48 protein-coding genes, 3 tRNA genes and 2 pseudogenes (2 of these 53 only partly in view) are annotated in these 57671 nt (G+C 34.7%); 14 read left to right on the top strand and 39 right to left on the bottom strand.

Translation table 11 applies throughout. From position 1 onward, the window contains the following. The 5 genes from trpS to WHA_RS03615 form a co-directional block, all read right to left on the bottom strand. A protein-coding gene (gene trpS, locus WHA_RS03635) for a tryptophan--tRNA ligase (RefSeq protein ID WP_006280207.1) crosses the window boundary here: on the bottom strand, positions 1 to 956 show its 5' portion. Its footprint begins 43 nt before the window's first position; the window shows 956 of its 999 coding nt (coding positions 1–956); the start codon lies at positions 954 to 956; its stop codon lies beyond the left edge, outside the window. Positions 957 to 973: 17 nt separating this feature from the next. After that, positions 974 to 1543, bottom strand: coding sequence for a nucleotide exchange factor GrpE (locus WHA_RS03630; RefSeq protein WP_015589209.1), 570 nt, complete (start codon positions 1541 to 1543; stop codon positions 974 to 976). Between the two features lie 61 nt (positions 1544 to 1604). Further along, positions 1605 to 2591, bottom strand: a complete 987-nt coding sequence (locus tag WHA_RS03625) for a polyprenyl synthetase family protein (protein ID WP_015589208.1) — start codon at positions 2589 to 2591, stop codon at positions 1605 to 1607. 10 nt (positions 2592 to 2601) lie between these two features. Next, positions 2602 to 2922, bottom strand: coding sequence for a 30S ribosomal protein S16 (rpsP, locus tag WHA_RS03620; RefSeq protein ID WP_006279266.1), 321 nt, complete (start codon positions 2920 to 2922; stop codon positions 2602 to 2604). 400 nt (positions 2923 to 3322) lie between these two features. Further along, positions 3323 to 5131 (bottom strand): peptidylprolyl isomerase, encoded by a 1809-nt coding sequence (locus WHA_RS03615; protein WP_015589207.1) that lies wholly within the window; start codon positions 5129 to 5131, stop codon positions 3323 to 3325. 331 nt (positions 5132 to 5462) lie between these two features. Between WHA_RS03615 and WHA_RS03610 the strand changes: the two genes are divergently transcribed. Together WHA_RS03610 and rho are read left to right on the top strand one after the other, a co-directional pair. Next, positions 5463 to 6065, top strand: coding sequence for a cell cycle transcriptional regulator TrcR (locus WHA_RS03610; protein ID WP_015589206.1), 603 nt, complete (start codon positions 5463 to 5465; stop codon positions 6063 to 6065). 199 nt (positions 6066 to 6264) lie between these two features. Beyond that, positions 6265 to 7668: a transcription termination factor Rho gene (gene rho / locus WHA_RS03605; protein ID WP_007549497.1), complete on the top strand. Its 1404-nt coding sequence runs from the start codon at positions 6265 to 6267 to the stop codon at positions 7666 to 7668. Positions 7669 to 7834: 166 nt separating this feature from the next. On the opposite strand, the gene WHA_RS03600 is transcribed toward rho, so the two are convergent. Both WHA_RS03600 and WHA_RS03595 read right to left on the bottom strand, forming a co-directional pair. Further along, entirely contained in the window at positions 7835 to 8311 is a 477-nt protein-coding gene (locus WHA_RS03600) for an RDD family protein (RefSeq protein WP_006279800.1), read from the bottom strand. Between the two features lie 22 nt (positions 8312 to 8333). Next, positions 8334 to 8870: an RDD family protein gene (locus WHA_RS03595; protein ID WP_006279799.1), complete on the bottom strand. Its 537-nt coding sequence runs from the start codon at positions 8868 to 8870 to the stop codon at positions 8334 to 8336. Positions 8871 to 9015: 145 nt separating this feature from the next. Between WHA_RS03595 and icd the strand changes: the two genes are divergently transcribed. Together icd and nth are read left to right on the top strand one after the other, a co-directional pair. Beyond that, the gene (icd, locus tag WHA_RS03590) at positions 9016 to 10452 is read left to right on the top strand and encodes an isocitrate dehydrogenase (RefSeq protein WP_015589205.1); all 1437 of its coding nucleotides are present in this window, start codon (positions 9016 to 9018) and stop codon (positions 10450 to 10452) included. 27 nt (positions 10453 to 10479) lie between these two features. Then, on the top strand, positions 10480 to 11118 hold the full coding sequence (nth, locus tag WHA_RS03585; protein ID WP_006279797.1) for an endonuclease III: 639 nt from the start codon (positions 10480 to 10482) through the stop codon (positions 11116 to 11118). A gap of 117 nt (positions 11119 to 11235) precedes the next feature. Here nth and dapE read toward each other — a convergent pair whose 3' ends face one another. Further along, positions 11236 to 12432 carry a succinyl-diaminopimelate desuccinylase gene (gene dapE / locus WHA_RS03580; protein WP_015589204.1) on the bottom strand — a complete coding sequence of 399 codons (1197 nt, stop codon included), beginning with the start codon at positions 12430 to 12432 and terminating at the stop codon, positions 11236 to 11238. A 42-nt stretch (positions 12433 to 12474) separates the two neighbouring features. On the opposite strand from dapE, the gene WHA_RS03575 reads away from it, so the two are divergent. Then, positions 12475 to 13755 (top strand): iron-containing alcohol dehydrogenase, encoded by a 1281-nt coding sequence (locus WHA_RS03575; protein ID WP_015589203.1) that lies wholly within the window; start codon positions 12475 to 12477, stop codon positions 13753 to 13755. 170 nt (positions 13756 to 13925) lie between these two features. Here the strand turns inward: WHA_RS03575 and WHA_RS03570 are convergent. From WHA_RS03570 to gltX, 7 genes are all read right to left on the bottom strand, one after another. Further along, positions 13926 to 13998: transfer RNA gene (locus WHA_RS03570), tRNA-Met, on the bottom strand. Next, positions 13998 to 15290: an adenylosuccinate lyase gene (gene purB, locus WHA_RS03565; protein WP_015589202.1), complete on the bottom strand. Its 1293-nt coding sequence runs from the start codon at positions 15288 to 15290 to the stop codon at positions 13998 to 14000. The genes WHA_RS03570 and purB overlap by 1 nt, the downstream gene beginning before the upstream one ends. Positions 15291 to 15526: 236 nt before the next feature. Next, complete coding sequence (gene rplI / locus WHA_RS03560; RefSeq protein ID WP_015589201.1) at positions 15527 to 16081, bottom strand: 50S ribosomal protein L9; 555 nt, start codon at positions 16079 to 16081, stop codon at positions 15527 to 15529. Positions 16082 to 16088: 7 nt separating this feature from the next. Beyond that, the gene (rpsR, locus tag WHA_RS03555) at positions 16089 to 16364 is read right to left on the bottom strand and encodes a 30S ribosomal protein S18 (RefSeq protein WP_007548890.1); all 276 of its coding nucleotides are present in this window, start codon (positions 16362 to 16364) and stop codon (positions 16089 to 16091) included. Further along, complete coding sequence (locus WHA_RS03550; RefSeq protein ID WP_015589200.1) at positions 16364 to 17137, bottom strand: 30S ribosomal protein S6; 774 nt, start codon at positions 17135 to 17137, stop codon at positions 16364 to 16366. The genes rpsR and WHA_RS03550 overlap by 1 nt, the downstream gene beginning before the upstream one ends. A gap of 48 nt (positions 17138 to 17185) precedes the next feature. After that, the gene (gene dnaE / locus WHA_RS03545) at positions 17186 to 20515 is read right to left on the bottom strand and encodes a DNA polymerase III subunit alpha (protein ID WP_015589199.1); all 3330 of its coding nucleotides are present in this window, start codon (positions 20513 to 20515) and stop codon (positions 17186 to 17188) included. Positions 20516 to 21321: 806 nt separating this feature from the next. Then, positions 21322 to 22644 (bottom strand): glutamate--tRNA ligase, encoded by a 1323-nt coding sequence (gltX, locus tag WHA_RS03540; protein WP_015589198.1) that lies wholly within the window; start codon positions 22642 to 22644, stop codon positions 21322 to 21324. Between the two features lie 214 nt (positions 22645 to 22858). Between gltX and ligA the strand changes: the two genes are divergently transcribed. After that, complete coding sequence (ligA, locus tag WHA_RS03535) at positions 22859 to 24847, top strand: NAD-dependent DNA ligase LigA (protein ID WP_015589197.1); 1989 nt, start codon at positions 22859 to 22861, stop codon at positions 24845 to 24847. A gap of 38 nt (positions 24848 to 24885) precedes the next feature. Here the strand turns inward: ligA and dapA are convergent, their stop codons facing one another. From dapA to WHA_RS03485, 10 genes are all read right to left on the bottom strand, one after another. Then, positions 24886 to 25767, bottom strand: coding sequence for a 4-hydroxy-tetrahydrodipicolinate synthase (gene dapA / locus WHA_RS03530; RefSeq protein ID WP_015589196.1), 882 nt, complete (start codon positions 25765 to 25767; stop codon positions 24886 to 24888). 9 nt (positions 25768 to 25776) lie between these two features. After that, positions 25777 to 26259 carry a single-stranded DNA-binding protein gene (ssb, locus tag WHA_RS03525; RefSeq protein ID WP_010082448.1) on the bottom strand — a complete coding sequence of 161 codons (483 nt, stop codon included), beginning with the start codon at positions 26257 to 26259 and terminating at the stop codon, positions 25777 to 25779. Positions 26260 to 26326: 67 nt separating this feature from the next. After that, positions 26327 to 26400, bottom strand: a tRNA-Arg gene (locus WHA_RS03520). Between the two features lie 13 nt (positions 26401 to 26413). After that, complete coding sequence (locus tag WHA_RS03515) at positions 26414 to 27220, bottom strand: hypothetical protein (RefSeq protein WP_015589195.1); 807 nt, start codon at positions 27218 to 27220, stop codon at positions 26414 to 26416. A gap of 4 nt (positions 27221 to 27224) precedes the next feature. After that, positions 27225 to 27833 (bottom strand): hypothetical protein, encoded by a 609-nt coding sequence (locus tag WHA_RS03510; RefSeq protein WP_015589194.1) that lies wholly within the window; start codon positions 27831 to 27833, stop codon positions 27225 to 27227. Positions 27834 to 27837: 4 nt separating this feature from the next. After that, the gene (locus WHA_RS03505) at positions 27838 to 29277 is read right to left on the bottom strand and encodes a hypothetical protein (protein WP_015589193.1); all 1440 of its coding nucleotides are present in this window, start codon (positions 29275 to 29277) and stop codon (positions 27838 to 27840) included. Between the two features lie 465 nt (positions 29278 to 29742). After that, on the bottom strand, positions 29743 to 31488 hold the full coding sequence (locus WHA_RS03500) for a type I secretion system permease/ATPase (protein ID WP_015589192.1): 1746 nt from the start codon (positions 31486 to 31488) through the stop codon (positions 29743 to 29745). 690 nt (positions 31489 to 32178) lie between these two features. After that, entirely contained in the window at positions 32179 to 32970 is a 792-nt protein-coding gene (gene lgt / locus WHA_RS03495; protein ID WP_015589191.1) for a prolipoprotein diacylglyceryl transferase, read from the bottom strand. 6 nt (positions 32971 to 32976) lie between these two features. Next, positions 32977 to 33426: an SsrA-binding protein SmpB gene (gene smpB, locus WHA_RS03490; protein WP_007548863.1), complete on the bottom strand. Its 450-nt coding sequence runs from the start codon at positions 33424 to 33426 to the stop codon at positions 32977 to 32979. Between the two features lie 120 nt (positions 33427 to 33546). Beyond that, positions 33547 to 35589, bottom strand: a complete 2043-nt coding sequence (locus WHA_RS03485) for an ankyrin repeat domain-containing protein (RefSeq protein ID WP_015589190.1) — start codon at positions 35587 to 35589, stop codon at positions 33547 to 33549. Positions 35590 to 35657: 68 nt separating this feature from the next. Between WHA_RS03485 and WHA_RS03480 the strand changes: the two genes are divergently transcribed. After that, positions 35658 to 36188, top strand: a complete 531-nt coding sequence (locus WHA_RS03480) for a Na+/H+ antiporter subunit E (protein WP_010962821.1) — start codon at positions 35658 to 35660, stop codon at positions 36186 to 36188. On the opposite strand, the gene WHA_RS03475 is transcribed toward WHA_RS03480, so the two are convergent. Next, positions 36181 to 36597 carry a hypothetical protein gene (locus tag WHA_RS03475; RefSeq protein WP_006279382.1) on the bottom strand — a complete coding sequence of 139 codons (417 nt, stop codon included), beginning with the start codon at positions 36595 to 36597 and terminating at the stop codon, positions 36181 to 36183. The genes WHA_RS03480 and WHA_RS03475 overlap by 8 nt on opposite strands. Positions 36598 to 36901: 304 nt before the next feature. Here WHA_RS03475 and purN point away from each other — a divergent pair, with 304 nt between their 5' ends. After that, entirely contained in the window at positions 36902 to 37462 is a 561-nt protein-coding gene (gene purN, locus WHA_RS03470; protein WP_015589189.1) for a phosphoribosylglycinamide formyltransferase, read from the top strand. A gap of 9 nt (positions 37463 to 37471) precedes the next feature. On the opposite strand, the gene WHA_RS03465 is transcribed toward purN, so the two are convergent. From WHA_RS03465 to ribF, 4 genes and pseudogenes are all read right to left on the bottom strand, one after another. Further along, complete coding sequence (locus tag WHA_RS03465; protein ID WP_015589188.1) at positions 37472 to 38791, bottom strand: M16 family metallopeptidase; 1320 nt, start codon at positions 38789 to 38791, stop codon at positions 37472 to 37474. Then, positions 38778 to 40117 (bottom strand): annotated as a pseudogene (locus tag WHA_RS03460) (M16 family metallopeptidase). The gene WHA_RS03465 and the pseudogene WHA_RS03460 overlap by 14 nt, the downstream one beginning before the upstream one ends. A gap of 113 nt (positions 40118 to 40230) precedes the next feature. Next, complete coding sequence (lspA, locus tag WHA_RS03455) at positions 40231 to 40707, bottom strand: signal peptidase II (protein ID WP_006279329.1); 477 nt, start codon at positions 40705 to 40707, stop codon at positions 40231 to 40233. Beyond that, positions 40704 to 41636, bottom strand: a complete 933-nt coding sequence (gene ribF, locus WHA_RS03450; protein ID WP_010082493.1) for a riboflavin biosynthesis protein RibF — start codon at positions 41634 to 41636, stop codon at positions 40704 to 40706. Before ribF ends, lspA begins: the two co-directional genes overlap by 4 nt. Before the next feature lie 60 nt (positions 41637 to 41696). Between ribF and grxC the strand changes: the two genes are divergently transcribed. From grxC to WHA_RS03425, 5 genes are all read left to right on the top strand, one after another. Continuing rightward, on the top strand, positions 41697 to 42035 hold the full coding sequence (grxC, locus tag WHA_RS03445; protein WP_007550037.1) for a glutaredoxin 3: 339 nt from the start codon (positions 41697 to 41699) through the stop codon (positions 42033 to 42035). 115 nt (positions 42036 to 42150) lie between these two features. Next, positions 42151 to 43023 (top strand): hypothetical protein, encoded by an 873-nt coding sequence (locus WHA_RS03440; RefSeq protein WP_007550039.1) that lies wholly within the window; start codon positions 42151 to 42153, stop codon positions 43021 to 43023. Positions 43024 to 43961: 938 nt separating this feature from the next. Continuing rightward, positions 43962 to 44561: a peroxiredoxin gene (locus tag WHA_RS03435; RefSeq protein ID WP_012673206.1), complete on the top strand. Its 600-nt coding sequence runs from the start codon at positions 43962 to 43964 to the stop codon at positions 44559 to 44561. Then, entirely contained in the window at positions 44548 to 45486 is a 939-nt protein-coding gene (gene trxB, locus WHA_RS03430; protein ID WP_015589186.1) for a thioredoxin-disulfide reductase, read from the top strand. Before WHA_RS03435 ends, trxB begins: the two co-directional genes overlap by 14 nt. Positions 45487 to 45575: 89 nt before the next feature. Further along, the gene (locus tag WHA_RS03425) at positions 45576 to 47012 is read left to right on the top strand and encodes an ankyrin repeat domain-containing protein (RefSeq protein WP_015589185.1); all 1437 of its coding nucleotides are present in this window, start codon (positions 45576 to 45578) and stop codon (positions 47010 to 47012) included. A 76-nt stretch (positions 47013 to 47088) separates the two neighbouring features. Here WHA_RS03425 and WHA_RS03420 read toward each other — a convergent pair whose 3' ends face one another. The 3 genes from WHA_RS03420 to WHA_RS03410 are packed head-to-tail and all read right to left on the bottom strand — an operon-like array spanning position 47089 to position 50493. After that, on the bottom strand, positions 47089 to 48009 hold the full coding sequence (locus tag WHA_RS03420; RefSeq protein WP_015589184.1) for a tyrosine recombinase XerC: 921 nt from the start codon (positions 48007 to 48009) through the stop codon (positions 47089 to 47091). A gap of 2 nt (positions 48010 to 48011) precedes the next feature. Continuing rightward, positions 48012 to 49391, bottom strand: a complete 1380-nt coding sequence (gene lpdA, locus WHA_RS03415; protein WP_015589183.1) for a dihydrolipoyl dehydrogenase — start codon at positions 49389 to 49391, stop codon at positions 48012 to 48014. Next, entirely contained in the window at positions 49384 to 50493 is a 1110-nt protein-coding gene (locus WHA_RS03410; protein ID WP_015589182.1) for an outer membrane protein assembly factor BamB family protein, read from the bottom strand. Before WHA_RS03410 ends, lpdA begins: the two co-directional genes overlap by 8 nt. 357 nt (positions 50494 to 50850) lie before the next feature. Here WHA_RS03410 and WHA_RS07545 point away from each other — a divergent pair. Continuing rightward, positions 50851 to 51777: pseudogene (locus WHA_RS07545) on the top strand (IS5 family transposase). Between the two features lie 106 nt (positions 51778 to 51883). On the opposite strand, the gene WHA_RS03395 reads toward WHA_RS07545, so the two are convergent. The 6 genes from WHA_RS03395 to cydB all read right to left on the bottom strand — a co-directional run. Continuing rightward, positions 51884 to 51970: transfer RNA gene (locus WHA_RS03395), tRNA-Ser, on the bottom strand. A gap of 31 nt (positions 51971 to 52001) precedes the next feature. Next, positions 52002 to 52808, bottom strand: coding sequence for a DUF2163 domain-containing protein (locus WHA_RS03390; protein WP_015589181.1), 807 nt, complete (start codon positions 52806 to 52808; stop codon positions 52002 to 52004). A gap of 436 nt (positions 52809 to 53244) precedes the next feature. Then, positions 53245 to 55224: a WD0745 family porin gene (locus WHA_RS03385; protein WP_012673252.1), complete on the bottom strand. Its 1980-nt coding sequence runs from the start codon at positions 55222 to 55224 to the stop codon at positions 53245 to 53247. A 207-nt stretch (positions 55225 to 55431) separates the two neighbouring features. Beyond that, positions 55432 to 56253, bottom strand: coding sequence for a 3'-5' exonuclease (locus WHA_RS03380; RefSeq protein ID WP_015589180.1), 822 nt, complete (start codon positions 56251 to 56253; stop codon positions 55432 to 55434). Next, a complete protein-coding gene (era, locus tag WHA_RS03375) occupies positions 56246 to 57130 on the bottom strand; it encodes a GTPase Era (RefSeq protein WP_015589179.1) in 885 nt (294 codons plus the stop codon). Before era ends, WHA_RS03380 begins: the two co-directional genes overlap by 8 nt. Before the next feature lie 250 nt (positions 57131 to 57380). Further along, a protein-coding gene (gene cydB, locus WHA_RS03370) for a cytochrome d ubiquinol oxidase subunit II (protein ID WP_015589177.1) crosses the window boundary here: on the bottom strand, positions 57381 to 57671 show its 3' portion. Its footprint extends 732 nt past the window's final position; the window shows 291 of its 1023 coding nt (coding positions 733–1023); the start codon falls outside the window, past its right edge — the gene reads right to left on this strand; it ends in the stop codon at positions 57381 to 57383.

Here is a 57671-nt window from a genome sequence, read left to right as displayed (position 1 = left end):
ATATTATGGGTTGCAATTTCTGCTGCTTTCTTTGTGCCTTTTTTTAATATTTCATGTAAATGGAATTGGTCTTTTAAAAGATCATTCATTTTCTCACGTATGGGTGATATAACACTGATAATTAAATCAGCTAACTCTTTTTTGAAGTGCTTCATGTCATGTTTGTTCACTTCTTCACATACTTTTTCTGCATTTACATTACTAAGCACTGAATAAATGTTTATCAAATTGCTTATTTCTGGTCGGCACTTTAAAGTAGCAAAGCCTAGAATTGAATCTGTTTTTGCTTTTTCTATTTTTTTGACAATTAAGTCATCCGTATCATCAAGGTTAATGCACGAATGTTCTGAAGGATCAGATTTACTCATCTTGCTTGTGCCATCCCTTAAGCTCATTATCCTTGATGTGCAATCCAAAGTTAAGATTTCAGGTACGATGAAATAATCCAGCTTATAATGATTGTTAAAAGCTGATGCAATATCACGTGCAAGCTCCAAATGCTGTTTTTGATCATCACCAACAGGAACGTATTTAGTTTGATACAACAATATATCTGCAGCCATAAGTACTGGATAACTATATAATCCAAGAGAGGCTTTTTGTTTATCGCTGCCAGCTTTATCTTTAAATTGAGTCATGCGATTAAGCCAACCAATTGGTGTATAGCATCCAAGCAGCCAGCCCAGTTCTGCATGACCACTAACTGTGGACTGACTAAAAATAATGGACTTTTCTGTATCTATTCCGCATGCAATATAAGCTGCTGCTGTTTTGAAAATATTACTTTTTAATTCACTTGCGGGAAGCTTATTTGCTGTGATTGCGTGTAGGTCGACAATACAAAAAAGAGATTTGTATTTATCCTGTAAGTCTATCCACTGTTTGATTGCACCAAGATAATTACCTAAATGTAGTACGCCACTTGGCTGGATACCTGAAAAGACAATACTTGTCATTATACATTTACCTCATGCTAATCGCTTCCACAATCAGCAGATTTCTTAGAAAGAATAACCATTGCAGGACGGAGCAACCTATTTTTGATAGTATAACCAGTTTGTAGTACTTCTACAATGGTGCCAGGCTTTTTTTCATTGTCTTCTCTTTCCACAACAGCTTGGTGTAAATTACTATCAAAAAGCTCACCAAGTGGATCTACTTCCTCTATTTCATGTTTTTTTAGATCATTTATAATTTTTTGATAAGCTACTTTAATCCCCTCATGAACAGGATCACCGTCTTTCAAAATTTCCATTACTCTTTTTAAATTGTCGCACGAGTCGATCATATCACGTGCAAGTTTTGTGACTGCGTAGTCACTTGCATCGCTAATTTGCTTTTGCATTATACGTTTGACGTTTTCATTATCTGCAACAGCACGGCGTAAATGATCTTCAAGCTGAGCTGCACGTTCTTTTAATGTATTGAGATCTTCATTTAAATCATCAGTCTGCTTATGGTTATCACTTTGTTGGTCGTCACCTTTCTGCCTACTTACCATATCAGCAAACTTCTTCTTTTTCTCTTTACTGCTATCTGACATATTATTACCCTTAAGAATCTAATAAATATATAGCAATTAATTCGAAAATATCAAGCGCCAGCTACATTCGTCTTTCTATGCTCGCATTTAAAAAGTCAATTAAAGTAGTTTTATAAAAAGAATCAGAAAAAGTACTAATATCATTTTGTGCCATATTAATGTAGTGTCTAGCTTTTTCCATAGAAAGCTGAATGGCATTATGGTGATTAATATAGTGTAATGCTTGGTCAAAATTGTGTCTAGCTGAAGAAAAGCATTTTTCCCAGAATTTTTGCTCTGCTGGACTGCCCTTTTCGTATGCTATAATAGCAGGTAAGGTGACTTTACCTTCGAAAAAGTCTTTTCCGACTTGCTTTCCAGAAGTGCCTTGATTAGCAGTATAATCGAGCATATCATCAACTATTTGAAATGCCATACCAAAATTAAAACCAAAATTCTTTAGCCTCTCTGTTTCGTCATTTGTTGCGCCAGATACTGTTGATGCAGCTTCACAGCATGCAGAAAATAAAGATGCTGTCTTTTCTCCAATGATATCAAAATAATTTTCCCTGACTGTGTGGGGGTCAAAACGTGCTGTCATCTGCTTTATTTCACCCTTCACAAGTAAATGCGATGCTTTAGATAAAATAGAGAGAATATTTAAATTTCCACACTCTATAAGCCATCTAAATGCTAGAGTCAACAATAGATCACCAACTAAAATGCTTGATTTATTTCCCCAAATCTTATTCGCTGTTTTAACTCCATGGCGTGCCTCACTTTCATCGAGCACATCATCATGAAGTAAAGTAGCATTGTGTATAAACTCTACCGATGCAGCAACGTTGATCCTATTCTCCCCAGAATAGTTTAGCATTTTACATATAATAAAAACTAGTTTAGGCCTTATTTTTTTTCCACCTGACCTAACAAGATGAGATATAATATCAGTAGCAAGCTTAGCATCTTCATCATTGACATTTTTGAAGACAAAGTCATTCATAGCTGACAAATCAGAAGATACAATATCGTCTAATTTATCGCTGTTTGTTAAATCAGTATTTAGCATTTTAAGAGACTTATGCCTCTTGCCCTTGTGCTTTCTCGTTCTCTACTTTCTTCTTTTCTGTTTTCTTTGGTTCTGTTTCTAAAGTTACTATGCCTTTTTTGATAAACCACAGTACTCTTTCAGTTGCCTGCGCGCCTACACTTAGCCAATGTTTTAATCTATCAGCTTTCACCACAACACGATTTTTATTGTCTTTTGGTAACATTGGATCATATTGTCCTATTTTCTCAATAAAACGCCCATCTCTTGGTGCTCGTGAATCAGCTACAACTATCCTATAAAAAGGGCGTTTCTTTGCGCCAAACCTCGCCAACCTTATTTTAACTGCCATGTTAACCTTTATTCATATATTAGCCACAATTTTATACAATGAGCCGTTTTAAGTCAAATGAATTATACAACTTTTGCACCTTATATATAATTACCAATAATGTAGGGCAGTGCCGGGCGCACAGCTATACGAACATTCATTTTTGAAGGTAAATTGCACAGCAAATGGTGTCATTCCAGTGCTTGACACTGGAATCCAGCCTTTTTTTAATCATTAAAACGTTGTATTTTAACATAAAACGGCTACTTTTATGCTTACCAACTTAATAAAATTCCTGGATCCCAGTGTCTGGGCACTGGGATGACATCCTTTCTAGTGAAGATTGCTCTCAAATCGCAATGTTCGTACAGTTGTGTGTCTGGGCACTGGATGCGTTTGAAGCAGCTTATAAGATTTTTGATTATATATCATCAAGTATAGCGTGATTAACTTCGACTTTATACTTTGATTCCAGATAGCTAATTAATTGCTCTTTTAGCGATATCATCACACGTTTTCCGGTGTCAAGCGTGTTTAATTTGCCATTTGATGAATGCATTTCTTTTAGAACACCTATTATAATTTCATTATTGTATTGAATAGGATCTGTCACTGAACCAGTTGTTTTCATATTGAAAATCTCTTCTACAAAAGAAAAGGGGTAGTTTTGTTGATCCACTTTATTGCGGTGCATCTGCTGACCTTTAACTAATTCCACACCTTGAATTTCTTCCAAATCTGTTTTTTCTCTTAGTTGAACTGCAACCTCTTGCCCGAATTTAAACATTCTTTCTTTTATAAACTCACTACGCCAAAGCTCTACCGCTAATGCCTTGCCTTCTTCAAAACTTTGCAATTTGGGTGGAAAGATATCGACGATTTTTACACTAACAACGGCGTCCCCAACGCCCTTAAAATAACCTTTCTGATCCTTTTCTCGCGAAAAAATGAAAGAAATCAAATCACCAGAATCTCCTACGTTATTACCGCTTTGATCTTTTCCACTCGCATCTACTGGACCAATAGTTTGTATAGGTAAATTATATTCACTCAATATTTCTTCAATTTCTGAACCATTGTATATCTTATAGTTCACTTGGTTTATGAAATCATTGACTCTTTCAAAAGACTTTTGGTTAGTTAGAACTGACTTTATGTCTTTTTTTAAATCAACTAAGTCTTCATCAGAGATTTGATGCGCACTTTCCACTTTTACTATGTGCCAACCAAAACTGCTTGCTAAAACTTCACTTACTTCACCTACTTTAAGAGCAAATACCTTCTCTCTCACGTCTTCTGGTAAAAAATCCTTAGTTATATTATTTACTCTAGTTTCCTCAAGTTTTGCTTTGCCAAACTCTTCTACTATCTGTTCAAAGCTTGTTTTACCCTCCTCAAATGCTCTTCTTGCTGTCTCAGCTTCTTCTTTGGTAGAAAATATTGCATTGAATATATCTCTTTGATTTTTAAGTTCTTGTTGTTCTATTATACCATCAACTTCTTCATCTGAGATCTTGATTTGATCTTCAAAATACTTTTGGCCTAGGGAAATATATTGCGCAGTTCGATACTCAGGATAATAAAAATGGGATTTATTTCTTTCGTACAAATCAAGTAAGGCTTGATCATCTGGTTCAGGAATGTTTGTAACTGCATCTTCAGTTATTTTAACAATATCAACTACTCTAGTTTGGTAGCGACTTTTGTATATCTGCTCATCAATTTTCTCGCCAAAAGTTACTGGATAATTATCTTTAAATAATGAAGTCATGAACATCATTGCAGGCAGGACTTTCTCTAGCTTTGCTATATACTCTTTCTCTGTCATATGCAGGTCATTTAGCGTTTCATAGAATTTATTTTTGTCAAATTCACCTTTATCATTTTGAAAGTATTTGGTGTTTTTAATATGGTTTTTTATAGATTCTTCTCCAACTGTCAACCCCAGCTCACTAGTTAGGTTAAACAATAGTTTTTGCTCTATAAGTGCGTTAAGCAAATCATATTTCAGCTTTTTTACTTGTTCTCTACTCGCATCAGATCCAGAAATTTGCTTTTCATAATTTTGATATAGTGATTTATACTCATCTGACATTATAACTTCTTTTCCAACCCTAGCTACCTCTTCTTTTTCATCATCACCTGATAAAAGGTTGCCAATTCCCATGAAGATTAACAAGCAAGCTAAAAGGACAACGGTTACTTTAGTGAAAAAATTTTTAACATTCATTTTAAACCCAGTTAATTAATGATTAATTATAGAATAGTGATAATTTAATGCTTGTAAACCTGTTGCTTTATTAGCTAATATATATAATATTACAATATATTAACTTAAAATTTAACTCTCTAATCTTAAATAGGAACATATGTTTAACTGAGTTATACTATACCTTAGGAAGGGGAAATATTTTGTTTGAAATATGCTTAAAGGTAAGCGCATTTAATTAACTTAAGAGGTGGGAAATGACAAACAAAAAGTTATTGAATGACAAAATTAATGCTTTTTTAGTTTTAATAGTTTATATTTTAGCTCTGTATAACAGTAAGGGATACTTTAAATGGGAGATGCTTTTTTGATGTCAATGGAATCTTCTAAGGGCAATAACGATAGAAATAAACAGTTTCTAGTGCAAATAGCTGCTTGGTTAGTAGACAACACTGGTTTAACTTTTAATCAAATAGCACAATGTTGCAGATTGGCCCTTGAAGAAGTACAAGACATAGCTGATGAGGAAATAGGAGTAGAAAAATATAACCCTATTATTTCTGGAATAATTACTGAAAAAGAAATCGATGATTGCAAAAAAAATCCAAATCGTGTACCAAATTTGATTATAAAAAATATAAAAAAAAGGAGTAAAGCGATTGGTAGCATTCTTGGCTTTGCCTCTACGGCAAGACGTAGAGATAAACCTGATGCGATTTATTATTTAGTAAAAAAATTTCCTATCTTGGACAATAACGTTATAGCTAAATTAATTAGTACAACAAATTACACAGTTGAGCAGGTAAGAGATGGATCTCATCATAACATGCAAAATATAAAACCCCAAGATCCTGTACTACTCGGCTTATGTAGTCAAGAAAATTTAGAAGCAGAAGTGGAAAAAGCAAAAGTAGAAGAGGAGAAGCAAGAAAGGTTAAAAAAATATAAAGAATAGCTATTGAAAATCCTCAAATTTTTGTGCTTTGTTAACATTAAATTAACTTGACTTGCTAGTGTTTATTAGTATAATGTAAGTAAAGTACGGGGTTTAATGATAATTAAGCTTAATACGCACTGAAACTAACTCAGCCTAATTTATTATCTTATAGTCACATTTTAGGTTAGTAAGCATCAATTAAAATTTTTGGAGGATTATGACAACAATCAATGAAGATGTTTTGGCAAAAGGAAAGGTTACAGCTCAACCTGAAAAAAGTGAGCAAATTTACAATAACGATACAGTAAAACAGATGGTCAATGAAGGTACTGAGAAAAACAGAAAAACATTAGATCTGAGCGAATTAAAAGAGAAAACAGCAGAAGAATTGTTAGAGTTAGCTGAAGAAAGAAAAATTTCAACTAACGGTAAAAGCAATGGTAGAATGCTAAAGCAGGAAATAATATTCAGCTTAATGAAAAAAATGAGTGAAGAAGGAGGCATAACCACAGGGAGTGGAATAGTGGAAATATTGCCTGATGGTTTTGGTTTCTTACGTTCAGCAAGTGCAAATTATGCCCCAAGTACCGATGATGTTTATATTTCTAACGGGCAAATAAAGAAGTTTAATTTACGTACAGGAGATATGGCATATGGAGAAATAAGGCCACCTGGTGATAAAGAGAGATATTTTACTTTAACTAAGGTTCAAAGTATAAACTCTACTGAAGTAAGTGAATTAAGAAAGTACGTCCATTTTGATAATTTGCTTCCTCTTTATCCTGAGGAAAGCATAGTACTTGAGTGTAATAATGGTGATGATAAAAAAGGCTTAAGCATGCGTGCTATAGATATAGTAGCTCCTCTTGGAAAAGGGCAAAGAGCGTTAGTAGTTGCTCCACCTCGCACAGGAAAAACTGTATTGCTTCAGCAAATGGCTAACTCTATAGCTATAAATCACCCTGAAGTAGAATTAATAGTGTTACTTATAGATGAAAGACCTGAAGAAGTAACAGATATGATACGTTCTGTAAAAGGTGAGGTAGTAAGTTCTACGTTCGATGAGCCTGCTTACCGTCACGTACAGCTTGCTGAAATAGTAATAGAAAAAGCTAAAAGAATGGTTGAGCATAAAAAAGATGTGGTAATTCTACTTGACAATATTACTAGACTTGCACGTGCTTATAATGCGGTTATTCCTTCGTCTGGGAAAGTTCTAACTGGTGGTGTAGATTCAAACGCACTGCAGAGACCAAAACGCTTTTTTGGAGCAGCTCGTAATATTGAGAATGGGGGTTCTTTAACTATAATCGCCACAGCTCTTATAGAGACTGGTTCAAAAATGGATGAAGTTATTTTTGAAGAGTTTAAAGGTACAGGAAATGCTGAGATCATACTTGATAGAAAACTTTCTGATAAACGTATATTTCCAGCTATTGATATTACAAAATCCGGAACAAGGAAGGAAGAGCTATTAGTTGATAAGGCTATACTAAATAAAATATGGGTGGTGCGTAGGATACTCAATCCTATGGGACCCGTTGAAGCAATGGAATTTTTACGTGACAAACTACTTTTAACAAAGAGCAATGCTGACTTTTTTAACTCCATGAATCACTAAAAGTAAGCCAGTTATGATGGATATGCTGAGCAAAAAGTAAAACGCTCTTATAGCTAAAATAATTTGGATTTACCAAAATATATTTATAGTTAAGTTGGCAATTTACCTTAAGTTAGCGCGTGACACTGGAATGACACCCTTGGTGGCAGACAGCTAAAGGAAAATATCAACTAGGTTTATAATCTATCACTACCGTGTTTGCAATTTTGTCGTGAAAAGCTTGTTTATGTTCATCACCTACTGCACATACTAAAACTAAGATTAGTATAGCTAAGAATAAAATGGGATTACAAAGTGATATGCAATAAATTATAAAAAGAGCTATAGTCCTTTTCATTGCTTGCATTGTAGTGATTGACTCAAATGTATCTTTGTCTTTTACACGCATGCTAAATAACAAGTGTCCTGGAGTGCCGCCAAATTTTACTAGCATGAATATATGAAATATACATGGTATCATTAAAAATAAAGAAAATACAATCGTGGTGATTACAATTATTGCACCCATGATCCCTTGTATTGCGTGTGTAAGTGAGAAACCCACCGCCATTAAACCAAATGGTATTGCGATAAATAAAATACAATCAACTATAAATGCTAGAGTACGTCTTGTCATCGTTGAGTAGTTTACTTTTTTATCCATGTACTACCTATAAAGAAAAATATCAACTAGATTTATAGTCTATCACTACTGTTTTTGCAATTTTATCGTAAAAAGTCTGTTTGCGTTGATCAAATACTGCAAACAAAAATAAAATTAGCACAATTAAAAGATATAGAAAAGTATAACCATGATAATGCAGATGAAGCAAAAAGCGAAAAATAATCCAGATGCTTCCCTTAGAAATACATCTTATTGTTGCTTGCATAAGGGTAACATTTGTAAATGTATTAGCATCTTTAATATGCATACCACACAATAGTTTTCCTGGGGTACCACCAAGTTTTGTTACCATTAATATTTTGGATATTGTTAGTACTAATGTTGCGACCACTGTAGAAACTATAAATGGTATTTCTGTTGCTAGTTGTGCAAGTTCCTGAAAAGAGTCTTTATCTTGATCTTGTAATGATACGATGAATACACCATAGATAAAACCGAAGATAAAATGAGGGGAAAATATGATGAGGTCAAGTATTTCTGCTACAATACGCCTTGTAAATCCTACATAATTTACTTTAACATTTATTTCAGTATTCATAACCCCACCTATATTTCATAATATCATCATATGATATAAAAATACGTTATTAAATAACCGTAAATATACTAACTTGGGTAATATTAGCTACTTGTGCCACTCTATTATTTAAATTAATATTAAATCATTTATAACTAGGGAAGTTATGTCAACACTAATCACAGTTGCATATGGCGACGGTATCGGACCAGAAATCATGGAAGCGGTGCTGTCGATATTGCGCGAAGCAGAAGCGGAAATCTCAATAGATATTATTGAAATAGGGGAGCGTGTTTACAGTAAAGAATGGTCTCACGGAATTTCTCCAAGTGGTTGGGAATCAATTGAAAGGACAAAAATATTATTAAAATCTCCGACAACAACTCCTCAAGGTAAAGGGCACAAAAGCTTAAACGTTGCACTCAGAAAAAATCTAGGGTTGTATGCAAATATCAGACCATGCATTTCATATCATCCTGTTATAGAAAATAAATTCGATAAGTTTGATATCGTAGTGATACGTGAAAATGAAGAGGACGTTTACACCGGAATAGAGCATAGGCTCACTGGTGACTCTTACCAATGCACTAAAATTATTACTAGATCTGGCTCAGAGAAGATATGCAGGTACGCTTTTGAATATGCAAAAAAACACAACAGAAAAAAAGTAACTTGCCTGACTAAAGATAACATCATGAAAATGACTGACGGAACTTTCCATGCCGCGTTTGATCGCATTGCAAAGGAATACCCAGATATAAAGGCAGAACATTATATAGTTGATATTGGAATGGCGCGTGTTGCAACAGAACCGGAGAATTTTGATGTTATAGTAACCGAGAACTTATATGGCGACATATTATCAGATATAGTCGCACAAACCTCTGGATCTGTGGGGCTTGCCGGAAGTAGCAACATCGGGAATGAATACGCAATGTTTGAAGCAGTGCACGGTTCTGCCCCTGATATTGCAGGAAAAAACATAGCCAATCCTTCTGGTCTTTTAAATGCTGCAGTGCATATGCTAATTTACATAGGTCAAGTGGGTACTGCAAAACTAATCTACGATGCATGGCTCAAGACTTTGGAGGATGGAATACACACTGCCGATTTATATAAGGAGAAAAGAAGTAAACAGAAAGTTGGTACCAAAGAATTTGCAGAAGCTGTTATAGATAATTTAGGAAAGAAACCTGCTGAGCTTATAATTGGCAGTGGTTCGGATAGTAAAATAAATTTGGATAGTAAAATAAATAAAGTACTAGACAATTACGAACAAGATTACAAAGTTAAAAAGCTAGTGGGTAGTGATATAACTCTCGCTTGGGACAAATCCAGTAATGTTGATCAAATAGTAGGATTATTTGAATCAAGTAATCTGCAAATGATAGCAATATACTCAAAAGGACTTGCGATTTGGCCAGGAAACTCAAAACCTTCAAGTGACCAAATAACCTGTAGGTTTATCGCAAATAATGAAAAGCAAGCTATTACAAATAGTGATGTAAATAACTTGCTAATCAAACTCGAAGAACACAATTTTGACGTGGTGAGAATGGACAAATTGTATTTGTATGATGGGAAAGAGGGGTTCTTTGTTTAAATATTTAAAAGAGGTGTGGTAAATGAGATGGACTCAAAAAAAGTAGAACTAATATTTGAAAAGTTTCAACAATCAAATCCTGCGCCAAAAATAGAGCTAAATTATACCAATCATTTTACGTTACTGGTTGCGATAGTTTTATCAGCGCGGACAACTGATGTAAGCGTTAATAAAATTACAAGAGAACTATTTAATATCGCTGATACGCCAGAAAAAATGCTGAGCTTTGGGCAGAGTGAGCTGAAAAAATGCATAAGCAGTATTGGTTTATATAATTCCAAAGCAAAAAATATAATCGGGCTTAGTAAAATATTGGTAGAACGATACAACAGCAAAGTACCTACTAATTTTGATGATTTGGTGTCTTTGCCTGGAGTGGGGAGAAAGAGCGCTAATGTGTTCTTAAATTCGGGGCTTGGCATTCCAACATTGGCAGTTGATACTCACGTTTTTAGAGTGAGCAATAGAATTGGGCTTGTGAAAGAAAAAGATGTGTTTAAAACAGAGCAATCTCTTTTAAATGTGGTTCCCAAAAAATACCTGCTTTATGCTCATCATTGGCTAGTTTTGCATGGTAGATATGTTTGCAAAGCACAGAAACCTTCGTGTGAAACGTGCATAATTCATGATTTATGTGAATTTGAGTGCAAAAGGTATAAAGTCTAGTATTTCTTCTTTTGTCATCCAAGTAGCTATAGAAACGAAAAAACTTACTTGACACATTTTGCTGGAATGACACCAGTTGTTATTCAGACAACAGTTATGCAAGAGATCTGATTACATCTAAGCTAACAATGGACCACTAGATATATTCCTAACCACGTTGACCTGATTCAATATTTTATTAGTGGGATTGAAATAATTTTCTATAAATTCCTTATATATAGCTGTTAACTTGTGTATATCGTTTACTGATACGCATTCGTTTATCTGATGTGCGGTTTTGTTGATTATACCAAATTCAATCACTGGACAAACATCTTTGATAAACGCAGCGTCAGATGTGCCACCACTTGTGCTAAGTATAGCATCAATGTTGGTAACCTTACTTATTGCATCAAGCATAATATCAGTATTTCTATCGGGAGTAGAGAGGAAAACGTCCCTGCTGCTATGCACAGAAAGTTTATAATCGCTAGTTACACTGGAGCATATTTCATCAATCAGCTTATATAAGCCACCCGGTGTTTGTTCATTGTTATATCGAATGTTAAAACGTGTAGTTGCTGAGCCAGGTATTAGATTGCTAGTATTATTTCCAACATCGATAGTAGTAACTTCGCAATGTGAAGGCTGAAAATATTTATTACCATGATCAAAAGTAGTATTTTTTACCTTACTCAATATCGATATTACCTTATATATTGGATTGTCTGCTAGGTCTGGGTAGGCAACGTGCCCTTGTTTTCCATGGCAAATTAATTCAAATGTTACAGAACCTCTTCTGCCTATTTTTATGGTATCACCTAATTTCTCACTACTGGTTGGTTCGCCAACCACACAAAAATCTATCTTTTTCTGCTTATTTTTCATCCATTCCAAAACTGCCTTTGTTCCATATTCTTCCATGCTTTCTTCAGCACTGGTAATCAATGCACTTATCGAACCATTAAATTGAAACTTCTCTGCAATCAAATTTACCATAGCAGCAATAAATGCAGCTACTCCGCTTTTCATATCAGCGGCCCCTCTTCCATATAGCATTCCATCCCTTACTTCTGGATTAAATGGACCAAATGCCCAATCTTTTAACTGACCCGGTGGTACAACATCAACGTGCCCAGCAAAGCACAAATTTGGTACTCCATTTATATATTTCGCATAAAGATTTTTAACTTTATCACCAAATTCTAAAATCTCACAATCAAAGCCGCTCTTCTTGAAGATTGTTGCTATATACTCTATTGCCCCGCTGTCTTCTGGTGTTATACTCTCAAAAGAGATCAATTTCCTAGTTAGCTCTACAGGGTCAATTTTCATGTCAATCTTAAAATACTTATACTGCTATATTGTAAACACTCTATGCACTATTTAAAACAAATATTACATCAAACCGAACAAACTTTTCTAAGGGAAGTAATAACAGATTACTACCTTGCTGATGATATCTATGAAATATGCACACGACACGGAAATGACGTCTTTCTAGTTGCAGATAAAAATACAGCAAAACTTTTAAACAAAAACGTACTTAATAAAATTCCTAACTTAATTATTCCAGCTCCACCTGTCATTCCAGCGCGTGACACTGGAATCCATAAGTTGTTTTCCTGGATTCCAGTGTCAGCTACTTGCATGACACCAAGCAGAGCTGCCTCTCTTGAAACTGTAAATCTAGTTAGAAACAAAGCAAAAGACAGTGACTTAATAGTTGCATTTGGTAGCGGCACTGTTAACGATATCTGCAAATATGCAAGCTACCTCGAGAAAAAAGATTATATATCGTTCCCAACAGCCGCTTCTATGAATGGATATACCTCTGCAAATGCTTCAATATTAGTAAATGGATATAAAAAATCGTTCAAAGCACATCTTCCAAGAGCAGTATATATAGATATAGACATACTTGCCAATGCACCACTGCGTCTCACATTAAGCGGATTTGCAGATTTCATTTGTCGTTCAACAGTTCAGGCTGACTGGCTACTATCTCATTTGTTGCTTGGCACAGAATACAATGAATTACCTTTTACACTTGTTCGCGATTTGGAGCAAATTTTGCTAAGAGAGTATACGGCGCTTACTAAAAGAAGTAGAAAAGTGGTCCTATTACTTATGGAAGTTCTACTAATTTCAGGACTTGGAATGGTAATATCAAAAGGCAGCTATTCTGCAAGCCAAGGAGAGCATATGATAGCTCACGCAATGGAAATGGTAACAAGAGATCATTCCTTACTACATGGCGAAAAAATTGCTGTTACGACGATTACCATGGCTAATTTGCAGGAAAAGATATTATCAATACAAAACCCGATTATCAAACTGACCACTTTAGATGTAGAACATATAACTCAGTGCTTTGATAATATCGAATTTGTAAGAACTTTTGAACAGAAGCAAATTATGCAGCAAAAAATCCAAGAGATTATTTGTAAAGAATGGCATAATATTTCCAGTTTAATTAAGCAAAATTTACTACCTGCAAAACACCTGCAAAAAATATTTGAAGATCTATCAATTCCACACTTACCAGAGCACCTCAGTTGGAATAAAGAACAATATTGTAAAGTGGTCGATCTTGCGTTTACAACAAGAGATAGATTCACCTTTCTTGACTTAGCTAACTGCATAGAAGAAAGTTAAGTTTTGTAGTGAAATTCTGTCATTTAAAGAGATCATAGGCCAAAAGCTAAACCCTTTTCACAATCTCTTATCCATTGTCTCCTCACCTGAGTGGATATACAACTCATTCCAAGTAACTGACACTGGGTTTCACCAGTAGCACTGCTTTGCTAAACATAGTTTAGTTCGAGTGGCTGAGGAGGGACTTGAACCCCCGACCAAGAGATTATGATCCTCCTGCTCTACCAACTGAGCTACTCAGCCTAATTAAAAACCTTATTATACACACGATCTATATGTTTCGTATAATACTTCAAATCAAACAAAGATTCAAGTTTTTCCGAGTTAATAACCTTAAGTAAGGGTTTATCTTGTTTCAATTCGGCCAGAAAATCACTGTTGTTTTGTTTCACTTTCATTGCATTGCTCTGAACAATTTTATACGCCTCTTCCCTCGCCAAACCACTATTTACTAACTCAAGCAATACACGCTGTGAGAAAACTAAACCTTTTGAAGAATTTAAGTTCTTTTCAATGTTTTCCTTATTGATCACCAATTTATCTATCAAATCTGTTAATCGCACTAAAGCAAAATCCATTGTTATACAAGCATCAGGAGCAATGCATCTTTCCACAGACGAGTGTGATATATCACGTTCGTGCCACAATGCAACATTTTCTAACGCAGGAAAAACATAACTGCGTATTAAACGTGAGAGTCCAGTCAGATTTTCACTTAAAATAGGATTACATTTGTGTGGCATAGCAGAGCTTCCCTTCTGCCCCGTGGAAAAATGCTCAGAAATTTCGCCGATTTCAGTTCTTTGCAAATGACGAATTTCAACAGCAACATTTTCTATTGAGCTTGCAATCACTCCCAAAACTGAAAAGAACATAGCATGTCTATCACGAGGAATGACTTGAGACGATATGATTTCAGGTATGAGTCCTATTTCTTTCGCTACATATTCTTCAACAAACGGATCAACATTTGCAAAATTGCCTACTGCACCTGATATTTTACAAATTGAGATCTCTTTTTGCGCGCTAATTAATCTCTGATAATTGCGTTTAAATTCAGCATAAAATCTGGCAAATTTTATTCCAAGAGTTGTTGGTTCTGCATGCATTCCGTGACTGCGTCCAACACAAACAATATCTTTATAGTCCTCAGCTTTTTTTTTCAATGCTGCAAGTAAATTTTTTAGATTCTCGAGCAAAATATCACAGGACTCTTTCAGTTGCACCGCAAGGCATGTATCCAAAACATCAGAACTTGTCATTCCATAATGAAGATAACGAACATCAACTCCCGCTTTTTTAGCAATATATGTCAGAAAAGCTATAACATCATGTTTTACAATGGATTCAATTTCGTTGATACATTCAACATCAAATTCAATAGCACCAGAGAGGTTCTCAGCAATATTATTCGGAATCACTCCTAACTTTGCTTGAGCTTCACACGCTAATTTTTCTATTTTAAGCCATATATTAAATTTATTATTTCCCTCCCAAATGGAAGACATTTCTTTTCTGCTATAGCGGGGAATCATTTTTGATTTATTCCAATAATGGTGTCATTCCAGTGCGTGACACTGGAATCCAGGTATAAAAGTATTTGCAAATTATTCAATGGACAACGGATTCTAGAAGCATAAAATAATGTCCATGATGAAATAAACTGGATCCCAGTGTCACGCACTGGGATGACATGAGGGAAGCACTGGGATGACACCAGCTTAGCCATGGCAGACATTTCTTTTCGGCTATAACAAGGGATCATCTTTGATCAGCTATCATCACCATCAGCAGCTTCTTTATTCGCATCTTGCTCTGCCTCTTGTTGCTCAGACTTCTGATTTTGCAATTTTACTTGCCTTAGCTCATTTGCATCTGTTTCGGATTTCACGACGTATATAGTAATTGGTACTACTACTTCACTATGTAATTCTACGTTTACTTGGTATTCACCCAAGTTTTTGATGGTTACTCCACCAAAAGATAAACTACGGTGGTCTATCACATGTCCTTCTTGTAGTAAAATTTTCGCAATTTCACGTGTTGTTACAGAACCAAAAATTTTACCATCCTCTGAAGCTTGCTTTATCAATACCACAAACTTATCATGTAGTGACAATGCAAGCTCTTTTGCTACATTTAATCTTTTTATATTCTCTTCTTCCAGTAATAAACGTTGCTCCTCTAGCTTTGTTAAATTTTCCTTGGTAGCTTTCACCGCTTTTCTTTGTGGAAAAAGAAAATTACGTGCATAACCTGGTTTAACTTTGACAACTTCACCAAGCTTACCTAAAGTCCTTATATTTTCCTTTAAAATTATCAACATAAATTACCTAAACTTTTTTAGTACAGTAAGGAATAAGAGCTAAAAAACGTGCCCTTATGATCGCTAAGCGTAACTTCCTTTGTTTTTTTGCACATACGCCTGTTAATCTTCTAGGTAATATCCTACCATAGTCAGAGGTAAACTTGGATAATAAATCTATATTCTTATAATCTATGTCTTCATCTTTAGACGCAGCAAGAGGGCAAACTTTAGAACGCCTAAAGCCAGTCCTATTATTTACAGATACGTAAGAATTATTAAAACTATTTCGTCTTTTCATCATTATGCGCTTTGCTCCTCAATTTGTTTATTCATCATATGAGATTTACCTTCAAAAATTTTATCAACCTGCACAGGAAAGTGGCGAATAACGTTCTCATTAAGTTTCATTCTACGCATAAATTCATCCAGAATGCTTGCAGTAGAACTTATGCACATTATACAATAATGACCGCTCTTCATTTTATTTTTGTGATATGCAAAATCCAAAAGACCCCAATGTTCATACTTGATTAATCCTGATGCTTCAATGTTTTTCAAAAGCATTTCCAACGCTTTGCTCGATTGAGTTGGACCGTTTATTCTAAAATCTTTCAAAATATCTTGAAAAATCTTTATTAGATGTTCTGAAATACTTCTCTTCAAAGCATTTACTGCGTTATGGATAAACGCACTTTTAGTACTGCCTCCTAGAAATTTTGTAAAATCTTGCGTTATTCCTAAATCTTTTAGGTCATCTTTCAACTCTTTATCGATTTTTGACTTCACTTCTTTCAAATTTGAAAGATCTTCTTCCAATTCAACCCATAAAATTTTTGTAAGATCTTCCAAGAAATCAGAGTAAGCAACTAGACCTTCTTTAATGTTTTCAGCACGCACTTCTAACTCTTGTGTTGTAAGCTTGTCATTTCCTTTTTTCAGAATATCCCTGATTTGCTGGAACATAACATCTGCTTTAATATTTTTCAATGAAACAGCTAGCTCTTGGACCATTTCCTCTACTTCTTGCTGTAATAATCCTTGTTGTGTTATAAAAGTAAATTCATAAAGATTCACTATATCTTCCTTTAATACCGATTAAACATTTCATTATATAAAGCTTTTTTATATAAGCAAGTTATTTGTGTTAATTTCTACGCCTTTAATCCAGCTTAAGTTAGATATTTCATACATAACTTGAGGAGCAATTGAGTACGCACCTGGTAATAAGATGCTCACTTTATGTTTTTCGAGAAGAAGTCTTAGCATTATTTTGGTTCTGCCTTCATCTTTCAATATTGCGTTTAATTCCATAGCGGCTTTTTGCGAATCCGTGCACTCAGTGGTGAGAACTAATTCTTTTATTGTAGAAGCGATTCTTTTTGTAAACTCAGATATATCCTTGCCTGCTAATCTTGTCGTATTTTCCGAAGCTTCAAGATCAATTATCACAAATGTTCCTGGTGAAAATAAATCTCTTTTTTCTTCTATTATTTCATTATTATAGAATGCTATTTCAGAAACGTTATGGGGATCGGAAAGTGTGAGGATAACAAACCTTCCACGCTCTGAAGTTCTCATACGTGCATTTAATATTACCCCAGCAGTTTTTGCTGTTCTATTTTCTCCGATAAACCCAATATTTAACTTTTCCAGAAGAATTCTAAATTTTTCAAGTGGATGATTAGTTAAATAAAATCCTAGTGAAAATAACTCATGCTCTAATTTTTTCTCTTCATCAAAATCTTCCACATTCTCAAGTTTCGGTTTGAGGACATCAAGGCTACCAAACAAAGCAGCTTGACTTGATTCTCTATCCTGTTTGTTTTTATTTGCAAAGTAAATCAGCGTGTCCATTGACTCATATAGCTGCTTTCTGTTCTTATGCACGCTATCGAATGCTCCGGATTTAATCAGGCTTTCTAGCGCTCTCTTATTTATTATATGACCTGAATTTTGAATGAATTCCCATATGTCCTTACAAGCGCTTGAACGTACGTTCACTATTCCTTCCGCTATAGAAAAACCAACATTCCTCAAGGCAGCAATACCATAACGTATGCGTTCGTTCTCTATTGAGAATTCAGCTTTAGATTTGTTTATATCAGGTGGAAGAACGGTAACGCCACTAAACTTTGCTGCATGATAAAATAAATTCAGTTTATCTCTATCATCAATATTCAGATTCATTAGTGCTGTAAAAAATTCTAATGGATAATTAGCTTTAAGGTAAGCCGTTTGATAAGATATAACCGCATATGCTGCAGCATGAGATTTATTGAACCCATAACCAGCAAATTTTGCAACAAGGTCAAAGATATAACTTGCTCTGTCATAATCAACGCCATTTTTTGTTGCCCCTTGGACAAAAAGTTCACGTTGTTTATCCATCTCTTCCTTGATTTTCTTACCCATGGCACGTCTCAGCAGATCTGCTTCCGCTAAGCTATACCCGGAAAGAATACGGGCTATTTCCATCACTTGTTCTTGGTAAATTATTACCCCAAATGTCTCTTTTAATACTTCCTCAAGTAACGGATGAATATAATCTGGCTTTTCAAGTCCATGTTTTCTTGCAACATAAGTTGGAATGTTATCCATAGGTCCTGGACGATAAAGGGAAATTAAAGCGATAATATCTTCAATGCAGTCCGGTTTTAATTTAATTAAAGCTTCTCTCATTCCCGAACTTTCAAGCTGAAACACTCCAATTGAATCACCGCTTGAGAGTATCTCATAGGTTTTTTGGTCATTTAAAGGAACTGAAGAAATATCAATCTTTTTTCCATCACGATTAATTAAACGACATACATGATCTATTAGCGTTAGCGTACCAAGCCCAAGAAAATCAAATTTTATTAGCCCAGCTTTCTCCACATATTTCATGCTGTATTGAGTGATTGGCAGAGCCGAATTTGGATCGTAGTACACAGGAACAAAATTTTCCAACTTTTGATCACATATTACAATTCCAGCAGCATGGGTTGAAACGTGACGATATATTCCTTCAAGCTTAAGAGATATATCAAGAAGCTTTGCAATTACCTCATCACTATCCCGCTCTTTCTGCAGGTTTTGATCAAACTCTATCGCTTGTGATAAAGTTACAGGATTTACTGGATTAAATGGAACCATTTTAGATATTTTATCCACTTGAGAGTAAGGCATTTGCAATACTCTACCAACATCACGCAATACTGCCCTTGCTTGCAATTTTCCAAAAGTGATTATTTGAGCAACATAACCGTACTTTTTCTGAACATAATCAATAACCAGGTCCCTTTTCTCTTGGCAGAAATCGATATCAAAGTCAGGCATCGATACACGATCAGGATTCAAAAATCTTTCAAATATTAGGCCAAACTTTATTGGATCAAGGTCTGTAATCTGCAAGCCCCAAGCAACAATTGATCCAGCACCAGAGCCTCTTCCTGGACCAACTGGAATGCCATTTGCTTTGCTCCAACGGATAAAGTCAGAAACTATTAGAAAATACCCGGAATAATTCATTGAAGTTATTACGCTTAGTTCGTAATTTAGCCGATCGTAGTATTGTTTAAGGTCTATGTCTGTCTCATTCGTAATGCGGAATTCTAATCCCGCAACTGCCTGCTCCCTCAGTTCTTCATTCTCAGTTTTATTTTCTCTACAAGGAAATTTAGGCAGAATAGGCTGCCTGCTTCTTGGCATGTAAGAGCACCGCTTAGCTATTACTAAAGTGTTATGAATTGCTTCAGGAATATCACTGAACAGCTCCTCCATTTCTGCCACAGATTTGAAATAATGCTCAGAGGTTAGCTTTTTCCTGTTATTTTCGAGAGCATAACTACCCTCTGATATACACGTTAATATATCATAAGCTTCATAGTCAGATCTATTTGTAAAGAATACATCATTTGTTGCAACCAGTGGTATATTGTGCTGATAAGCAAAATCTATTAAAGTTTCTTCAAGCTCTAGCTCCTTGCTCAGCCCATGACGCTGCAATTCAACATATAAATGACCATTAAATGCTGAAAGCAGTTTTTCAACCGTTTCTTTATCTTGCCCCAACAATAGTTGAGCCAAACATCCACCGGTTAAAGCGATCAGACCCGTACTTAAATTCAATAGCTCATCAAAATCAACGTAAGGAATATCGCTGTTATTCTTGCGCTTTCTAAAAGACTCACTCACCAAAGTGACTAAATTAGTGTACCCTTGCTCATTTTTTGCAAGCAATAATATAGGTAAATTTTGTTCTGAATGTTTAACTATAATATTGCATCCTATTATTAGCTGTATTCCCCTACTTGCCGCATATTCTGCAAACTCAAGTGAACCAAATAAATTACCTGAATCAGTAATTGCAACCGCTGGCATTTTATTTCGCAAACAAAGGCCGATCAGCTCCTCAATTTTAACCGAGCTTTCAAGCAGCGAATAAACACTATGAACACGTAAGTGTATGAACATAAGAAACTTTAGATCAACAAAAAAGGATAACATTAATTTACTCATGAGAACATAATTTTCATGAGAACAAAAGCCTATAAAATTCTAAAATTAAAATACAAAAACTTACTTGACACCCTTCGCCAGCGCCCTTATCATGATAGTGAAGCTATTGTATTTGCTTTCGCCAATCTGCAGATTAAAAGGTAAGGATTACTTAATGTATCGGCGTCTTATGTTCAATTTTTTTGCAGTATATAGATACTGTATGTCTTTACAAAACTTCATCTACATCTAGATTTTTATCTAAATAAGCTGAACGCGCTTATAAAGCGTTACAAGACATCAAAAAATGCCAATACTCGACAGAGATAGTAAAAGACTAGCTAACTCGGGGATTCTTTGTCTTTTTTTCTGCTTAGTAAATTTCTTAAACATTTGCAGCGTAGGTTAGTTGCAATTAAAAGCAGCTAAATCTTGCTTGTCAAGCGTTTAAAACATAAAAAACGCCAATATTTTAAAGCGGATAATAACCACGGGGCTTCTTTTGCCTTTTTTTTTATTTGGTAAATTTCTTAATGTTTATGGCTAAACGACAACCGTCATCCCGCTGCTTGTTAGCGGGATCTCTTGTTAGCGGCTGAGATACCGCGAATGAATCGCGGTATGACGGTTCGTGGCGGCGTGACGATAAGCTCGTCATCCCGCTACGTGTTAGCGGGATCTATGTTAAGGTATGACGGTTAAGTAAGGGATCTATGTTAAGGGATACCGCGAATGAATCGCGGTATGACGTAGGGATTGCATTAGCTATAATTCTTTAGTTTTCACTTTTCTTTTAACCTTGCAATGATATTTTCTTTGCCGATAAAAATTAATAGTTTAGCGAGCTCTGGTCCTGTTTCTGTTCCTGTTAAAGCTGAACGCAACTGCGTAAATAGGTTTTTTGCCTTTATATCCACTGTTTGTCGAATAGTTTTGACCCATTCTGACAACGTGTTTTCATTACAATCACCTTGGGGCAATGCATTGAACGCAATTTTTATAAGCTCCTTATCAAGAATCACAGGCTCTATATCAGATTTGCATATTTTCCACCACTTGGCCACCTCAGAAAACCTTTCTATATTGTTCCTTATAAAATACCAAAACTCTGAGGAGTCCACTCCAATTTGATTTAAACGGTCTTGCACCATTTCAAATGGCATTTGTTGCAGAACTTTGCTATTTAGCTTATATATTTCACTCAAGCTGAATTGTACAGATGCTGAGCTAAATTTTTTAATATTAAATGAATCAATCAAAGATTGCATACAGGCACAAGCTTCAATTGGATTGGATGTTCCGAGCTTCACTAAATAACTAACTAGTGCCATCGGTTCAATTTCATCTTCTTTTATAGATTTGATATCTAGCACACCGGCTCGCTTGGATATCTTGCTATCATCAAAATGTAGCAGAGAAAGGTGAGCAAATGTAGGGATTTTCGCTTTTAATGCTTTAATCATTTGGAGCTGAACTGCGGTATTAGTTACATGATCTTCCCCGCGTACAACATGGGTTACATTAAAGTCAACATCATCAATAACAGAAGGTAACATGTATGTGTAAATTCCATCTTCTCTTTTTACCACAGGGTCACTTATGCTACTGGTTGCAATATTTATTTCACCTTTAACTTCATCATTCCATTTAACAACCTCATTTCTATCCAACTTAAATCTAAAATGTGGTCTTCTTCCTTCTTGCTCATAACTAATTTTCTCTTGCTCAGTTAGAAGTAACGCGCTTCTGTCATATACAGGGGGAAGTCCTTGTTTTAACTGCAATTTTCGTTTAATGTCTAACTCTTCTCTTGTTTCATAGCATGCATAAATATGCCCTTCTTTTATTAACTGCAAAAACACCTCATTGTAACGCTCAAAGCGCTCTGATTGCTTGAAACTTGCATCCCAATTGATACCAATCCATTTCAAATCTTGTATGATATCATTTATATATTTGACATCTGAACGCTGAAGGTCAGTATCATCAAAACGGAGTAAAAATTTTCCATTTTGATTGCGTGTGTACATCCAACAAACCAAGGCAGTTCGTACGTTTCCTACGTGGAGGTAGCCAGTTGGGCTTGGAGCGAATCTTGTTAGCATTTAAACAGCAATATTGTTTACTCTAATTTATTTTAATTTTATATAAATATATGGCTAAAGCAAGTGAGATCTGCTAATACAATTGAGCGAGAGAAGAATAAGTATGGCTATAGCATTGTGGCACCTTTGATATTTGATGGATTAAGACCATATGATAAATTCAAGAAAATTCACAGCTTGACGACAAAGGCTAATGTAGCATTATATTGGTATCATGACTAACTTAGAAAAGATGAGAGAAAAACTGCAAGATCAAATAAATTATCATAATGTTTTGTATCACCAAAAAAATAAGCCAGAAATAAGTGATGCTGAATATGATGAACTGAAGAAAAAGTTAGCTGAAATAGAGCCAGAAATTTATGCAACACAAGATAGTGTTGGTGCTCCACCTGATGAGAGGTTTTCTAAGGTGGAACATCAAGAACCTATGCTTTCTCTTGAGAATGCTTATGATGAACAAGGTGTAGAGAAATTTTTGTCTAAAATAAAGAGGTTTTTAATTGAGGACAAAATAGAGATATTATGTGAGCCAAAAATTGATGGGTTGTCGTTTTCTGCAATTTATGAGGATGGAAGATTTGTTAAAGCTGCAACTCGAGGTGATGGTTTTGTAGGGGAAGATGTCACTCACAATGTTGCAACAATAAAAGGCTTTCCTAAGTTTTTGCAAGGTGTGCAAGGAAGACTAGAAGTAAGAGGTGAAATATACATCGGTAACAGCGACTTTTTAAAGTTAAATGAAAACGATGAATTTGCCAATCCTCGAAATGCAGCCGCTGGTTCTCTGAAGCAATTGGATGCAAACATTACAGCAAGTAGACCACTTAGATATTTTGCTTATTCTTTAATTGGTGGAGCAGAGAAAAGTCAAAGTGAGGTACTAAATAAGCTTGAGGCACTTGGTTTTTGCGTAAATGAGCATCAGTCCTTAACGAGTAGTTTAGATGGAATGCTGAAGTTCTATAACGAGGTCTATAACTGTCGCTATAACTTGGATTATGATATTGATGGAATAGTCTATAAAGTAAATGATTTGGTACTACAAAATCGTCTAGGGAATACTCACAAAGCACCGCGCTCAGCACTTGCATACAAGTTTTCTGCGGTTTATGCAAAAACAAAGTTAAATAAGATATTTATACAGGTGGGCAGAACAGGGGTTTTAACTCCAGTTGCAGATTTAGTGCCAGTCAATATTGGTGGGGTGCTAGTTAGTAGAGCAAGTCTGCATAACCAAGATGAGATAAAACGTAAAGACATAAGAGAGGGAGATATTGTAACAATCAAAAGAGCAGGTGATGTAATTCCCCAGATCGTTGAAGTAAGCAGAGATTCTCGTCTTCCAAATACACCTGAATTTGTGTTTCCTGAAGTATGCCCTGAATGTGGTAGTAAAGTACGTCAGGTTGAGGGAGAGGCGGCAGTAAGATGTCCTGAGGAATTTGCCTGTAAAGCTCAAATAATAGAAAAACTAAAGCATTTTGTATCGAAAGATGCATTTGACATTGTTGGCCTTGGTGATAAGCAGATAGAGTTTTTTTACGACCTTGGTCTGATAAAACAAATCCATGATATTTTTACTTTAGAAGAAAAATTGGATGAATTTAATCTGGAAGGACAGTCTGGCTGGGGCGAGAAATCTATAGCTAATTTGTTAAATTCTATACAAAGCAGAAGGGTAATAACTCTAGATAGGTTTATATTTTCTTTAGGTATTAGATTTATTGGTCAAGTTGCAGCAGAATTGCTTGCAGATTATTATGTTTCTTATAATAACTGGTATAATTCGATGATTGAACTGTCATCAGATAATACTGAGCTAGTCAGTATAGACGGCATAGGAAAAAAAGTGGCTGAATCTTTGGAATCATTTTTTTCTAAGGAACATAACATCAAAATGTTAAATGATCTTACTGCTTGTCTTCAAATTCTTCCTGTGAGCTCCAACTCTAGTAACTCTGTTTTAAATAATAAAATTATAGTGTTTACTGGTAAGCTACTTGCTATGAGTAGAGGAGAGGCAAAAGTAAGAGCCAAAACTCTGGGAGCAAAGGTCAGCTCACATCTTTCTGCTAAAACTGACTACCTAATTGCAGGAGAAAAACCAGGATCCAAATATAAAAAGGCAGTGGAATTAGGTGTAGAAATTTTAGATGAAGACCAGTGGCATAAAGTGATAAGTTTGGGAGTGTTCAAATGAAACTTGGATTGTATATTAAATCAAAGTTGCAAGACTATTTAGAGAGTAGCCAATTCTTTCCATCCAAGAATCATTTTATTGACTTGCCTCAATTTTTCAACAGAAGGCAAGTCTTCTGTGCTGAGCGGTAGGCGGACAGTTTGATGTTCTATAAGACCAATATCATGCAAAAGTGCTTTAGTAGGTATTGGGTTGCTGGCAGTAAATAACGCTTCGCAAGCCTGTTGCCAGATATCTGCCTGAGGGTTCCTGCCATTGAGGCACTTCTTAACATATTCATGTGCTACATATGGCCAAACATTGGAAGCAACGGAAACCAGGCCAGCCGCACCATAAGCGGCCATATCGGATATCATATTATCATCTCCACAAAAGACCTCAATATTTGGTGCAACTTTCTTATACTGAGCTAAAGTATCAACAGTGCTACTTGAATCTTTGATAGCCCAAAATTTTTCGTGACTAGATAAGTTGCGTACAGTTTCAGCGTGAAGATTTATTCCTGCTCTTGATGGAATATTGTAAAACATAACCGGCACATGTGCTTTCTCAAGCAGCTTTTCAAACCATAAAGTCTGCCCCATAATTCCGGGCTTTGCATAAATGGGAGTTGTCATTAGATAGCCATGAATAGGCATACCCTTGCAAAAATCAAGCCATTCAAGAGTCTGATATAGATTCACTCCTGGTACGCCAATTATAATTTTCGTATTTAATTTTAGCTTACATACGAATTCAACTAATGTACGCTTTTCAGAATCAGTAAGCGATAGGCTCTCACCTGTGCTACCCAGCAACACTACGCCATTTTCAGCTTTAACTTGCATTGTCAGTAAACGCTGCAAACTGCTATAATCTATACTATCTCCATTGCAATTAAAAGGAGTAACACAAGCAGTCCATAAAAATGTAGATTTCAATTTAAATTGTTAAAATGGTATTTCATCGTCGAGTAGTTCATCTTTTATATCGTTGTCAAAACTTTCGTGTTTATCTTTTTGTTCTGTTTCACCTTGTTTGTATTCACTTGGCTTGTAATCAGAATTTGGCGCACTATTTCGTGAATCCAAGAGAGTAAGAGCGCTATTAAAATTATATAGAACCACCTCTGTTGTGTATCTTTCACCACCGTTTTGGTCAGTCCATTTTCTAGTTCTCAAAGAACCTTCAACATAAACTTTACTGCCTTTGCGTGCAAAATCTTTGACGATTTTTACTAATCCTTCACTAAAAATTACGATATTATGCCACTCTGTCTTTTCAGAGCGCATACCGGAAAGTTTGTCAGTCCAACTTTCAGACGTGGCTATTGAAAAACTTGCCATTTCTTTTCCATTTTGTGTAGTCCTAATTTCAGGATCTTTTCCTAAATTACCAACTAGTATGACTTTGTTTATGGTACCACCAGACATAATTATGCTCTAAATAAATCCTTTTATTATCTTATGTGAAAATACTATTGTCAAATTTAATTAAAAGTGCGCTTGGAGGGATTCGAACCCACGGCCTTTGCCTCCGGAGGGCAACGCTCTATCCAACTGAGCTACAAGCGCATATATATTTAAGTTATTTAATAGATAAGCCATCCAAGTCAAATTTTTGTTTTGGATAAAGCGTAAACATAATACTCCCATATCCAAAATATACATTTTGAGAATCATTCGCATGCTTTTTTATTGCTTTTTGATCTACGGTCCATACAAAAGTTACATAATTTTCAGTGACTGAGTGCACTTTTAAATCCTTAGTATTTATAAACAGTTTTCCATTTACCCATATTTTCCATGTATCGGGAGAAAGATATAAAATTGAGTCTAAACTCACTACCTTACAGTTGAAATTATCTGATACCTCCTCTTTTACAGCTCTTGAAGATCGTAAATTGAACTTTTCCATTTCATTGACCATTCTATTAACTGGCTCTTCATCAAAAAAAATGCTTTTTACGTTACTATATTGTGACAAAACGTCAAAGTCACTTTCCACTGCTTCTCTTATTATATCGTCCCGATCTGTATAGCTTAGTTTTTGATTGTTGATAAAGAAACACTCTTTTGCACGCAAATTTGCTATATCAATAAAATCGTCGATTTCTTGATTGCCAACTTTAAGAATACTTTCAAAATATCTTTTTTCTATCATCATTCCATACTGAGAATGATGACAAACCATTTCATCATTACCTTGTTTTTCTATATATACGCATAAATTTCCACTATTTAATCCTAATATTTTATGCTCAATAAAATCTTCATTGCCAATATATTGTCGGCAAGAATACTCCTTACAAATTTCTATGCTTTCTTCACAACTGCAATATGCATTAACATTGGAAATGAGTAGCGTAAAAATAAAAAACAGCTTTATGTTCATCACCTTATCTACTTAATATAGTATACCAATCAAAGACTATATTAGCTCTCACTATCTCTATCATATTACCATTCAAAATCTGATTCATAGTTGCAGCATCAATATTTCTCTGCTTATTTAAAATAAGAGATTTGATCATAACATAACCGGGCAGATTTGGAATAGACTGTAGAAATAAAAAAATATGCTTATCGCTGATTGAGCTTAAATTTAGGACCACTTCACTTTTTATTACTTTTGTGCGTTCACTTTTGTTGTGGAGCTCAACTTCTTCGGGTATAGAAATTGATATTTCAGGTTCTAATATATAGTGCTTTTTATATAACTTGCTAAGCTCGAAATTTAAATTTGCAATGTATCTGCTACTATGTAAATTTGAAGAAGAAATTTTTTTCCATAAATCTAGGTTTTTATTTAGAACAACTTCCTTTTTTTGAATTCCAGTAATCTGTAAATTAATAGAACGTATTTTATCAATCGCAATTTGGTTTTTATTATAAATCTTTTCGTTATAGATAACAACATATGTTAATAACCCTATTAATCCAACAGATAATAACAAATACGATATAAACTGAATTGTAGCTTTTCTTTTTAATTGAGAGATAGTCATTAATCTACATTGCCTCTCCTATTTCAACATCAATAGATAGATTTTGCTCTTTAGCAGCAGGTAAGCTAGAAATATTAATGTCATAGGTACGAAAATTATCGTTTAAATTTTTTCGTAGTTTCTCGTATTGATGAGAAATATTTTTACCGGATTGAAAATTAAACTTTAAAGTTGTGGTAATATAACTTTTTGCCTCATTATAATTCCATTCAAATGATCGAAGCTCTATACCTGGTATTTTTAACTTTTCTACATACTTAACTTGTGTAAGAGGAGAGTATTCTATTTTTGATAAAATATTATTGATATTAATAAAATCATAAATTTCATCTATTTTTTTTACATTATAGCTTTGGCTAAGTTTTGTTAATTGGTTATTTAAGGTGTTCTGCTTTGCTGATAAATTATCAGCGACATTGAAATTTGAATACAAATTTAGCAAACAAAGGGTGTTTGTTATAACTAAAACCAGGGCGAAGTATAGAAAAATTCGAGGAGAGTTTAAATAAAGGTAATTGAATAGATAAAATTCTTTAGTTTCCTTTGTATTAAAAATAGCTGCTAATTTATTCTTAAAGCTATGAAACAAAATTATGGTATCGCAAAAGTTATCTTTTTCACTTATAGCTAGTTCTGCTCCTAATAGTTTGCCTAACTCATATGGAGTTAATATGTTCACACTGTTCTCTGAAAAATTTATGACTGATAAACTAGCTTTGATATCTTCTGACACTATGATACAAAGGTCGATAGGGTTATTTTTTTCAAACCCAAACTTAGTTAAGGATCGAATAGTATCTTGCACTTCCTGATATATTCCACCAGCGATAATTCCTGGTAAATTATCATTAGTAAATGATGTTAAGCGCGTAAATACCATTTTATTCTCTTTAAGAACCACTTGTCTATAGCCTCCCGTTTTAGTTGCAGCAACTATAATTTTCCAATTATTAGGATCTTTATGTAGAATCTTTTTTGTTATATTACTTATTTCTATAGGAAACATTAATATTCCCTTAAAGTTGGAGCCTATCTCAATAAACACATTCAACCAATATTCTACTAAATGCTTTGCTTTTGATGAAACAAGAAGATAGCACCAGTTTTGATTGAATTTGTTTGGCTTCTCAACCAAAAAAACTGAACTTATGTCATTATTACGAGAAAAATGCTCCATCTTTGTTTTTGCTGATAGATAGGCACTAATCTTGTTTGCCCTTGTAATAAACTGTAGCGAGTAATTTTGATCTGCATGATTAAGCACCAGGTATAAAGGTGCTTTTTTATCTGACGAAAGACATGAAATTAAATCGGAAACTGCTTTATCGTTTTTGCCCTTAACAAAATACCTTTTATTTAAAGTATTATTTTTAAAATATAGTAACATTATGCCTTCTTCTCCAATAGAAAGCATAAACTTACTTTTGGATTTTGAACTAAACATATTAACAAAGCATATACTTATCTAGAATTAAAAAGGCAATTTATTGAAATTCATTAAACGTTAGAGGGAAATATTGTTATAAATTTTCGCAGCAACATTATTTATATTATAATTTTTTTATAAAATTACCACTAATATTAAGTTATTTAGATAACAAATTAAGAAAATTCATTAAGACGAATTTGTTGTTTTTCAAATTGTAGGTAAACCTAAGCCACTTTGGCTATATCTGCCGATTGACTTTAATTAATAAGAGTTATTAATCTATTTACTATTCTTGTAATATTATTTCTAATGGTAAAGAAATATATATTTTTCTGGAACAGTTGTTATTTCAGATACAGAATTTATTGTAAGTATAGCTCTTTTTACAATAATCCGAACAGAACGTAATATGCTACTGGCCTGCTATAGCCATAAACACATATCTTATCGCATTCGGACTATTATAAGAAAGGCTATAAACTAACCATTTGCTGAAGAGCGCTCATCTTCTGTGGTACTTGATGATGGAGCAACTAATTTGCTCAAAATCTCATCTTTTGGTCCCATAGCGTAAATGACACCATCTGACATGAGGATCACCTTATCAACTACGGACAATAACGGTAGCTTGTGAGTGATGATAACAGTAGTAGTATTTTGTTTTCTTGCAATGCCAATTGCATTAATTAAGCATGCCTCTCCATTGCTATCTAAGTTAGCGTTTGGTTCATCAAGTACTAAAAGTTTTGTGTGACCATAAAAAGCTCTGGCAAGTCCAAGAAGCTGTTTTTGGCCGCCAGAGAGCGTTACTCCTCCAGGACCTCCTATTGTTGTATCATATCCATTTGGTAAGCTTAGTATTAGTTCATGTATTCCTGCAATTTTTGCTGCTTTGATTATTTCTTCAGGATTTGGATCTGGCCTCATGCGAGCAATATTAGCTTTGACACTAGTGTTAAATAACTCAATATCCTGAGGTAAGTAGCCAACATAATTACCAAAATTTTCTCGATTCCAAGTATATACATCAGCGCCATCTAGTCTGACTACACCAGATATTGGCTTCCATACACCAACAGTTAATTTTGCGATAGTGGATTTACCAGAAGCACTTGCACCAATAACACCAACTACATCTCCAGGATCTATAATGAATGATATTCCTTTTACTGTCGGCTTATTGCTTCCATAAGGAGTAAAAAATACTCTATCAAATTCCAATTTTCCTTCAGGTTCTGGTAGAGCCATCGTTTGCTCTCTTTTTGGCGATGTTAATATAAGTCTTTGTAGCCTTCCATATGACATTCTAGCCTGATTTAAAAACTTCCAAGTATGAACCGCAGCATCAAATGGTGCTAATACTCTACCCATTAAAATTGAAGCAGCGATGATGCTACCGGCAGTCTTATGAGCTGTGATTGCAAGTAATGCACCTGTTCCAATCACTGATATTTGCAGAGTTGAGCGCAAAAATTTAGTGATTCCAGTAATTACATTAGAGCGATTTTGTGCTTTAATTTGCATTGCTCGGTTCTGATCATTTCGTTTACACCAATCAGAGACTATGAATTCTGACATGCCCATAGCTTCAACCACTTCTGCATTTCTTGTTGCAACATCTATAGCATTGATATTCCGTATAGTTTCTTCGTTGGTTTCTTGTAATATTCGTTTAGTGGCAAGTTCATTCCATATTGCCATAGAGACTAATATAATAATTCCAGTAATAGCTATAAACCCCGTGGAGGTATGTATCATGAAAATCACAACAAGGTAAATTAACGACCATGGAGTATCAAACAGTGAGAATATACCATTTCCTGTAATGAAATTTTTTATCACTCCGAGATCTCGTATTGCTTCACCACTTGAAGTTGAGCTCTGCACTGACGTTAGCCTGATTGACCTTACTATCAGATCTGGTGTTGCAGTTTTATCGATCCAATCACCTATTTTTGCCATGGCTAAATATCGACAAGTTTCAAGCATTGCAGAACATGCAAATGCAGATAAAGTGATAATTGTCAGCATAGTTAGTGTTGATACACTTTCGCTCGATATCACCCGATCAAGCACTTGAGAGGTATAAAGTGGTAGGAATAACATTAATAAATTGATTCCCGCACTAAACCAAAAGATAAACCAAAATGCACTTTTGCATTTTTCTAGGCAAACATATAGAGTACTTTGCTTCAATTCTTTTTTTATTGATGGCGTAATTTCCACAATCTTCCTCTTAATTTGATTACATGCACCATATACAATTTTTATTACAAAAATATTAATAACGGTAGTTAGCTTACTTTAAGTGAGTAAAATATTAATATATGTGAATAGGAAATATAAACAATGGTAAAAAGAAGTATAGTTAATATTTCCTTCATTGCCTATAGCGAAGCTACGTCATACCGCGATTCATTCCATAGCTGTACGAACATTCATTTTTGAAGGTAAACTGCACAGCAAATGGTGTCATGAAAGTAGCTGACACTGGGATGGCTTTGTTGCATCGCTACTTATGAAAGGCTAACTATAATTAGGATTATAAGCAACTTATTGAAAATCTTGTTTTTTTGCAATCAATCTAATCAAATTTAAGAATAGTAATTTGTTATTTATATTAATAAATTTAATTCTATTGAAAATAGCTAAAGCATTGAAATTCTTGAATTTTAGCCGGATTAGTGAGTGGTAGTGAAATTTCTTTTACTCAAATTTAGGTATTCACTGACCGTTCTTGTTATAAATACCAGAATAATAAGCTACTGATATTCTCCACCTTTTTTATCTTTAATCCATCATAGCTAGCGATGCAACAAAGCCCACCGATTCATTCTACTGCAACGCAGAAAATTCGTACAATTGTGCATAATATGGGGCTTCTGGCTACATTTTTCTATTGAACTCACCTTTTCTCTATGTGACAGATTTCGTATTAAATTTTAAATTTAATGCGCCTAGATATACAAGCATTCCTAGCAAAACCATAGGTATAGAAAGCAACTGCCCCATAGTTAAATCAAGCCACAAATAGCCAATTTGATAGTCTGGTTCGCGAAAAAACTCAACGAAAAAACGTGCTATTCCATACCACATAACTGCAATACCAGTTAACGCACCGTGATACAGTCTTATTCTAGTTAAGAAAAACAGTGAATTTGCAACTGCAAAAAGTAGCAGTCCTTCAAAAAGTGCCTCATAAAGCTGGCTTGGATGATGCAGCAAATTATCACCACTCTCTGGAAATACCATACCCCATGGCATAGTTGTAACTCTGCCAAATAACTCTCCGTTTATAAAATTGCCTATGCGACCTAAAAATAAACCTATGGGAACTCCGCAAGAAACTAGGTCCAGTGCATAAAATATAGGAATGTTATGTCTTCTGCAGGAGATTATTACTGCAAGCAAAACTCCTATAGCACCGCCATGAAATGACATCCCTCCTTCCCAGGTCTTCAATATCTCGATAGGGTTGCTTATATAAAGAACTGGATCATATATCAATACGTAGCCAAGTCTACCTCCAAGGATAATACCTATAATAGTGGCTGTTAATAACGAATCGTAAAAATTCTTAGTAAATATTTTTTGGTCATCTAGCCTATGTAAATACCAATATGCAAACACTATACCCAAAACGTAGGCTAAGGAATACCAATATATAGAAACAGGACCGATGCTGAAAATTACTGGATTTAAAGACATATTTTGCTATAAATTATTTTTAGACAATCTACTTTTTTCACGATCCCACTCTCTCTGTTTTATGGTTGCTCTCTTATCGTAGAGTTTTTTTCCTTTTACAATGGCAATTTTAGTTTTTGCAAATCCTTTATCGTTAAAATAGACCGAAAGCGGCACAACAGTTATCCCAGCAGTCTTGATTTGACCAATTAGTTTATTTATCTCCTTTTTATGCAAGAGTAATTTACGTTCCCTTTTTGGTTTATGATTTTTGCGGTTCGCAGCTTTATATTCTGCAATATGCATATTGTGCAGCCATACTTCGCTATTCTTTTCAACAACGTAGGCGTCGGAAATATTTACTTTTCTTTCTCTTAGCGATTTAACTTCACTGCTTAATAAGACCATACCCGCTTCAAATTCTTCTAAGATGAAATATTCAAACCTTGCTTTCCTATTTTCTGCAATAACTTCCATATCTAAAGATATCTTTAAGCTTCAATATATTACAGAGTTTTTGACTTAATTCATAATAAAACAGTTATCCCAATAAATATAAGGTGCCAGGCTAGTCTGATAGCAACAGGATAACAAAAATCAAGTAAGTGCTTTTTCTGTCTCTCTAGGCACAAGTTCCTTTACTTCTTTCATTTCAGTTTTAGGCTTTGACATTATATATTGACCAGCACCAACTATGAGCGCAGATCCTGCAGCTAGTCCAATTATTGCTGGTACAGATAGGGCAGTAGCAAATGCAAGTGCAACACCAACTATCACTGCAGTTACAAAACACACAATAATACCTTTTACAATTGCATTTTTTGCAGATTGTTCTTTTTCTTTCACAATTGCATTTTTTCCAATTTGTTTTTCTTCCTTTTTCTCTGGAAGCTGCATTACATCTTTATTTTCAGTAAGATCCTTTGGCGTTTTTTTATTCTCATTTTTTAACGTTTGCTTTTTTTCCGCTTCCTCTAAAAGCTGAATTATACCTTGATATTTAGTAAGGTCTCTTGGCGTTTTTCCATCAACATCTTTTAATGAAGGGTCTGCTTCAGTGTGTAGCAGAACTTCCACCACTTTTATTTTGCCATTTTCAGCAGCAAGATGTAAAGGAGTACGTCTATCACCATTGTTTGCATTAACCTCTGCTCCTTTTGCGATTAGAGTTTTTAGTACATCTTCGTGGCCATTTTTAGCAGCAAGATGTAAAGGAGTACGTCTATCACCATTTTTTGCATTAACCTTTGCTCCTTTTGCGATTAGAGTTTTTACTATATCTTCGTGGCCATTTTCAGCAGCAACATGCAAAGGAGTCCATCTATCAGCATCCTTTATATTAACATCTGCTTTCTCAACTAGAATTTTTACTACCTCTATGTGGTTATTTTCAGCAGCAAGATGTAAAGCAGTACATCTATCATCATTTTCTGCATTAACCTTTGCTCCTTTTTTGATTAGAGTTTTTACTATATCTTCGTGGCCCTCTCTGGCTGCAAGATGTAAAGGAGTCTCGTCCACAATACCTTCTGCATTAACATCTGCTTTCTCAACTAGAATTTTTACTACCTCTATGTGGTTATTTTCAGCAGCAAGATGTAAAGCAGTACATCTATCATCATTTTCTGCATTAACCTTTGCTCCTTTTGCGATTAGAATGTCTACTACATCTTTATGGCCCTCTCTGGCTGCAAGATGTAAAGGAGTACATCCATCATCATCTTTTGCATTAACGTTTACTCCTTTATTTAATAGGTTTTTCACCTCCTCCTCATTATTATGTTTAACAGCTGAATGCAAAGCTTTGATGTTCTCTTGTGCCTTTAATAGAGCTCCTTTTACCACTTCATGGCCTTTTTGAGAAGCAAATGTTAAAGGAGTCCATTTATAATGGTCTTTCGCATTAACATCTGCTCCTTTTTCAATTAGAGTTTCTACTATATCTTTGCGGCCATTTGCAGCAGCAAGATGTAAAGAAGTCCACCCATCACTATTTTTTGCATCAACGTTGATTCCTTCTGCTTTTGATAGAACTTGTACTATCTCTTTGTGGCCATTTGTAATAGCAAGATGTAAAGGAGCCCATCCTTTATCATTTTCTGCATTAACATTTGCTCCTTTTCCAATTAGAGTGTTTACTACATTTTTGTGGTTCTTTTCAACAGCAAAATGTAAAGAAGTCCATCCATCACCATTTTTTGCATCAACAATTGCTCCTTTTCCAGTTAGAATGGTTACTACATCTTCGTGGCCATAGTGAGCAGCAATATGTAAAGGAGTAATTTTATTATCATGTTCTGCATTAATATCTGCCCCGTTTTCAATCAGAGCTTTTGCTACATTTGCATAGTTCCAATAAGAAGCAAGATGTAACAATTTGACTTTCTTAGAATTTTGACCACAAGATATAGTAAATATGTAATTTATGCCAGATCCACTATCGTTGTCAGGTTTACTCTTTTCCCACTCTTGACATAAATCTGGATCTTCTTCTTGTAACTTAGCTTTTATTTTTTCAACTATATTGTCCTTGCTCAAATCTGAAAGGTCATTTATTTTGTTTAATATTTCCATAAATTTGCCATATTTCATAACTTCCTCACTTAAAATACATAACTTAGTTGTTATATCTTTTAACATAGAAGTCAAGAACCTAAATATTCGTTATTATCTTTCCTTAAAGAGTCATTTAAGTTATATTACAGACTATGAAAAACCTCAACTTTAGGAAGGAAATCAAGTTTTTTTCTCTGTCATTTATAATTTTATTTGTTCTATGGACTGTATTGTCTGGTTATTTTGAGCCGTTTTTTATTTTTTGTGGAGTGTTTTCCTCTATATTCACATCGTTTATCTTTAGAAGGTTGATAAACGCTGAAAGAGCTCTTAGCCAGATTTTAAATAGTACGAGTAGACTGTCGTTTTATAAGTTAGTAAGTTATATACCATGGTTAATGTACCAAATCATTTTATCAAGTGTTTATGTAACAAAAAAGGTGCTACAACTCAAATCTAAGCTTGAGCCAATCATTATTCTAAGAAAATGCAAAGGGCATAATGATGAAAGCATTGCGTTATTTGCCAATTCAGTCACAATCACTCCCGGAACTTTAACTATCAATGTTGAAAGTAAGCAGAAAACATATTTCTCTACCATGTATTTGATAGATAAAGATCTTGAAAGCGGCATTTCTGAAATAGAAAATAAAATCTTAAAAATACTACGTTCAGTTAAGTAATTGCTTTAAATAAGTTAACAGCATCCTTATATTCCCTTACAAGACTTTCAAGCATTTCTTTTGGAAGGCTATTGTTAACAATAGAACATAAATAATTATACAAATCTTCTAACCTTAATATGTTATTTCTCTTCTTGCTGTTGAATTTATACGGAAAAATACCTTCCATAACTTCAATAGTAGTAGCCTTGTTTAAAAATACATTTTCACTTGTCACGCTTATTCTTGCTAAAACAGTGTTAATTTCAGGTTCGTCACTCGTATAAAAATCTGATAGCTGAGTTATTCTAATAACGTACAAAGTTACTATTTTTGACAAGCAATTATCAGCATATTCACAATTTTTTATTACCTCCCACTGAGTAACCTGAGATTTACCTATTTTTGCATTGTTCGGTAATTTACTCATTGAACTTTCTCCATTTAATCCAGTGTAATAAATTATACTAATACTTTGTTAAATAAATAATAACGCGATTACAAAAATATATACTTATAGTAGTATATTATACAAAAATAGCACAATATCTAAGCATTAAAGCTAGTTTAAGCTGGGTACATGGGGCTATTCGTTATTTTGTGTTGTCCAGTGAGGTTCAAAATTAGAGGTCCACTTATATAAAGAGTTTAGTCTGCCTTCTTTGCTATAAAATAAGTTTTCCTTTTGAGCTGTTTTGTTAGTATTAACTAAATTCTAAACTAACTGTGCTATAATGAAAAAGATAAAACTCGGAATACTAATTTCAGGTAGGGGGTCGAATATGCAGGCCTTAATAGAAGCATGTCAAGATCAGAATTTTTCCGCAGAAGTTGCATGTGTTATCACAAATAATAGCGAAGCTGCTGGTCTGAAAATAGCAGAGCAAGCAGGAATCTCAGCGTTTATTGTTAAAGATAAACCGCTTGATGCTGGTAAAATTCACGAAATACTTGTTCAACATAAGGTTGATTTAATTTGCCTTGCAGGGTTTATGAGAATTCTCAAAGCTGATTTTCTGAGTAAATGGCATAACAAGGTTATAAATATTCATCCCTCTTTACTTCCGTCTTTTAAAGGTCTAAACGCTCAAGAGCAAGCTCTAAAAGCAGGTGTAAAAATTACAGGTTGCACTGTACATTATGTCACTCCTGAAGTTGATGCTGGAGCCATAATTGCTCAAGTTGTTGTACCAGTGTTACCAGCTGATGATATTCAAAGCCTCTCAGAACGCATTCTAGCTAAGGAGCATAAGTGTTATGTAGAAGCAGTAAGGTCAATAGCAGAAGATATATGACTGTAATAATTATTGACCTTGAGCGTTTTTTCCAACTTCAACAAAAAATAAATTTTCAGGTTCCAGTAAAGAACTTGCCAGTTCGTTTACTTCCTCTAATTTAACATCATTAATGATATTCGCATAATTATTTATACGGTTAACATCACGATCATTTATCTGCATATTATCTAGCAGCGTTGCTGTATTTGTGTTATTGGACAGGAAAAGGACAAGATTATTTACCAAGCCAATTTTTGCATCCTTGAACAATTGTTCGTCAATTCCTTGCTTTTTTATTCTGCTAAATGTATCTTTTACTGCTGATATAGCTTTGCCAGCAGTAGAACTATCAGTACTTATAAATCCAGATATAATATTTCCATGTTTATTGGAAATAATACTTGCATAAACACCATAAGTAATACCCAAGTTTTGCCTCAGTTCTGTCATTAATATTGAATTCAGCCTCATGCCACCAAGTGCATCAATTAAGACACCAGCGTTATAATAATTAGGATCTTCATAAGCTATACCTTTTTGAGCAAAAAGTATCACACTCTGTGGTATATCCATAAAAATATTCTTACTTTCTGCAGAACCAAAATTATTTTTTACAGGTATTTTTCTAACTTTTGATCTTTTTGACGGCAATTTAGATAAATATTTATCTAATAATGTAATAATTTCTTCTTTTTTTGCACAACCAGCAACACTGATAACTATGTTATCTTTAGCAAAATTACGCTTTATGTATGTTAAAACATCATCTCTAGTAATGTTCATTATAGTGTCAAGAGTACCGTACACACTTTTTGAGTAAGGATGTTTTTTAAACAATAACGTATCTAATTCTTTTCCAGCAACAAAATAAGGACTTTTTTCAAGATTATTAAAATTAACTTTGGCTTTCTCGAAAACTCTATTCAACCCTTCAGGGTCAACTTTAGGACGCATTATAGTATCGCTCAGTAATGAAATTGCTTCCTCTAGATTGTCAGACAAAGTATTTAATGAAACCCTAAATGCTTCTAAATCAGCAATAAAATTTAAACTAATCCCTTTATCTTCAAGCTTTTTCGCAAAATCTTTGGCATCATTTTTTCCTGCCCCTTCTTGAATTATAAGAGAAGTAAACCAGGTAAGTCCCTGTTTTTCTGCATTCTCATACACATAACCTGCATCTTTAAATGATATATTCAGTGAAACTTTTGGTAAAGCACAGTTTTCGACAAATAAAAACTTAAATCCTTTACGGGTAGTGACCTCCTCTATATTTAAGCTACCACTTGCTTGTAAATTAAAGCTTAGGCAGAAAAAAAACAGAAGTACAAATTTACTTATTCTCATTGTTATCTCCTTTTGGTAATAAACGACCAATTAACTTATTGGAAGAAAAGATAGTACGAATTTTGTTATTTACATCCTCTAAATTAACATCATCTATTTTGCTATATGAAATATCTATTTCATCAAGTGGAATACCAAGTGCAAGGTGTGGCACATAGAACATCGCTATATGAGTTAAGTCAGATAGATTATCAAACTGTGCTGCTTTGTATCTATATTTCGAGCTTTGCAACTCCTCATCCGTTATTCCTTTAGACATGAAGTTATTAATAGCATTATCTAACTCTCTTTCAACAATATCTAAATTAACTCCGCTTTTTGGAATGACCTGAATATCAATGTAGCCATCACTAAAAGCTAGGCTATTATAATAAGCAAACACTGATACTGCCACATCTTCATCTAAAACCAGATCATTATACAGTTTGCTGGATTTGCCGCCACCTAAAATTTCAACCGCTAAATGAGCAGCGGAAGCTTCATTTATATGCTCAAATAAGGGTACACGATAACGAAAATATAAAACTGGTTCTTTTACTTCAGTGCTCTCTAAGGTCACCGATAGACCTGCATTATGCACTGGATCCTGATTTGGGTAATTTCTCATTACAGGCTTAGCTTTAATTTCGCCATATTTTTCTTCTGCTAATTTCACTACTTCATCAAGTTCCACATCACCCACAATCAGTAATATTGCATTGCCGGAGTGATAATAGTTATCATGAAACCTCGTTATGTCATCCAAATTGTAAGTTTTGATATCGCTCTCCCAGCCGATAACAGACCTACCATAGCCAGTACGGTAAAATGCACTATTCATTTCTTCCCATAACAAGTTGTTAGGATGATTATCAAATCTCATTTTTCTTTCTTCCAACACAATGTTTTTTTCTCTATCTATTTTGTCTTGAGTAACATTAAAGCTGCCCATTCTATCTGCTTCAACTTCCATTGCAAGTGGTAAATCTTTTTTGGGGATCAACTCAAAATAACAGGTATATTCTTTAGTGGTAAACGCGTTAAATTGAGCCCCAATGCTACTCATAGTGGCTTCTATATCTGTGAACTTTCCTGTAGTTTCAAACATTAAATGTTCAAAGTAGTGAGCCAATCCTGCTTTGCCGATTGGATCATCCATTCCCCCAACTTTGTATATTACTGCATGTAAAACGGCTGGAATCCGATGATTAGGAACAATATAAACATCCAAACCGTTATCGAGTTTAGCATGTTTTATGTTGTGCTCTATGTTTAAAGCATTCGAAGAAATTGGGTAAGTAAAAAAAATGCAGGTAGTATAAGAAAACTAAAAAGCTTATGAAGCATTATCCTAACCTAATATAAACATAATTACTTTATTCCCCATTTTGTTTGGAAATAAACATATCGTATGTATACCACTTATATAGCGATGTCAACATTATGTGAATATAATTATTTTATTCCTCATTTTGTTTAGAAATAAGCATATCGTATATATACCACTTATATAACAATGTAAACATTCCACAAACTATAGATAAATCTGCTAAATTAAAGGCTGGCCAATACCAATCATCAATATGAAAATATATGAAATCATATACAGCTCCCCAATAGATCCTATCAACTACGTTTCCGATTGCTCCACCAATCATCAGAGAAAAACCAAGGTAAGTTGACTGATCGTCAGACTTGTATATCAAATATGCAAGTATACCAATTATTAGTATTGAAAATGCTGAAAAAAAGAAACCGCCATGTGGTAAAGCGCTACACATTCCAAAACTAATACCTGAATTCCAAACTTCAACTAGTTTTATAAAACTAGCGATCTCAATTGATTCTCCTTCATCAATCAATGAGTTTATGTACAATTTGCTCGTTTGGTCAATCAATACTATAATTAATATAACAACTAAGCATAACTTTTTCATAAATTTGCCTTTAACCTATAAACTTTAAGTATATCATAATTTATCTGTTTTGTTAACTCCTCAATACTATGGAATTTTTTTTCTGACCTTATGAATTTTAAAAGTTGTATATTGACTTTATGACTATATACGTCTTCATCAAAATCGAATATGTGCATTTCTATTATAGGCTTTTTCAGATCCTTAAAAGTAGGTCTCATACCAATATTGACTACTCCATATAACCAATTTGGATTACTATCAGGAAAAGTCACTCTAGCGTAATATGTGCCAAACTTAGGTTTTATCATGCAATCTTCTATAGGAATATTTATGGTTGGAAATCCTATTTCTCTACCTCTACATGCACCTTTTGTCACAACACCAGAAACTTGATAAGGCCTGCCGAGCAATTTATTAGCAATTTCTATTTCGCCCCTTTGTACATACTCCCTTATTGAAGAAGAAGAGCAAATTTTGCCGTCAATTGTTAATGGCTCTAATTTAGTCAAAGAGTATCCATATATTTCAGAATATTTCTCTAGAGTTAATATATTACCCAATCGTTTATGACCAAAAGTGCAATTTTCTCCGACAATTATGTGTTTAGCGCCATATTTATCTATTAAAATCTCACTGATAAAGTCATCGCAGCTAACCTCAGAAAAACCTCTATTAAAATTAATAATATATAAGTAATCTATACCATAGCTGCTGATTAGTTCCTTTTTTTGTTCTTGGTCTATTAACCTAAAATTGTTTCTACCAAATAAAACAGTTGATGGGTGAGGCTCAAAAGTTAAAACTGCAGAGGGTAATCCTCTTTCTTGTGCTACCTTCTTTAGAGTAGAAATTGCAAACTCGTGTCCTAAATGAATGCCATCGAAATTTCCGAAGGTTAGTGCTATATTATTTTCTATTCCTTGCTCACAATTATAAATAATTTTCATACAATTTGATATGTTTCTTATATATAATAACTATATTTTAGTAAGCTACGGAGATAAATTGTGAAAAATGTTGTGATATATGTAAAGAAGGGCTGTCCATACTGCATAAGGGCAAAGGATTTACTAGATAAAAAAGGTGTGAAGTATGAAGAAATTGATGTGCTCAAAAACTCAGATCTATTTAACGACATAAAATCAAAGTATAACGTTAGAACAGTTCCACAGATTTTTATCAACGATAAGCACATTGGGGGGTGTGACAAATTGATGGATCTTGAAAAAGAAGGAAAGTTGGATGATATGCTAAATAATAATGACAATCACACTGATGTCACAACCTACACAAACAGCAATGATGAATGTGGAGAGTGTGTTATACCACATGATGATTTTATGTAACTTTTTATCTTGTTTTGTCGTGTAATACGTAAATGAAAACTAGTATGCTCACTTTAAACAATTCTTAATGAATTAAAAATACAATTCATTCAGTGAGTTTTTTTAGTGGGAAAAAATGACAAAAAATATTTCAATTATTAGCAGAAACTTAATTAGTATCGAATTAGTTAACAAACAAGATTTAGAGAATTTCATCAAGATTTTCACAGTGCTTGATAAACATATAGCAGCTAAAACACTTTTTACAGAAGAAGTGAGAATAGAGTATAAACAACACAACGGCATAGAAGTTGTTGAATTGCTAAAAGATACAGACTTTACATATCATGAGGTTGAAAATGTATTGAACCACCTGAGTAAACATGGAATGAAGGTGCCCAGCAGTGTTATAGCACACACCCTTTTTGCTGCATACAATCATGCACTTGAATTTAAGGATGTAGCATTTTCCTTTTCTGAAGGCTCTCCACAATTTAACATCAGAGTGAGTAAGAACACCTTCATAATAACTCCTATGAGTGAGGAGAATTTGGAATTGAATTCACAAAGTAGCAAGAAATTAATAGAGTCGTTACAGAGCGAAAAAAATATTTATGATTGTATAGTAGAAGAAAATACCATTAAAGTTATAGTGCATTCTGAAATACATCAAGCTATAAATTTGATTATAAAATCACTGATAAAGTCTCGCCTTTTAGCAAAAGAGGAAGAAGGAAAATTCAAAGAGAAATTGAGACAACTTGCTTTTAAGGATCAAGCTTTTGTTGAGTATTCCAGTATCAAAACCATCAGTAGGTATCCACATAATCATCCTCTGAGAAAGCATGAAAGTGTTACTAAGGATATAGAAAATATTTTATGTGATTTCATAGCAAATGAGAATAGCGAGTTCGCTATAGAGCGGTTAAATAGGCTGAGCTCAGCAGTTTCTCCGGATACTCCAAGAATCATCACTAAAACTATAGATAAACTTGTTAAGTTTCACTAAGATATACGAGAGCCAATAGATTTCTTGTATTACCTTTTGTCATCCAAGTAGCCTTGGCTACTTGGTTCTTTTTTTGGGTTCCAGCTATGTACATAGCTGTATGAACATTGTAGCCGTTATTCAAGTAGCCCGCAGAAGCGAAAAACTTACTTGACAAACTCCGCCAACTCCCTTATCATGAAACTGAAGCTATTTATTTATCTTCTCTGTACAGACTAAATGACAAAAAAACTCACGTATCTGGCGTCTCATGTTTAATTTTTTGCACTATGTGCACCTTATGTCTTTATAAAACTTCTAGGTTTTTACCTAATATAAGCTAAAATGCGCTTATAAAGCATTTAAAACATAAAAAAACGCCAACTTAAAAAATGGATAGTGAATAACTAGCTACCCTAGGGTTTCTTTTGCCTTTTTTTCTGTTTAGTAAATTTCTTAATGTTTATAATTTAGATTAGTTGCGGCTTAAAAGCACTGAATCGCGGTTATTAAACGTTTAGAATAAAAAAACGCCATACTTGAAAGTATAATGTAAGTAATTAGCCAACCATGGGGCTTCTTTTGCCTTTTTTTTCGTTTGGTAAATTTCTTAATGTTTATGGCTAAACGACAACCGTCATCCCGCTACGTGTTAGCGGCCGAGATACCGCGAATGAATCGCGGTATGACGGTTCGCGGTGGCATGACGATAACCTCGTCATCCCGCTACTTGTTAGCGGGATCTAGAGATACCGCGAATGAATCGCGGTATGACGGTTCGTGGCGGTATGACGTAGAATTTTATACTCACCAACTCAGTATTCCAACCTGGATTGTATCTTATCGGTAAAAAAGAAGAGCTATTTTAGGAAGTTTTTATAGGACTAAAACCAAAGAAAACTTGCATATAAGTTTATCAAGATGTAAAATTAAAGTTATTTTAAAAGAATAGGTTAATTATGAATCTTGTAACAAAATCTGCTATCGATTTTACTGCTTCATCTGTTCTCTCTGACGGAGAAATTGTTGATGATTTCTGTCTGAGTAAGCGCATAAAAAATAAGTATGCTGTCCTTTTTTTCTATCCACTTGATTTTACTTTTGTTTGCCCAACTGAATTGATATCGCTCAATAATAGAATAAATGAGTTTGCAAAGCGTGGTGTTGAAGTGATAGGAATAAGTGTAGATTCAAAATTTTCACATTATAAATGGCGAAACACTCCAGTTAATGATGGTGGTATTGGAGAGATTAGCTACACTTTAGTGTCTGATATCAAAAAGTCTATATCAAGAGACTATGGGGTCTTATATGATGACTCAATTGCGCTGAGAGCAACTTTCGTTATTGATGATAAATTTATTGTACGTCATCAATCGATAAATGATTTGCCTTTAGGGCGTAATATCGATGAATTCGTTAGAATCGTTGATGCAATTAAACATAATGAAGAGCATGGTGAGGTGTGTCCAGCAGGGTGGAAAAAAGGTAAGCCAGCAATGCAGGCAAGCGATGAAGGAGTAGCTGATTATCTAAACTCATACAGTGAAGAATTATAAATTTAGTACAAAAGTTCTTATTATTGGATCTGGGGCAGCGGGTTATGCTGCTGCTATATATGCAGCACGTGCAAACTTAGAGCCAATTGTAGTAACGGGAATGCAGCCTGGTGGTCAGCTTACAATTACTACAGATGTTGAAAACTATCCTGGTTTTGTTTCAATACAGGGTCCAGAACTAATGGAGCAAATGAGGTTGCATGCAGAAAAGGTTGGAGCAAAAATAATAGATGATGAGATAAAAAGCGTTGAACAACTTGAGGATTCTAATGAGTATAGGTTTAGATCTTCTGGTAATATCAATGACTACTATTCAGATGCAATTATCATTGCATCTGGTGCGCAAGCGAAGTGGCTTGGTTTAGAAAGTGAAAAGAAATTTCAGGGTTATGGGGTTTCAGCTTGTGCGACTTGCGATGGTGCATTTTTTAGGAATAAAGTTGTAGCTGTGATTGGTGGTGGAAACACTGCTGTTGAAGAAGCAATATTTTTAACTCGATTTGCCAAAGAAGTGATATTAATACACAGGCGTGATAAATTAAGAGCGGAAAAAGTAATGCAAGATAGGCTCTTTAAAAATGATAAAATAAAAGTAATGTGGAACCATACCGTAGAGCAGATTCTTGGAGAAGAAAATCCAAAAAGGGTTGCTGGTATTGCGATTAAATCAGCAGAAACCCAAGAATTAAAAGTGGATGGAGTGTTCATTGCAATCGGGCATGCACCAAATACGGGTATTTTTAAAGGCTTTGTTGAAATGGATGAGCAGGGTTACATCATTACAAAACCTGGAACAACTTTAACTAGTAGGGCAGGAGTGTTTGCTGCAGGTGATGTTCAAGATAAGGTATATCGTCAAGCAGTAGTTGCAGCAGGAACAGGATGCATGGCTGCGCTTGATGCAGAAAAGTTTTTGGAGTCGTAGTTAATTCTAGGATTTTAGATAAATTGCTTGCAATTTTCCTTTTCTTTTACATAATTATATTAGTAAATCATTAATAAAGAGGGTTTAGTATGCCTTATAGAAACGGTGTAGCATGTTATGGAGCTTATGGAGGTGGTGATAACACGGCATCGCAAGCTCGAAATCCGACAACTTCAAGACAGCTAAGTGAATCAACAAAACAGCTATTTAAGGCTATTGATGATGGAAACCTAGAAGATTTTAAAGAAGCTCTGGCAGAGGGTGCGGATGTTAATGCGTTTGATAAAGAAGGCATGACACCTTTGATGTCCATAGTTACTAATTTGTCTGCAGGCTCTGAAACAGAAAAAGAATATCAGAATATGATTAGGTTGCTCCTACTGCACCGGAGCATAGATGTTAATATTTCTGAACAAAATAATAACAATACAGTTTTGCATCTAGCAATGTGCTTTCAACAAAAGAAAACTTTACAACTCTTACTAAGTCATCCAAACATAAACACTTATCTAACCAATAAAAACCATCAAAATCCTGAGGAATGTGCTAGACAAAATCGTACTGGGCATTTGATAATAGAAATACAAAAAGCACAGAAAGGAAAAGAATTATTAGCTGCTCTTTCTAGCGGAAATATTTGCCAAGCGAAAAGACTATTGAATCAAGAGCTTCATCCTAATTGCTGGAGAAGAACCCAAGATGGAAGAATAAAAACACCACTTAGCTTAATTATTCGATTATGTTTACGAACGATAACAGAAGATGAAAAAGAAGTATTGACAAAACTTTTAAAACATAAAGACCTAGATTTTAGTTACGAGCAGTATGCACAATTAAAGCAAACAATTGAACAAGCTATTCAGAGCCGATTAACTGATACTATTAATAGAAAAGATTTAGATGATGTGAAAAAATTAGTAGAAGATAATTGTTTTATAAATCGTGCAGTTGTTACTGCTGCATTGGGGGGTGTTGATAATCCAGTTAACTCTATTAAAGATTATTTAAATGAAAAATTTCCTGCAAATACGAATAATATACCAGAAGATTTTGAGAAGTTTTTACAAGGGCTTGAAAGAACAAAAGCTCAACTTGTAGAAAAAGAGCAAGAGCTAACGAATAAAACTAGCAAAATTTCACTATTAGAAAGAGATTTAGGGCAAGTAAGACAGGAAAAATCGGCTCAAAAAACAAAAATCAATGATCTAAATAGTGAAGTAACTCGACTTAATAGAATTGTGTATGGAAGAGCAAGCGACACTGTCGAAATTTTACAATTAAAAAGAGATTTGAAACAAGTAAGGGAAGAAAGAGATAGGCTTTCATCAGAAAATAGACTGCTCCGTAGTAATAAAAACGAAAAATCCTCGCAAGCAATTTCTTCTGGTAGAAAACTAAGCAACTACGCTTCTGCATGTTTTATATTGCTTGGAGTATATACTGTTGTTGCATGTTTAGTAATAGAAGATTATCCAGGGATAATAAGTGCTTTCTTTACAGCAGTTGCACTGGCTTTTTTTTATTAGGATGTTGTAATTTATATAAAGCAAACACAATACTTAGTGATGTTGAAAGCACTCAGCTTGGTGGTTTAGAACGAAGTTAAAGTTTTGATTTCTTCTCCAGGCCCTGCTGAAAATTTTTGTACATGTTAAAAACATCTTGATAATTGAGGTGAGTGTAAATTTGAGTAGTTTCCAGGCTTGAGTGACCAAGCAGTTGTTGTATTGATCTTATGTCAATATCTTCCTGAAGCAAATGAGTAGCAAAACTATGGCGAAATGCATGTGGAGATAAAATTTCTGGTAAATTTAACATTCTCCTTATTTTCTGCAAACGATTGGCCACATAAGTTCTTCCCAATTTTTTTCCTCTTACTCCCAAAAAAAGATGTTGTGCTTCATCAAGGTAAGGGCAAGCTTTTATATACTCTTGTATACATTTTTTTACTACGGGGAGAATGAATACCTGCCTTTGTTTATCTCCTTTACCTGTAATTATTAAGTTTTCGCTACTGATATCACTAACCCTAAGGTTCAACGCTTCACTGATTCTTAAGCCTGTACCATATAGCAGGACGATAATCGCAATTTCTCTTTTTACCACCCAAGGTTCACCCAGGTCGGATAGTTTCATTTCTTTCAATAAAGTTTTTATATTAGGTATTGATAATGCTTTGGGCAGAGTTCTTCTCTGAATTGGCCTTGATAAGGAAAATACAGCTTCATTGTCTATATTGTGGTTATTTTTTATGTACTTGAAGAAATTTCTGATTACTGAGAGTGCTCGAGTGTTGGATCTTGCGTTTACACCTCTTGCGTAACGAGAGGTAAGCCAACTTCTTAACTCAGGTATGCTTAAATTTTTCAGAGTACCAACATTTACTTCTCCGCCAATGTGAGTATTTAGGAAACTTATAAGATCCTTCAAGTCCCTCATGTATGACTCTAAAGTATTTGGTGAATAAGATCTGTTGCACCTCAGCCACTCATACCATTTTTCAATGATTGAACCGAGGTCCACAATTATTTTTTAAAGAAAGCATCGATGCACGCATCTCGAAAGGCTTCATTTATATCAGGATGAGAGTGACAAATTCTGTATATATCCTCTGCTGCTGCGCCATATGCCATTGCAACCGCTGCTTCGTTTATTAGCGTGTCAGCGTATGCTCCTATGATATGCACACCTAGTATTGTATCTGCTCTGCTACAAGTCAGCACTTTCACGAATCCTTCAGCATCATCAGTGATTTTTGCTCTGCCGTTTGCAGCAAATTGACATTTACCAACTTTGTACTTACGGCCAACACTTTTCAACTCCTCTTCAGTTTTACCGATTGAAGAAACCGCAGGGTGAGTGTAAATGACAGATGGTATGATTTCATAATCAACGTGAGGTACTTGCCCAGCGATTATCTCTGCAACTGCCACTCCTTCTTCTTCTGCCTTATGAGCAAGCATTGCTCCACCGATCACATCACCAATAGCAAATATTCCTTTTACATTAGTTTCATATCTGTTGTTAACTTGAACGAAACCGCGATTATCTTTTTCTATTTTTTCATCAATACCAAGATTCTCAGTGCATGGTTTGCGTCCTGCTGCAACCAGCACCTTATCTGCCTCTATAACGTTTGTTTGGTTATCTTTTACAGAGCAAACTTTCACACTCAAAGAGTTGCTACTTTGTTTTATCTCCTCGACTTTAGTGCTAAGTAAAAATTTTATTCCTTGTTTTTGTAGACTAGAAAGTAGAGACTTACTTAATTCTCCATCCATTGCTGCAGCGATTCTGTCAAAAAATTCTACTACAGTGACTTCAGACCCTAGCCTTCTCCATACAGAAGACATTTCAAGCCCTATTGCCCCGGCTCCGATTACGACAAGTTTTTTTGGTACTTCAGTTAAAGATAGTGCACCGGTGGAAGAAATAATGTCTTTCTCATCGATATTAATTCCTGGCAAAGAAATAACATCAGAACCGGTTGCAATTACTATATTTTTTGTCTTCAGCACCTTACCTTCAACTGAAACTTCAAGATTACCTTGGTCAAAAGAAGCAAGCCCATTGATTTTAGTGATTTTGTGAAGGTTAAACAGATATTCTATACCTTTTCCAAGTTCCTGAACTCTGGCGTCCTTATAGCCTAGCATTTCTTTTAAATCGAAACTTGCGTCCTTAATTTTTATGCCAAGCTTCGACAGATCATTTTTCGTGTGAGCATACTGATAGGAAGAATGGAGCAATGCTTTGGAGGGTATGCACCCAACTCTGAGGCATGTGCCACCAAAAATGCTATTTTTATCTATACAGGCAACTTTCAATCCAAGTTTTGCAGCAGCGATAGCACACTTATAGCCTCCTGGGCCACCACCTATAACAATTAAATCATAATCAGTCATAAAAAACAAACCTATTTTCTAAAGAATAAACACCTTTTCCCTCAGTTGTTACATATATCTTATTGCGAGTAAACACTGGAGTGTGAAACACATTACCAGGTACTTTGACTACCTTTCCTGCACTTTCAGATCCCGGAAAAGCAAACATTGAACCTTTATTGCTTGTCACCCACAGTGTATGGGCATGCATAATTGGAGCAAACAATTGCGTATTTTCTATTAAATCAGATGTCCAGACTGTTTCTCCATTTTTTATATCCAGGCCAATTATTTTATCGTCTTTAGTAACTATAAAAATTCTGCCGCCTTCTTTTTGTTTCTCTGCAGGAATAAGAGGACTATAATATGACTCAATGTCTGATACACTTTTTACTTGCAGTGACTTTGACCATAAAATATTTCCTGATTTCACGTCAATGCTATAAATATAAGAATTATTTGTAGCTATTAAAGTATCGCCAAGCACTCTCGGTGTAGTAGTTACATCTGTGAGCTGTGTATCCAAAAGGTTTGTAGCCAATTTTTGGCTCCACAATTTTTTACCGTCTTCATTAAAAGCTATTAACTCACCATTTGAAAATGGTGCTATTATTTTATCATTAGAAATTGCTGGCGATATGGAATACAAACCTCGAACCTCATTGATGCCGTTTTGATAAGTCCAAACGAAGCTGCCATCTTTTATATCAAACACGTACAGATAATTATCAATAGTCAATACTACCAATTTATTATTTATTACTGCTGCTTTTCCTCTTACTGGAGCTCTCAATTCTTTTTCCCACTCAATCTTGCCAGTTTTTGCGCCTATTGCGTGTAAAGTGTTATCCACTATAAAGAAAACATTTTTTTCATAATGTGATAGGCTCATGTTACCAATTTTTTTCCTATGTGAGAGGTGTAATTTCCAATTCATAGCCTTTGAGTTATCAATATCAAAGGAATATAAAGCGCCGTGCTTGTCTGATAAAATAACGCTATTTTCTATAAGCACTGGAGCTACATATCCTTGAGATAGTTTTTTATCCACTAGACTTATTCTCTCGCTTGCCATTGTGTAACTGCTACACAATAACATTATCATGACAATTATTACTTTCATTATTTATTGAAAACAAGATTCATTAATATACATCTTAAGAACCTTAATTACAACGGAAATGTTCTTGCTGCATGTTAAAAACGTTGATTTATGAACGAAATATTATATTATTATGTGAGATAATGTATATTCTTAGAGGTAGTACACCTCATCCACTATGCAGCAACGTGCATAGCTGTATGAACATTGAGATATAAAATAATTTATACCAAGAAGAAAGATGTCATCCAAATAGCCTCTTTTCCTGTCATCCCAGTGCTTGACACTGGGATAGCTTTGTTGCATAGCAACTGAAAAAATCTGGTGGCTACTGACAAAATTCATTATAAATAGCTATTTAACTGTTGAAGAAAAAATATGCCACAAAAAATGAGAGTTAGTAACTGCCATGAATATAACAAATTTCTAGAAAAAAGAGGAAATATTTTTCGTTACATCGATAAAGCTATCGAAAATTGGTATGAAAATAGTCCAAAAATGCAGGGCGGCAACTATATTTATAGTGATAAAGTTGTGATTTTAGTGCATATAATCGTTAATCTTTTTAGAATTGGCTTAAGACAAACAGTCGGGTTTATAAAAGGATATTTGCAACAAATAGGAAGAGATTTGGCAGTTATCAGCTATTCGCAAGCTTCAAAAAAAACTTAATATTAAGATCAATGATTGCAGAATTGATAAAAATAATATGGAAGATATCGAAATTGCCATAGATAGCACAAGCATCAGCATTTATAACAACACACAGCAAGGAAAATAGCGCTGATAGAAAATATCGTGGCTATGAACAGACAAGAAAATTGCATGTAATGTTGAATATAAACAGCAAAAAAGCCATAGCTGCAAAATACAGTAACGGTCTGATCACTATGGAGCTTGCGATTTACTTAAAGGAGTTAATTTTCAGCATGCCATAAAAGCACTATATGCAGACAGAGCATATGACAGACATAAACTCTATAAATTGTGTGATGAATGCGGCATAAAGACAAAAATTCCTCCAAAAAAACAATGCAGCAGAGCATCCAAAGTATGGCAGAGAGAAATGCTGCAATTAGACTAATAAAGTCATACAGCGAAGATGGAATGAAGAGGTGGAAAAGGCAAACAAACTACGGAAAAAGATCTTATGTAGAAAGTTTTTTCTCGCGACTGAAACAAACATTCGGGTTTAATTTTCGGAACAAATCTGAAATTAATCGTGGGAAGGAACTGCTACTCAAGTGTTATTTGCTTAATCAATTTACTGACATTGGTATGGCTAAATTTGAAATGGCTACATGAATTTATCGTAAATTACCACCGCATAGTTGTAACATTGTACCATATTACAATGTTCGTACAGTTGTGTGCGCGACCGGGGGTTTTATACTATTCTAGAAGTAACATACGGAAAAGGGGGGATTCGAACCCCCGACATATTTTCATATGTGCACGCTTTCCAAGCGTGTGCTTTAGACCACTCAGCCACCTTTCCATGCTTATTCATAATATTGAAAATTGTACTGCTAAACAATATAAAAACCTGGTATATAGGGTTCACCACGAAAATTCACAGTATTGTTAAACTTGCTTCTGCAAGTTGGAAATGTTTTATCGCAACCTGCGAGTATTGAATATTTATCTCCAGCAAAAATTTGGTATGGAGGCGAAGTAAACAACGTAACTACTTTATTTTTATATTCTTTTACTACACCTTCAAACGCTATTGAGCCAAAGAATTTTACTACTCCGTGCTTATAATATTCATCACTCTCAGTTAAATTCGTGTCTTCAAATCTTCTTTCGTCTATTACTTTAGTGATTGTACTTATTTTACTAAATTTTTTAGTATCGGCTTTACATTTATCATCGCAAAATTGTGCTCTGCATGCAGGAGAGTATAATTCTGCTATGCTTCTCTCAAGCTTTGCTGAAAGCCCTCTAATTTCAACAATAAATCTTCCACTACTTAATGTCACTTTACCAAAAATTCCTGAATGTAGATTCATTGTTCCCTGGGTCAAGTCTTTATAATTCACAAGAAATATCTCAATATTTGCAAAGTCGTACTTTCCTGATAAAACATCTTTTTCTTTGATATCAACACTATTTAATATTCCCTCAATTTCCAAATTATCAGTCTTTAAATCGCTGTTTAATATTATACTACTGGCTGCAAATCCACTTGAAGATTTATAGAGTATATTATCAATATTTAAGTCTTCATCATAGTCAGTGAATCCCATTACTTCTCCACCTGCAAGCGTTAATTTCCAGCACGTAGCAGTGGTAAGTAATTCTCCAGCTAAATGATTTTTTAGTGTGGTTTGCATAGGGGCCTCCTGCTTAATTGATTAAATTTGAAAGTAGCTATACGGCCAGTAGAATAAGGGCAGTGTGTTCTTTTCTCATCATCTAAGTAGCCATAAAGCGTCATTCCGGTGACCATAGGGTGTCATTCCAGTGCTTGACACTGGAATCCAGGAAATTTTGCTTGTAAGTAAGCAAACTGATTTGGTGAGCATAAAAAGTGGCTGATCTTATTCTGAATAAACGCTTTTGATGAAGTTGCATGGAAAGCTGGATCCCAGTGTCTGGGCACTGGGATGACATCCTTCTTGGTGGAGTGTCCTCAAATCACAATGTTCGTACAGTTGTGTGTCACGCACTGGGATGACAGGAGAGAGGACACCATATGTTTATTTGATCGACAAATAAACACTAACAGACAAGAATACACCACAATTAACTGTGGTGTGTACTGGCTGGTTAGAAAGAAAACTTCACACCAGTAAGAAGGAGAATTCCTTGGTTAGAAGGTACATCAGCATCAGACTCATCTTTCAGCTTACCTGTTTCGTTAGTCATAAAATAATGGAGAGCTGCGTAAGGAACAAATTTGTTCTTACTGCATGCAGGAGACAGATCATATTGAACGCCAAGTGCACCATCATGAAGCATATCTTTGTCATTCATTCTGCTGCCAAAATACGTCAAACTTGTGTAGATATTCTCATGTTGATACCCAGCTCCTACAGTCCAATACATGGTATCTATACTATCTTTACCAAATTGAGCTTTCAGCCCTTCCACTCTTTTGCCATCAGTAGCATCTTTACTATCAATTTCCGTATAGGTATCACCAATTAATTTTTTAATACCCTTCGGTTGACCAGATTTGCCCAAGTATGCAAAAGAGGCAGCAAACTTTACGCCTTGATCTTCATTAATCTTATAATCAGCGCTTACACCAAAATTAACACCCATCAGGTCATTATACTCCACAAATTCCTTATAAAGATGCTTATCTTTACTTGGTTGCTTTGGAAAGCCATATTCACCAACTGCAGAAGTTTTAACTTTTATGTTATGTTTATCAAAGTCATATTCATATGATGCACCAGCACTTACTATGTGCTCATAGTCTGGGCCGACATGCTTTATCGTTTCCTTATGTTCTATCTTACCGCCTTTATCTTCTGAAACTGTTTCTTTTACAGTAAACAAACCACTATCATAACGAGGTGAGTAGCTGATACCAAATCTTGCGCCCATATAATTTGGTGAGTAGTAAGCAACTCTAAATGGCAGTGTAGTCATAACGCCTTTGTTATATTTCCCTGCCATACGGAAAGAGAATTTTTCACTTTCACTCGAAAAACTTTCAGTGTAAAGACGTGGTGTTACATAAAATGGAAAGCTAGCAGCGCTTCCTTCTAAGTTCACTTTTCTGAACCAGTCACTATCTGCAGCTCCGTCAACAGTCGCAATTCTTGTTGCATCAAGCCTCATCAGAGCCTCAGGACCAAATTGGTAACCAAGCTTCACGTCACCATATTTTGAGTTAACAAACACATGCGCACTTCTGCCTTTTGCAGCATAAACACCCTGTGAAGCTCCCTTACCTTCAGTCACTGGGACATGAAACTGCACGTCAGCACCATAAAGAAGACCTAAATCTTCATTCTTATTTTCTGCTCTGAGGTGCAATATTGCATCAGCAATCATACCCATATCGTTGCTGTAATCACCAATATTTCCTATTCCTTCATAGAATATTGGATTTGCTCCTTTTGTTATATCTGGAGTGGCATTATAATACTCTGTAGATCTGTTTGGCATAACGTTATAACGTTTATAATCTGCGCCACTTGGTCCAGCTTTGCCATAACCTTGAGCATCAACAACACCACCAAAAGTTATTCTTAAATTACTTTGCCCTTGATTGGTATCGATAATATCAACTCCACCAACTGAAACAACAGGACTTGCCTTACCTTTTTCCTCTGTATTTTTGTTAACAACTTTTATATCCTTCTTTACATCTTTAGCTTCAACTTTAGCATTCTTAGTTTTAGAACGCTTAGTTTTTGAAACTTTACCTTTTTCTATATTAGAATTCTTAGCGTTTAGAGCTTTCGCTTTTGAATCCTCTATAAGCTTTGCTTTTTTCTCATTTGCTAGCCTGATCTCCTCTTTTTTCTTCTGCTCGGCTGCTAATCTTAGCTCCTCTTTTTTCTTAAGCTCTTCAGCTTTTTTTCTTGGATCAGCATTACATATTCTGTCCATCTTTTCTTTCAGTTTTTTATTTGATGTTTTCATAACTTCTGTTTTTCCAGAAGTTTTTGTGCTCTCTTGCTTTTTTATTTCCTTCATACTCTCATCAGGAAAGTCAGCTGCAAAACTGCTGAAAGAACATAAAGTTAATAAAGAAACTAGAGCAGTTCTAGTATACATAGACTTTTTCATGAAGTGCCCCCAAAAAATTTCGAAATCATATCTTAAATGTAAATAGTATAAAAATGTTGAAAATTCAACTTAAAGCAACCTTATAACGAAAATAAAAGTAAAATGCAATACCTTAAAAGCAACTTTCTTAATATGCTCAACGTGTATATTAACCAAAATTTAGTACAGAGGTTCGCTTGTTAGTGCATTATAACTCGACTATTTATTCTATGGAAGTAAAATTTTTCCACCACAAGTTATTTGCCATTCTTCTTTAAATTTCTTTAGGTATTCTTTTTTTTCGCACTCTAAAAGCAGCTCTTCCGCACTTTTGTTGTAGCTTTCAGTAGTAATCCTTCCCTGATGATGCATGAACCTTAAGTAAATCAAATAAGTGTTAATTACATCTGTTTCACAATAATCTCGAATCTCTTGTATCTTGCCGCTATCGTATAAGTCCATAACTTGTGACCCATCAACTCCAATCTTACCAGGAAGATTAAATGCTGCACAAACTTCGTTCATTTTTACTCTCGCAGAAGCTCCAAAATCAGAGAGGGATTCAAGCAAATCACAATGCCAATCACTGCTATATCTCTGATTGTAACTATTCCACTTATCGCCAGCTTTATGAAAATATTCCGCTTGAATGCCATGGACCATAGCACGATACTTCAGCACTGGTATATCAAAAGTGCGTCCGTTGAACGAAACTAATCTTGGCTTTTTCTCTGATATGTAGTTAAAAAATCCTTTCACTAGCTCCTTTTCACTGGAATTTAGTGTGCCTCCAGATCTTATTTCTTGCAGTGTGAACACCTCATAACCACTCTGGTAGCTTATATTGCAAAGTAAAAAACTAATAACTACAACAAGGTGAAAAGGCTGACGCAGAAAAGAGTTTTGCCCGTTTGTTATTTCAAGATGATATTTTGTTAATGCATCCCTCTTCTCTTCTACACTACTATCATCACTAATATTGAGTAAATTTTTGCAGGAATTTACATCTGGTATAGTTTCAATATCAAATACCAATAAAGAATTAAGCATTGCCTATATACTCCTCCGGACGGTCGATCCAAGGTCGCACTTTCACAAATAAAAAGAGGTGTACCTTGCACTCAAATAATTTTTCTAGTTCAGCACGCGCTTCGATATTAATTTTTTTAATATTACTGCCATCTTTTCCTAGCACTATTTTTTTATGACTATCTTTCAACACAAATATGATCTGTTTGATGACTAAACTCTTATCTTTTTTTTCCTCAAATTGTTCAATTATAACAGCTGTAGAGTATGGCAATTCTTCACGCAAGTTCAAGAATAATTTTTCTCTCGTAATTTCTGCTGATAAAAAATTTGTCGAGGAATCGGTTATTTGATCTTCTTCATAAAACCAGGGGCTCACCGATGCAACTTCAGACAAGTAATTCATCAAATCAGAAAGTCCATCATTCTTTAATGCTGATATCATAAAAACCTTTTCAAATTTATAAAGCAAATTCAGATGCTCATGCGCCATCTTTAATTCAGGCCTTTTTACCAAATCAGTTTTATTGATAACCAAAATGCATCTGCCTTTTGTGCGCTGCAGCCGCATAAATATAGTCTTAATTCTTTCTATATTTTTCAAATAATTGCTTACATCAACAAGCAACAAAGTGATGTCACTATCCTTAACTGCCGACCATGCAGATTTGACTAAAGCTTTTTCAAGTTTTGTTTCTGCTGAGAAAATTCCTGGGGAGTCAGTAAAGACAATTTGTGTGTTGTTGCATGTTGCAACACCCCTTATTTGCGTCCTTGTTGTTTGCACTTTAGGGGTGACAATTGCAATTTTCTTGCCTATGATGCTGTTAATTAATGTAGACTTCCCAGCATTTGGTAAGCCAGCTATGGTTACAAATAAGCATTTTTGTTCTTTCACAAAGAAAATTATAAAGAAAACTGAATGCCCGCGTCAAGCTACTTATATGACAAGAAGGATGACAGAACCCTTTTTGGTTAGCATGCAAAAAGGAAAAAAACTTATTCTACAAATTAAAAATACAATATACTCAAAAACTTTTCAGAAAATCCATAGGAGGGTTTGCTAATGAAGGTTCTTGAGTTGACGCCATTGCCTGAATGACTGCTTGATTTAAGGGTAACGTTTTAACCATAAGGTCACTAACTCCTTAATATGTGTGTTCATAATTTGATTTTCCACGAAAGACATAATAGCAATAACCAGTATAAGTTAAAATGATTGGTAAAAGCGGTATTATAACAATGAGCATTAAAGATAAACTTGGCCCAGAAGCGGCTGCATCCAGAATGGTATATTGAAAAGGTATAATCCATGGGTAGATACTAATTCCTAAACCTAAATATCCCATAAAAAAAATAGCAATACTGAGAAAGAATGGACGGTACTCCCGTTTAGTATTCTGAAGATCAAACCACAGCATGAAAAATAGCCAAGATGT

This window comes from Wolbachia endosymbiont of Drosophila simulans wHa (assembly GCF_000376605.1).
GTDB lineage: Bacteria > Pseudomonadota > Alphaproteobacteria > Rickettsiales > Anaplasmataceae > Wolbachia > Wolbachia pipientis.
Note: the sequence above shows the minus strand (reverse complement) of the source record. Positions and strands in the feature narration are given on the sequence as shown.

Excerpts from the sequence above, each read along its gene's own strand:
- purN (WP_015589189.1), top strand. The coding sequence starts at position 36,902 with ATGAAAAAGATAAAACTCGGAATACTAATTTCAGGTAGGGGGTCGAAT.
- WHA_RS03485 (WP_015589190.1), bottom strand. The coding sequence starts at position 35,589 with ATGTTAAAAGATATAACAACTAAGTTATGTATTTTAAGTGAGGAAGTT.
- rho (WP_007549497.1), top strand. The coding sequence starts at position 6,265 with ATGACAACAATCAATGAAGATGTTTTGGCAAAAGGAAAGGTTACAGCT.
- rplI (WP_015589201.1), bottom strand. The coding sequence starts at position 16,081 with ATGTTGATAATTTTAAAGGAAAATATAAGGACTTTAGGTAAGCTTGGT.
- WHA_RS03380 (WP_015589180.1), bottom strand. The coding sequence starts at position 56,253 with ATGCTTAATTCTTTATTGGTATTTGATATTGAAACTATACCAGATGTA.
- WHA_RS03480 (WP_010962821.1), top strand. The coding sequence starts at position 35,658 with ATGAAAAACCTCAACTTTAGGAAGGAAATCAAGTTTTTTTCTCTGTCA.
- nth (WP_006279797.1), top strand. The coding sequence starts at position 10,480 with ATGGACTCAAAAAAAGTAGAACTAATATTTGAAAAGTTTCAACAATCA.
- ssb (WP_010082448.1), bottom strand. The coding sequence starts at position 26,259 with ATGTCTGGTGGTACCATAAACAAAGTCATACTAGTTGGTAATTTAGGA.
- WHA_RS03630 (WP_015589209.1), bottom strand. The coding sequence starts at position 1,543 with ATGTCAGATAGCAGTAAAGAGAAAAAGAAGAAGTTTGCTGATATGGTA.
- WHA_RS03425 (WP_015589185.1), top strand. The coding sequence starts at position 45,576 with ATGCCTTATAGAAACGGTGTAGCATGTTATGGAGCTTATGGAGGTGGT.
- WHA_RS03465 (WP_015589188.1), bottom strand. The coding sequence starts at position 38,791 with ATGAGAATAAGTAAATTTGTACTTCTGTTTTTTTTCTGCCTAAGCTTT.
- WHA_RS03385 (WP_012673252.1), bottom strand. The coding sequence starts at position 55,224 with ATGAAAAAGTCTATGTATACTAGAACTGCTCTAGTTTCTTTATTAACT.
- rpsR (WP_007548890.1), bottom strand. The coding sequence starts at position 16,364 with ATGATGAAAAGACGAAATAGTTTTAATAATTCTTACGTATCTGTAAAT.
- WHA_RS03575 (WP_015589203.1), top strand. The coding sequence starts at position 12,475 with ATGCACTATTTAAAACAAATATTACATCAAACCGAACAAACTTTTCTA.
- gltX (WP_015589198.1), bottom strand. The coding sequence starts at position 22,644 with ATGCTAACAAGATTCGCTCCAAGCCCAACTGGCTACCTCCACGTAGGA.
- WHA_RS03595 (WP_006279799.1), bottom strand. The coding sequence starts at position 8,870 with ATGAATACTGAAATAAATGTTAAAGTAAATTATGTAGGATTTACAAGG.
- dapE (WP_015589204.1), bottom strand. The coding sequence starts at position 12,432 with ATGAAAATTGACCCTGTAGAGCTAACTAGGAAATTGATCTCTTTTGAG.
- lpdA (WP_015589183.1), bottom strand. The coding sequence starts at position 49,391 with ATGACTGATTATGATTTAATTGTTATAGGTGGTGGCCCAGGAGGCTAT.
- lspA (WP_006279329.1), bottom strand. The coding sequence starts at position 40,707 with ATGAAAAAGTTATGCTTAGTTGTTATATTAATTATAGTATTGATTGAC.
- WHA_RS03510 (WP_015589194.1), bottom strand. The coding sequence starts at position 27,833 with ATGACTATCTCTCAATTAAAAAGAAAAGCTACAATTCAGTTTATATCG.
- WHA_RS03625 (WP_015589208.1), bottom strand. The coding sequence starts at position 2,591 with ATGCTAAATACTGATTTAACAAACAGCGATAAATTAGACGATATTGTA.
- lgt (WP_015589191.1), bottom strand. The coding sequence starts at position 32,970 with ATGTCTTTAAATCCAGTAATTTTCAGCATCGGTCCTGTTTCTATATAT.
- icd (WP_015589205.1), top strand. The coding sequence starts at position 9,016 with ATGTCAACACTAATCACAGTTGCATATGGCGACGGTATCGGACCAGAA.
- WHA_RS03600 (WP_006279800.1), bottom strand. The coding sequence starts at position 8,311 with ATGGATAAAAAAGTAAACTACTCAACGATGACAAGACGTACTCTAGCA.
- smpB (WP_007548863.1), bottom strand. The coding sequence starts at position 33,426 with ATGGAAGTTATTGCAGAAAATAGGAAAGCAAGGTTTGAATATTTCATC.
- WHA_RS03610 (WP_015589206.1), top strand. The coding sequence starts at position 5,463 with ATGGGAGATGCTTTTTTGATGTCAATGGAATCTTCTAAGGGCAATAAC.
- WHA_RS03505 (WP_015589193.1), bottom strand. The coding sequence starts at position 29,277 with ATGTTTAGTTCAAAATCCAAAAGTAAGTTTATGCTTTCTATTGGAGAA.
- rpsP (WP_006279266.1), bottom strand. The coding sequence starts at position 2,922 with ATGGCAGTTAAAATAAGGTTGGCGAGGTTTGGCGCAAAGAAACGCCCT.
- WHA_RS03515 (WP_015589195.1), bottom strand. The coding sequence starts at position 27,220 with ATGAACATAAAGCTGTTTTTTATTTTTACGCTACTCATTTCCAATGTT.
- WHA_RS03390 (WP_015589181.1), bottom strand. The coding sequence starts at position 52,808 with ATGCAAACCACACTAAAAAATCATTTAGCTGGAGAATTACTTACCACT.
- WHA_RS03440 (WP_007550039.1), top strand. The coding sequence starts at position 42,151 with ATGACAAAAAATATTTCAATTATTAGCAGAAACTTAATTAGTATCGAA.
- WHA_RS03475 (WP_006279382.1), bottom strand. The coding sequence starts at position 36,597 with ATGAGTAAATTACCGAACAATGCAAAAATAGGTAAATCTCAGGTTACT.
- dnaE (WP_015589199.1), bottom strand. The coding sequence starts at position 20,515 with ATGTTCATACACTTACGTGTTCATAGTGTTTATTCGCTGCTTGAAAGC.
- WHA_RS03615 (WP_015589207.1), bottom strand. The coding sequence starts at position 5,131 with ATGAATGTTAAAAATTTTTTCACTAAAGTAACCGTTGTCCTTTTAGCT.
- ligA (WP_015589197.1), top strand. The coding sequence starts at position 22,859 with ATGACTAACTTAGAAAAGATGAGAGAAAAACTGCAAGATCAAATAAAT.
- WHA_RS03410 (WP_015589182.1), bottom strand. The coding sequence starts at position 50,493 with ATGAAAGTAATAATTGTCATGATAATGTTATTGTGTAGCAGTTACACA.
- WHA_RS03435 (WP_012673206.1), top strand. The coding sequence starts at position 43,962 with ATGAATCTTGTAACAAAATCTGCTATCGATTTTACTGCTTCATCTGTT.
- ribF (WP_010082493.1), bottom strand. The coding sequence starts at position 41,636 with ATGAAAATTATTTATAATTGTGAGCAAGGAATAGAAAATAATATAGCA.
- purB (WP_015589202.1), bottom strand. The coding sequence starts at position 15,290 with ATGATTCCCCGCTATAGCAGAAAAGAAATGTCTTCCATTTGGGAGGGA.